Here is a 57,671-nt window from a genome sequence, read left to right on the forward strand (position 1 = left end):
GCGTCGAGGTGCGTCTGGACGAACGTCTGACCGCCGGTCTCAAGGCCCTGAGTCAGCGCCATGGCGTCACGCTGTACATGACCTTGATGAGCGCCTGGGCGTCGTTACTGGCACGATTGTCCGGGCAGCAGGACCTGGTGATCGGCACGCCGGTGGCCAACCGCGCGCGCAGCGAGGTGGAAGGGCTGATCGGCCTGTTCGTCAACACCCTGGCGGTGCGTATCGATACCTCGGGTGAGCTGACTACCGAGGCGCTGTTGGCACGGGTCAAGGCGTTGACACTGGCGGCCCAGGCCCATCAGGACCTGCCGTTCGAACAGGTGGTGGAAATTGTCCGGCCGCTGCGCAGCCTGGCGCACAGCCCGTTGTTCCAGACCTTGTTCAGCTGGCAGGACAGCAGCGCGCCAGCCCTGGCGCTTGGTGACCTGGCCCTGGAAGGCATCATGGAAGACAGCCACTTTGCCAAGTTCGACCTGTCATTGAACCTGGGTGAAGTGCGCGGCAGCATCCTCGGCGCGCTGGAATATGCCAGCGCGCTGTTTGACGAGGCGACGATGCAGCGCCACGTGGGCTACTTCACCCGCGTGCTGCAGGCCATGGTCGACAACGACCAGGCTGTGCTGGAGCACACGCCGCTGGTGGGCGAGCGCGAGCGTCAGCACCTGCTGTTCGACTTCAACGCCACCGCTGTCAACTACAACCTCGAGCAGACCCTGCACGGGATGTTCGAAGCACAGGTTCAACGTACGCCGCAGGCTGTCGCGGTCACGGCTGGCGAGCAGCACCTGAGCTATGCCCAGCTCAACGCCCAGGCTAACCAATTGGCCCATCACCTGCTGGGTCTTGGCGTGCAGCCGGGGACGCGGGTGGCGATCTGTGTCGAGCGCGGCCTGGAAATGGTTGTCGGCCTGTATGCGATTCTCAAGGCCGGCGCCGCCTATGTGCCGCTGGACCCGGCGTATCCGCTGGAGCGTATCGCCTACATGCTGCAAGACAGCGCGCCAAGGGTGGTATTGGCCCAAGGCACTACTCAGGCGTTGTTGGGCGAGGCGCCGGTGGTCGATCTGGACCGGCCGACCTGGCAGCATCAGTCGGTCGAAAACCCTGGCGTACCCGGAGTGAGCGCCTACGTGATCTACACCTCCGGTTCCACCGGCCAGCCCAAGGGGGTGATCAATGAGCATGCCGGCGTGGTCAATCGTTTGTTGTGGATGCAGGACGCCTTCGGTCTGAGCGCCGCTGACAGCGTGTTGCAGAAAACCCCGTTCAGTTTCGACGTGTCGGTATGGGAGTTCTTCTGGCCGCTGTACACCGGCGCGCGCCTGGTGATGGCACGTCCCGGCGGGCACAAAGACCCTGAGTACCTGTGCGAGGTGATCGAGGCAGAGCAGATCACGACCTTGCACTTTGTACCGTCGATGCTGGACGTGTTCCTCGCCCACGGCGACGTCAGCCGAGTGGTTGGGCTGCGCCGGGTGATCTGCAGCGGTGAAGCCTTGCCGGGCAGCCTGGTGCGACGCTTCAAGCAGCAGTTGCCGGGCAGCGAACTGCATAACCTGTACGGCCCCACCGAAGCGGCGGTGGATGTGACGGCGTGGAACTGCGCAGGCCCTGTAACGCCGGACAACACGCCCATCGGCAAGCCGATTGCCAACACGCGCATGTATGTGCTGGATGGGCAGCTGCAACCAGTACCGCTGGGGGTTGTCGGCGAGTTGTTCATCGGCGGTGTGCAGGTGGCGCGGGGTTATTTGAATCGTCCCGAGCTTACCGCCGAGCGCTTTCTTGACGACCCTTTTGTGACTGGGCGCATGTACCGTACCGGCGATGTGGGGCGCTATTTGCCCGATGGCACTATCGAATACCTGGGTCGCAATGACGATCAAGTCAAGATTCGCGGCCTGCGCATTGAGCTGGGCGAAATTCAGGCACGCCTGACTGAGTACCCGGCGATTGGCGAGGCCGCCGTGGTAGCCCGCGAGCAACGTCTGGTGGCCTATTACACGGGCGTGGCGAGCCCCGTCGACGTGCTGCGTGCGCACCTGTTGCAGCATCTGCCGGAGTTCATGGTGCCTGGAGCCTTTGTGCACCTTGATGCGTTGCCCCTGAGCCCCAATGGCAAGCTCGACCGCAAGGCGTTGCCTGAGCCTGGTCTGGAGGTGCTGGCGGCGCGCGAATACGAAGTGCCTCAGGGCGATACCGAAATAGCCCTGGCCAGCCTGTGGGCCGAGTTGCTCAACGTGGAGCGCGTGGGCCGTCACGACAACTTCTTTGAGCTGGGCGGGCACTCATTGTTGGCGGTCAGCCTGGTGGGGCGTATGCGGCGCCTGGGCTTGTCAGCGGACGTGAAAGTGCTGTTCGGCCAGCCGACATTGGCGGCCCTGGCGGCCGCGCTGGGAGGGAGCCGCGAAGTGGCGGTGCCGGCCAATGGCATTGCTGCCGATTGCATGCAGATTACGCCGGACATGCTGACGCTGATCCAACTGGATCAGCTCGCCATCGAGCGTATCGTTGCCTGCATTCCCGGTGGCGCGGCGAATGTGCAGGATATCTACCCGCTGGCGCCGTTGCAGGCGGGCATTCTTTATCAGCATCGTGCTGCGCCGGGCGACGACACATACGTGTTGCAAGCGCAGTTTGCCTTCGACAACCGTTTGCGACTGGACGCCTTCGCCAGTGCCTTGCAGGCAGTGATTCAGCGGCACGACATCCTGCGTTCGTCTTTTCACTGGGACGGCCTTGAGCAACCTGTGCAGGTGGTGTGGCGTGAAGCCTTGCTCAGTGTCGAAGCAGACGCGGTGACACCGCGCCTGGACCCGGCGCAGGCTCCGTTGATGCGTCTGGTATACCGTGAGGAAGCACAGCGCGTTGTTGCCACGTTGCTGTTCCATCATTTGGTGATGGACCACGTTGCGCTGGATATCCTGCAGCACGAAATGCAGGCATTTTTGCTCGGGCGCGAGGCCGGGTTGGGCGCTGCGGTGCCGTACCGCAACTATGTCGCCCAGACCTGCCTGGGTGTTGACGACCATGAGGCGTTCTTTTGCGAGATGCTGGGCGATATCGATGAGCCGACCTGTGTGCCGGAACTGGGCGGTGACCAGAAGGCCGAGTGGGCGCTCGACCTCAGCGTGAGCCAGCGGGCGCGGGTGCAGGCACGCAAGGCCGGCGTAAGTGCGGCGAGCCTGATGCACCTGGCCTGGGCCCATGTGCTGGGCAAGGTGTCGGGCCGTGAGCAGGTGGTATTCGGCAGTGTGTTGCTCGGCCGCTTGCAGGGCGGTGAAGGCGCCGAGCGGGCCATGGGCGTGTTTATCAACACCTTGCCGCTGCGGGTCGATCTGGGCGAGCAGTCGGTACACACTGCATTGCGTGCTACCCATGCACGCCTGACCCAATTGCTCGACCACGAGCATGCGCCCCTGGCCCTGGCCCAGCGTTGCAGCGCGGTGCCGGCGGCGACGCCGTTGTTCAACGTGCTTTTCAACTATCGACACAGTGCGCCGCAAGTGGGCGGTGTGGCCGAGGCCTGGCAAGGCATCCAGTTGCTCAAGGCCGAGGAACACACCAGCTACGGTATTTCCTTGAGTGTGGATGACCTCGGCGAACGTTTCTGCTTCAAGGCCACCGGGCAGGGCGCCCGTCGGTTATGCACCTACCTGCAGGTTGCTGTCGAACAACTGGTGCAGGCGCTTGAGTGCAACCCGGATACCGCCGTCAGCCGCTTGCCGATCCTGCCCAGTGCGGAGCGCCTGCAACTGTTATCAGGTTTTAATGCGACCACCCGCAGCTTTGCGCGCGAACACACGGTGCAGCGCCTGTTCGAAGCCCAGGCCCTGGCGCGTCCCGACGCGGTGGCGCTGATGCAGGGCGCGCAGGTGTTGAGTTACGGTGAGCTGAACAGTCGCGCCAACCGCCTCGCTCATCATCTGCTTGGCCTGGGTGTGCAACCTGGTGCCAACGTCGCAGTGCTGTTACCGCGTTCGATTGATCTGGTGGTCAGCCAACTGGCGATTCTGAAGTGCGCCGCCGCGTATGTGCCGCTGGACATCAGCGCCCCCGTCGAGCGCCAGGGTTTCATGCTGCACGACAGCGGGGCGGCCTGGTTGATGACGCGCAGTGATGTGCTTGCCGGTGCGGGTGTGAGTCGCCTGAACCTCGACACTTTGGCACTCGACCCGCAACCGAGCCACAACCCGGACCTGTCGCAGTCGTCTCAGGGCACGGCGTATATCATGTACACCTCCGGTTCCACCGGCACGCCAAAGGGCGTACTGGTGCCCCATCGCGGCATTACGCGGCTGGTGATCAACAACGGCTACGCCGACTTCAATGCCGGCGACCGCGTGGCCTTTGCCTCCAACCCGGCGTTCGACGCGAGCACCATGGACGTGTGGGGACCGTTGCTCAACGGTGGGCAGGTGCAGGTGATCGACCATGCGACGTTGCTCGATCCGGTGGCTTTGGGTGAAGCCTTGGTCGGCGTCACGGTACTGTTCGTCACCACGGCGCTGTTCAATCAGTATGTGCAATTGATCCCCCAGGCTTTGGCGGGGTTGCGCATTTTGCTGTGCGGCAGCGAGCGCGCCGACCCGGCGGCGTTCCGCAGCCTGTTGGCGCGGGCACCGGCCTTGCGGCTGGTGCATTGCTACGGGCCGACGGAGACCACCACCTACGCCACCACTTACGAAGTGCGCGCGCTGGCCGATGACGCCGAAAGCGTGCCGATTGGCCGGCCGATTTCCAATACCCAGGTGTATGTGCTGGATGCGCAGTTGCAGCCCACGCCGCAGGGCGTGGTCGGTGAAATCTGCATCGGTGGCGAAGGCGTCGCCAATGGGTACTTGAATCGCCCGGAGCTGACGGCCGAAAAGTTCGTGCAGGACCCGTTCAATACCGGCGCCTTGTTGTACCGCAGCGGTGACCTCGGGCGCTGGACGGCCGACGGTTTGCTGGAGTGTGTCGGGCGCACTGACGACCAGGTGAAAATTCGTGGTTTCCGTATCGAGCCAGGTGAGATCGAAGCGCGCCTGGCGACCTGCGCGGGCCTTCAGGATGTGGTGGTGCTGGTGCGCGAGGACGTGCCGGGGGACAAGCGCCTGGTGGCGTATTTCACCTGGGCCGCCGAGCCAGTTGCGATTGACAGCGTGCGTGCCCACCTGCAATGCCAGCTGCCGGACTATATGTTGCCGTCAGCCTATGTGCCGCTGGCGCAGTTGCCATTGACGGCCAACGGCAAGGTCGACCGCAAGGCCTTGCCGCTGCCCGCTCCGGAGGTCCTGTCCAGTCGCGAATTCGAAGCGCCGGCCGATGCCCTGGAGCAGACCCTGGCAGGGTTGTGGGCTGGCGTGTTGAAGGTGGATCAGGTAGGGCGTCACGACAGCTTCTTTGAGCTGGGCGGGCACTCGCTATTGGCGATTCGGCTGGTCAATCTGATGGACGAAGCGGGGCTTGCAGTGTCGCTGGCCGAGCTGTTCCAACATGCCAGCGTGGCGTCGGTCGCCTCAATGCTGCGCCAGCGCACGCAGGCACCCGTGCGTGACAGTGCGGTGATCAGCGTACGCACTGCGGGTACGCAGGCGCCTTTGTTCCTGGTGCACGAGTTCAGCGGTATGGATGTGTACTTTCCGGCGCTGGGCCAGCATCTGCCTGGTGACTATCCCATTTATGGCTTGCCGGGCGTGCCACTGGGCGAAGCTCACCTTTACACGATGGAAGGCCTTGCGGCGCGCATGGTCGGGCTGATTCGCAGTATTCAGCCCCACGGGCCTTATCGGGTGGCGGGTTGGTCCTTTGGTGGCGTGCTGGCCTATGAAGTCGCGGTGCAGTTGCTGGGGCTGGATGAGCCGGTGGCATTTCTCGGCTTGATCGACAGTTATGTGCCGCGCATGACCGACCAGGGCAAGGCGCGGTGGAGCGGGCCGGACGCGCTCAAGCGACATTTGCTGTTGCAGTGCACGGCGTATTGGACAGTACAGGGAGGTCTGGATGAGTTGGCGAGCCTTGGACAATTGGAGGCAGGGATTGGACAGCTGGACTTTGCGGCTCTGCTGCAACGCTGTCGCGATGAGGGTCTGCTATACGCGCAAATGGCGGCGGCTGCGGACGCGGACCTGCTGAGTTTTATCGAACGGGAAGTGGGACATGGGCATGCATTGGCGCATTACAGCCTGTTCCCGCTGCCGGTCGCGGTGCATCTGTTCAGCGCACGGGAGCGGCCTACCGAGTTGTCGCAGCGCAGTGATTCGTTGGGGTGGGACGCTGCTCTGGCACCGGGACAACTGCGTCAGGTGGAGGTGCCGGGTGATCATCAGAGCATGATGCAGGCGCCGCATATCCGCGAACTTGGCGCGGCCATGTCGCAAGCGTTGGCAGCCTCGTTACCCGTGACGCAGGCGGCCCATCAGCCGCTGCTGCGTATTCAAAGTGGCCGGCCGGGGTTTGCGCCGGTGTTCTGCGTACCGGGGGCGGGCGACAGCGTCACCGGGTTCGTGGGCTTGGGCGAAGCGCTCGGGCGTGACTGGCCGCTGTTCGGCCTGCAGCCGCGCGGGCTGGACGGCGAGGCGGTGCCTCACAGCCAGGTCGAGGCGGCGGCGCAGTGTTACCTCACGGCGCTGGAACAGGAATGCCCGCACGGGCCGGTGCATCTGATCGGGCATTCGTTCGGCGGCTGGGTGGCACTGGAAATGGCGCTGCGCTTGCAGGCGGCCGGGCGTGAGGTGGCGTCGTTGACGGTGATCGACAGTGAAGCGCCGGGCGGCAATGGCGTGGTGGGACGGCCTTATACGTCGACGGCGGCGTTGTTGCGGTTGATCGAGGCAATGCAGTTGTCGGCCGGCCGGCCGCTGGGGATTGATCCGGTGGAATTTGCCGGGCGCGACGAGGTGGCGCAGCGGCTCGCGTTGCATGCGGGGATGGTGGCGGTCGGGTTGCTGCCGGGGCGTGCATCTACGGACGCGATGGTGGGTCCGGCGCGCACGTATGCGGCGGCATTGCGCACGGTGTATCGGCCTGGACGGCGGTATGGCGGGGTGGTGAGGTTGGTGTTGGCGCAGGATCCTGCGCTGGATGCGGTGGGCAATCTGCGGGAGCAGGGGGCGATGATTGAGGGGTGGCGTGGGCAGGGGGATGGGTTTGAGGTTTGGTATGGCGGGGGGAATCACTTTACGTTGCTCAAAGCGCCCAATGTTTCTGGGTTGGCTAAGTGGTGGCTTGAGTCGTTGGTTGTTGGGGAGGTGGTGTCGTGACGGGTGTATGCCGCTCAAAATGTGGGAGGGGGCTTGCTCCCGATGAGGGTGGGTCAGTCAGCTTATTGGTAGCTGACACACTGCCATCGGGAGCAAGCCCCCTCCCACATTTGGATCGCCATCTTTCAGAAGAGTATCAATCTGCTTGGCTCTGCTTTGGCTCTTGCTTTTGATCTCAGGCGGCCCACGGATTCAAGCCTGCGTTCGGGCACACCGAGCCTGAGCGAGGTGCCGAGTGTTGGGGCAAGAGCCCTTTGGTTACTTTGGGCTGGGCCGGCATTCCGGCTTTTCCAAAGTGACCCGCCGTAAGGGCGGAACCCTAAGCAGCCGTTACCGCAGCAACGGATATACCCCCAAAAACCTCATCATCTTTTATGGGCATTTATGCAAACGTCTAAATTCCGCAAAATCGGCTTATTCACCCTGTTGGCCATCGCCATCGGCCTGATCATCTACGCCATACAGGCCCCCGCCGACACCCCCCAATACCTGACAGCCACCGCCGAACGCGGCGACATCGAAAACGCCGTCCTGGCCACCGGCCTGCTCGAAGGCATCAAACAAGTCGACGTCGGCGCCCAGGTCTCCGGCCAGTTGAAATCACTCAAGGTCAAAGTCGGCGACAAGGTAAAAAAGGGCCAATGGCTCGCCGAAATCGACCCCCTGATCCTGCAGAACACTCTGCGCAAGGCCCAGGTCGACGAAGAAAACCTGCAGGCCCAGCGCCGCGCCACGGCGGCGCAGCTCAAGCAGGCCAAGTCGGTGTACGAGCGCTACAAGGGCCTGCAGATCGACGAGTCAGTGTCCCGTCAGGACTTCGAAGACGCCGAGTCAACCTACCAGGTGCAGCAGGCCAACCTGCTGTCGCTGGATGCGCAGATCAAGAGCGCGCATATCCAGATCGACACCGCCAAGGTCAACCTGACCTACACCCGCATCAATGCGCCCATCGACGGCGATGTGGTGGGCATCGTCACCCAGGAAGGTCAGACGGTGATCGCCAACCAGCTGGCGCCGGTACTGCTCAAGCTGGCGGACCTGGACACCATGACCGTCAAGGCCCAGGTGTCCGAGGCGGATGTGATTCATATCAGCCCCGGCCAGCAGGTGTATTTCACCATTCTCGGCGAGGCCGACAAGCGCTATTACGCCAAGCTGCGCGGCACGGAGCCGGCGCCGCAGAACTTCCTCGAGACCCAGAGCGCCGGTACGCCCAAGCAGAACACCGCGGTGTTCTATAACGCGCTGTTCGACGTGCCCAACCCCGACCATCGCCTGCGCATCGCCATGACTGCCCAGGTGCGCATCGTGCTCGACACCGCCCAGGGTGCGCTGATGGTGCCGGTAGCGGCGCTGGGCGCGCGCAACAACGATGGCAGCTATACGCTGCGAGTGCTGGATGCCAAGGGCAAGGTGCTGGCGCGCAACGTGAAGACCGGCATCAACAACAACGTCAAGGTGCAGATCCTCGACGGCCTGGTCGAGGGCGACAAGGTGGTGATCGGCGACGCCACGCCTGCCGTGGCGGGGAACTGAGCCATGACCCAGCCACTGTTGGAGCTCAAGGGCATCACCCGCAGTTTTATGGCCGGCGAGCGTGAGTTCATTGCGCTCAAGGGCATCGACCTGACGATCCAGGCGGGGGAGATGGTTGCGATCATCGGTGCCTCTGGCTCGGGCAAGTCCACCTTGATGAACATCCTCGGCGGCCTGGATTACGCCACCGCCGGCAGCTACAAAATCAACGGCATCGAGACCCGCTCCCTGGGCGATGAGCAGTTGGCCGAGCTGCGCCGCGATTACTTCGGGTTTATCTTCCAGCGTTACCACTTGCTGGCGCACCTGAGCGCGTTGCACAACGTGGAAATGCCGGCGATCTACGCCGGCACCCCCGAGACTCAGCGCCACAGCCGCGCCCGCGAACTGCTGACGCGGCTGGGCCTGGCCGGGCACACCAGCCACCGGCCCAGTCAGTTGTCCGGCGGTCAGCAGCAACGGGTGAGTATCGCCCGGGCCTTGATGAACGGCGGCGAAGTGATCCTTGCCGACGAGCCCACCGGGGCACTGGACACCCACAGCGGCAAGGAGGTGATGCGCATCCTCGCCGAGCTGCACGCCGCCGGGCATACGGTGATCATCGTCACCCATGACCCCAAGGTGGCGGCCAATGCCCAGCGCATCGTCGAGGTGTGCGATGGCGAGATCGTCAGCGACAAGGCCAATGCCAGTGTCGGCCTCGAGCTGCCCGGCGAAACGCCCATCGAGTCGCGACGCAGTGGTGCGCGGCGGCTGGTGGCGAGCCTGGGGTTGTTCAAGGAGGCGTTCAACATGGCCTGGGTCGCGCTGGTGTCGCACCGCATGCGCACGCTGCTGACCATGCTCGGCATCGTCATCGGCATCACCTCGGTGGTGTCGATCTCGGCCATCGGCGAAGGGGCCAAGCGCTACGTGCTCAAGGACATCCAGGCCATCGGCAGCAATACCATCGATATCTTTTCCGGCACCAGTTTCGGCGACAGCCGCGCTTCGGCCATCGAGACGCTGATGCCCTCGGATGTGGATGCGTTGAACCAGCTGTATTACGTCGACAGCGCCACGCCGGTGGTGGGCCGCAACCTGCTGCTGCGCTTTGGCAATATCGACCTGGATGCGCAGGTCAACGGGGTGAGCGAGCGCTACTTCAAGGTCAAGGGCCTGAAGCTCGAAGCCGGTATTGCCTTCAGCGAAAACGATGCGCGGCGCCAGGCCCAGGTGGTGGTGATCGACCACAACACCCGCCAGCGCCTGTTTGGCGCGCATGTCGACCCGCTCGGCCAGGTGATTCTGGTGGGCAACCTGCCGTGCACGGTGATCGGGGTGACGGCCGACAATAAAAACATGTTCGCCGCCAGCAAGTCGCTGAACGTGTGGGTGCCTTACGAGACGGCGGCGGGGCGCGTGCTGGGTCAGCGTCATCTGGACAGCATTACCGTGCGTATCAAGGACGGTCAGCCGAGCAAAGTGGTGGAGGACAACGTCAACAAGCTGATGCTGCAACGCCACGGCACCAAGGATTTCTTCACCAATAACCTCGACAGCATCATGCAGACCGTGCAGAACACCAGCCGCTCCCTGGCCTTGCTGCTGTCGCTGATCGCAGTGATTTCGTTGCTGGTGGGCGGAATCGGCGTGATGAATATCATGCTGGTGTCGGTCACCGAGCGGACCCGCGAGATCGGCATTCGCATGGCGGTGGGCGCACGGCAGTCGGATATTCGCCAGCAGTTTCTGGTGGAGGCGGTGATGGTGTGTCTGATCGGCGGGATCATTGGGATTTCGCTGTCCTACGCCATCGGCTACCTGTTTTCGCTGTTTGTGAAAGAGTGGGAGATGGTGTTTTCGGTGGGCTCAGTGGTCACCGCGTTTGCCTGTTCCACGCTGATCGGCATTGTGTTCGGGTTTGTGCCGGCAAGGAATGCGGCGCGGCTGGATCCGATTGAGGCGTTGGCCAGAGATTGACAAATGTGGGAGGGGGCTTGCTCCCGATCGCGGTATTTCAGTCGCACATGCAGTGGCTGACACGCTGCAATCGGGAGCAAGCCCCCTCCCACAATTTGCTGGATGTTGGCTTAAAGACCGCTGTTGTTCTCGGTGGCATACATCCACCGCAACAGCGAATGCCGCCCGCTGATGCCCAGTTTGATCGACGCGCGCTTGAGGTAGCTTTCGATGGTGTTGACCTTCAACGCCAGTTGTTCGGCCAGCTCCGGCGCGGTTTTCCCGGCCAGCAGGCCGACACACACTTCCAGCTCGCGAGTGGACAGGGTCAGCCCCGATTGCACCAGGCGCTCCTCGATGCGCTGGCGCAGGGTTTCGATGCCCTGATGTGTCGCCGCCACCGGTTCGCTGTCGCTGGACGGCTGGATCGCCGTGATGTGTTTTTCCACCATGGGCAGCAACAGCGTGGAAAACTCCTGCAGCATGTTGCGTTCCTGCGGCGAAAAGCTTTCGGACTGGTGCGAACGGTAGACCGAGAGGATGTAGCGCACGTCATCCTTGCGCCGAGTCAGGTGCAGTTGCGCTGCGGGCTGTTCCTCGCCCAGCGTTGCCATCGAATCGGTGTAGACCGGGCTGATCTTGCGCCGCGTATGCCCCTCGGGGCTGACTCGCAATTGGGTGATATGGGTAGCGTCCACCGCCAGTTGGGTGAGGATCAGGTCGTGCAGCATGCGCGGGAAATGTCGGCTCCCGGTGCTGGCAATGACTTTGCCTATATGAGGAAAAAGCTGAGCGTTCATCCAATCGTCCATGAGTGTCAGGTGCGGGTATTCGGCCTTGCAGCGACGGGGTTCAGGTGCCAATACGAATAACCCACAGTGATAGTCCATCCCGCCAGCACCTATGCTAGTACAGCCTCGCCACAGGAAGGGGATCCAATTTGAAAAAAACGGCCAAAGGCCGCACGCTGCGGGGTGTTGGCCCAGCGTCCAGCGGCCTTTTTCATAGTTTGTTGTAACATATGAATACAACTTCGCCGTTCGAGGGCGGACTGCATGCCAACCCAGAGTGAACCCGCGATGCAACCCACCCGGTTGACCCTTGTCTGCCACGCCGCCACCCCCGCGCAGAAATACGCGCGATTTGCCGATGACGACTCGGTGGTAATGGATTGGCAGAGTGACGCGTTATCCCTGGCTGGTCGCTTCAGCAAACCCCCGCAACTGGTGTGCGGCCCCGAGCTGCGAACCCGTCAGACCGCCAGCCTGTTCGGTAACGAGGCCACGCTGGAAAACGCCCTGCGCGATCTCGACATGGGCCGCTGGAAAGGCCAGGCGATTGACCAGCTCGACACTCACGCGGTGAGGGCCTGGCTCGCCGACAGCGCCGGTGCGCCCCATGGTGGCGAATCCGTGGATGCGTTGTGCGAGCGGATCGCGCAGTGGCTCAAGCAACTGCAAACCCAACCCGGTCATGTGCTGGCCGTGACCCATCCGTTCGTGATCCGCGCCGTGATGCTGCAGGTGCTGCGCATGCCGGTCGAGATGATCTACCGGATCGATGTCGCGCCACTGTCCTGCATCGAGCTGCGCTTTACCGGCGTGTGGCGCCTGCGGCTGGACACTCACCCCTGGCCGTCCGAACATGGCAACATCCATGCCCCGCACTGAGAGCACCCCATGAAACGCATCCTGATCATCGGCATTGGCGCCGGCAACCCTGACTACATCACGATGCAGGCCGTGAAGGCGCTGAACCGCACCGACGTGTTCTTCCTGATGGACAAGGGCCAGAGCAAGGACAAGCTGATCGACCTGCGCCGCGAGATCTGCGAAACCTACATCACCGAGCCCGGCTACCGCTTCGTCGAGGCCGATTGTCCCGAGCGCGTGCGCGGTGAGATCGACTACACCACGGCGGTGCAGGTGCTTAACCGCGACAAGCAAGCCACTTTCGAACGCCTGATCAATGAGCAAATGGCCGACGGCGAAGTTGGTGCGTTTCTGGCGTGGGGCGACCCGGCGCTGTACGACAGCACCATTCGCATCCTGCAGGCGATTCTGGCCGCAGGGCAGTGCGAATTCGAGTTCGAAGTGATCCCCGGCATCACCAGCGTGCAGGCCTTGGCCGCGCAACATAAAGTGGCGTTGAACCGCATCGGCAAATCCGTCGAAATCACCACCGGCCGGCGTTTGGCGGCGGGGCAGGTCAGTGATGCGGATACGCTGGTGGTGATGCTCGATGCCGAAGACTCCTACCGCAGCGTGGCTGATCAGGGCTTTGATATTTATTGGGGGGCCTACCTGGGCACGCCGGATGAAATCCTGATCAGCGGCAAGGTCAGTGAAGTGGCTGAAGAAATCGAACGGGTGCGCAAGGCTGCGCGCCTGGAAAATGGCTGGATCATGGACACTTATCTGTTGCGCAAACCCTGAGGTGATTTCCCATGCTCAAACTGTTTGCCCTGGCACTGACCCTGGTGGCCGCTGCCGCCCACGCCGACTCGAACCTGCACACCGATTTGCCGTTGTCCTACCTGGAGCAGACCCAGGGCGATGCGCGCAACCAGCCGTTGGTGATCTTCCTGCACGGGTTCGGCAGCGACGAGGAGGATCTGTTCGGGATCAAGGACGCGTTGCCTTCCACCTGGACCTACCTGTCCGCCCGCGCGCCAACGCCGGTGGACCCCCATGGCTATCGCTGGTTCACCAAGACCACCGGCGAGCGTGACTACAACGGCGAGACCGCCGACCTGCAGCGCAGCGCCGCGCTGATCGAAGACTTTGTGCGCAAGGCCACGGCCAAGTACCACACCCAGAGTGATCGCGTGTTCCTGGTGGGGTTCAGCCAGGGCGCGATCATGTCCTATGAGGTGGGTTTGCGTAAGCCTGAGCTGCTGAGGGGCATCGCGGCGCTGAGCGGTAGCGTGCTGCCGGTACTCAAGGCTGAGCTCAAGCCCGATGACGCGCTGGGCAGGCTGGCGATCTTTATCGGCCATGGCACATTGGATCAGGCGCTGCCGTATGCGTCGGCGACGCGGGCGAACGAGGTGCTGGTGGGGTTGGGGTTGAAGCCGCAGTTTCATGCGTATGAAGGCATGAACCACACGATCAGCGAAGCGGAAGTGCAGGACCTGAAGGCCTGGCTTGAATCGAATCTGAAGTGAGCACGGTTGCAATGAGGGAGGGGAGCAAGGCCCCTCCCACAAGGGTTTTTGTGTTGGTTATGGAAGTGGGTTATTTGCCGGTGATCTGTTTCACCAGTTCGGCGTGCCCCTTCACATCATCGGCCCGCGAAATGGCCTGGATCACCAGCAACTGGTTGCCGGAGCCGCCGAGGAACGTGGAGTTCAAGGTCTTGCCGCCGCCCTGGGTGGCGGTGCTGTCGACCTGACGCATGCCCAGGCCCTTGAAGTTGAGTTTTTTCTCGCTCTGTTTCTTGAAGTCGGGCAGGGCAGCGCTCTGGTCCTTGACGAAACCGGCGACGGCGCCGTCAAGGAACTTGGGGTCGTTGTCCTCGATCTTTACCCCGTCCTTGCGCACGGTTTCGGCGACGATCACCACACTTTTCGTGCTCTGATTGGCGTACAGGGTGCCCTGGGTGTCGCCGGTGCCATCCTCGGCCTTGCCGGCCGGCAGGGTATCGGAGACGTAGGCCCTGGGCAGGGTGAAGGTGAACTTGCCGCCCAGGGTGGAGATGGTCTGTGTGCTTGGCTTGGCGGCAGCGAACACGCTGCCGGCGGTCAGTGCGAGGGCAAGCAGGACGGCGGTCTTGGTGAAAGTGGCCATGAAGCACTCCGGTGATAAAACGAAATTGCGCCTTATTCTGTCAGAAAATTTGCAAGATCGTTCCTCCCCGGCCTCACACCTTGTCGGACTCTTCCTCAAGCCGATCCATCTCAAACAGCCGCGCCAGTTCGGTGCGGGCTTCCTGGGCGGTCTGCATTACCTTGGCCGCGTCGTCGTATACCGCATGCTGGGCGGCGAGCACTTGCAGGTCGTGGTTCCTGAAGCGGCTGATGCGCGCATCGGCCTGGGCCTGGCTCAACCCCAGGCCGACCAGGGTACGGCGGCTCATTTCGAGGCTGGAGTAGAAGGTCTCGCGAATCGGCGAGGCGTCGAGGTCCACCAGGCGGTGCACGTGCTGGCGGTTACGTGCGCGGGCGATGATCTTCATGTGCGGGTAGAGGTTGCGCACCAGTTCGGCGGTTTTGATGTTGATTTCCGGGTCGTCCATGGCGATCACGAAGAATTCCGCCTGGTCGACCTTGGCCGCGTGCAGGATTTCCGGGCGCTGCGGATCGCCGTAGAACACCGGCATGCCGCCGAAGCTGCGGGTCAGCTCGATGGTTTCCACCGAGGTGTCGAGGGCGATGAAAGAAATGTTCTGCGCGCGCAGAATACGCGCGACGATCTGCCCCATGCGGCCCATGCCGGCGATCACCACGCGTGGCGCGTCGCCTTCGATGGCGCGGTATTCCTCGGGCACTTCCACTGGCCTGGTCTTGCGCTTGAACAGCTTCGGGCAGATCAGCAGCAACAGCGGCGTGATGGCCATGGACAGGGTGATGGTCAGCACCAGAATGTCGTACAGCTGCGGTTCGAACAGGCCCTGGTCGCGGCCGATCTTGAACACCACGAAGGCAAACTCACCGCCGGCCGCCAGTACCACGCCCAGGCGCAGGGCGCTTTCGCGATTGAGGTCACCGGCCATGCGGCCCACGGCATACAGGATCGGCAGCTTGAGACCGATCAACAGCAGGGTCAGGCCGATGACCACCAGCGGCGAACTGAGCAACAGGCTGAGGTTGGCACCCATGCCCACGCTGATAAAGAACAGCCCGAGCAGAAGGCCCTTGAACGGTTCGATCTGGGACTCCAGTTCGTGACGGTACTCGGAGTCTGCCAGCAGCAGGCCGGCGAGGAAGGCGCCCAGAGCCATGGACACGCCGACCAGTTCCATCAACCAGGCCGTGCCGATCACCACCAGCAGCGCGGTGGCGGTGGATACTTCGCGCAGGCCGGTTTTGGCCACGATGCGAAACACCGGGCGCAAGAGGTAACGCCCGCCGATGATCACCACGGCGATACTGCCCAGCACCTGCAGGCCATGCTGCAGTCCTTCGGACTCGGTGGTGGGGTGGCTGCCGCCGGCCAGCAAAGGCACCATCGCGATCAGTGGGATGGCGGCGATGTCCTGGAACAACAGGATCGCAAAGGCCATGCGCCCGTGGGGCTGGTTGAGTTCCTTGCGCTCGGCCAGGCTTTGCAGGCCGAACGCCGTGGACGACAGCGCCAGACCCAGGCCCAGCACAATCGCGCTGTTCCATGGCTGGCCGAACAGCCACAGCGCCACCGCGCCCATCACTAGGCCGGTAAGCAGCACCTGCGCCAGGCCGACGCCGAACACCGCCTTGCGCATCACCCATAAACGCTTGGGCGACAGCTCCAGGCCGATGATGAACAGCAGCAGCACCACGCCCAGTTCGGAGAACTGCGCCACACTTTGCGGGTTACGCACCAGGCCCAGTACAGACGGACCAATGATTACCCCGGCGAACAGATAGCCGAGCACCGCGCCCAGTTGCAGGCGCTTGGCCAACGGCACGGTGAGCACGGCGGCGAGCAGAAACACCACGGCTGCTTGTAACAGGTTGCCTTCATGGGGCATTGCGAACTCCAGAATCTTCAAAACCAGTCAACAGGGCGCTATTAGAGCGCTTTTTGCCGACTGAGAATTGTATTTTTGCCGCGCGTGCGTGGGCGCGCCGAACATCTAATGTGGGAGGGGGCTTGCTCCCGATGGCTGAGTGCCAGTCGACACCTATGTGGCTGACGCATTGCTATCGGGAGCAAGCCCCCTCCCACATTGAAAGTGTCCCGTGCCCAGGATCCATGCTTTTTTCACATTGCCCCTGGCTGCCCTTTGTTACCATCGCCTTCCATCGTCGCCAGGAGTCACCGCCCCATGCAGCACCAGTGGGATGAAATGCACCGCACCCGCAAACCCACGTTCGTATTGTGTGGCGAGCCTCAGGGCGATGTGCTCAATCTCTATGTCCACGGTTACTCGGCATTCTTCAACCAGCAACAGCTGGGTAACTTCAAGCAGCAGTTGGCAGGTATCGAAGGCTCGACCAACCTGATGCTGTTCTGGCCGGCCGGGCATTTTCTGGAAAACCTGTTTGCACCGTTCAAGGACGTGATCGCCTCGATGCTCGGCGGTGGCGGCCTGGGCGCGGCAACCGTGGGGCTGGGCAAGGCGATTGCGTACTTTCTCGACCACTACAAAAGCGTCGAGACGCGGGTGGATGAGGTGGCCAAAAGCTTGCTGCCGGAGCTGGCCAATTACCTGCATGGCGAGTCACTGACGGTGCGCCGCATCAACCTGATCGGCCATTCCCTGGGCGCGCGCATTCTCGTCAAAAGCCTGCTCGCCAGCCCTGAAACCGCGCGCGAGCTGCCGCTCAACAATGTGCTGCTGATGGGCGGCGCCATCTGTACATCGAGCCCCTGGGAGCAAGTGGCGGCGCCGTTGACCGGGCGTGTCATCAATTGCCACTCCAGCAAGGACTGGGCATTGGCGATAAAGCCCGACACCGAGCGCTGTATCGGCCGCTATGCCATCCCCGTCACGCCTGCGCTCAAGGCCAAGGTGACCAATGTGCACCTGGCCAGCTTCGACCATGCGGCGTATTGGCCCCAGTTGAAGACGGTGGTGCAGTACACCGACCTGTTGCAGGAGCGGCGCGGCATGATCCGCTTTGACCCGCGCAGCAGCGAGGTGCGGTTTGCCGAGGAGGATGTCGACCTGTTCCCTGTGCTGGTGCAGGCACGGCCTGACGAGTTGAAATTTTTGGCCGAGCTGATGGCGCAAAAGCGCAGCGCCTCGATTGACGCCTCGGTGCGCGAACCCCGCAAGCTGGCCATCGAACTGCAGCGCATGGGCGGCGACAGCCTCATGAACGTTGCCCGCGGGCATGGCGTGAGTTATCGCCAGATCGCCCAGGACGTGGCGGGGCGGCTGGGGATCAAATTCGACGAGCCGATCGCCAGTGTTGCGCTTGCCGACCTTGAAGCGCAGGTCGCCGAGAAACTGATCGAGCAGTACAAGGACAAACTCAGCCAGGCCGACCGTCAACGGTTCGACGCCGAACTGCGGGCCGCGGCGCAAAAGGAGCAGGGCCTGTTCAATCGCTTCGCTGTCGGTCGCTCGGCCACCACAGCCTTGAGCGGCACTGCGCTGGCGGGGCTGACCGGATTCATGCTGCGCCGCGGCGCTGCCTCGGCGATTCCGGTAGTGGGCCAGGCGCTTGCGGCGGCGATGTTGCTGGTGAGTGGCGTACGGGCGTTCTCAGGCCCTGCGTATTCCATCACCACCCTCGCGGTGTTGGTGGTCGGGGTGATTCGCCAGCGCATGGAGCGCGAAGCCTTGAACCAGGAGCTGGACCTGGTGGTGCAGGTGGTCGAAGCGTTCGATCTACCCCGGGACACGGTGATGCGCACGGTTGTGTCTGACTGCTAAGCTGCGTGCCTGTCTTGTGTGTTTACCTGGAATCGCGCGTGAAATTCAGCCTGCCAAAAATCGCTACCGCCCCCTTTTGCCCGCCGGAAGTGGCCGGCTCCATTGCCGTTGACCCCAAGGCGTCGTTTTTCAAGCGCGCGCTGATGTTTGCAGGCCCCGGCCTGCTCATCTCCATCGGCTACATGGACCCGGGCAACTGGGCGACGGCCATCGAGGCCGGTTCGCGTTATGGCTACAACCTGCTGTTTGTGGTGTTGCTGGCCAGCCTCGCCGGGATGGCGGTGCAGTGCCTGTGCTCGCGGCTCGGCATCGCCACCGGCAAGGACCTGGCGCAACTGTGCCGTGAACGCTACAGCAAGCGTTCAGCCCGCACCCAATGGGCCTTGGCCGAAATCTCCATCATTGCCACCGACCTCGCCGAAGTGCTCGGCTGCGCGTTGGCATTTCACCTGCTGCTGGGGGTGTCGTTGACCACCGGTATCGTCATCACCGCCTTTGATACCTTGCTGATCCTGGCCCTGCAGAACCGGGGTTTTCGCCGCCTGGAAGCGATCATGCTGGCGCTGGTTGCCACCATCGGCGTGTGTTTCTTCATTGAGCTGGTGCTGATCAAACCCTACTGGCCGGATGTGTTGAGCGGGTTCACCCCGTCGCTCTCGGCCATCAGCGATGCGGCGCCGTTGTACCTGGCCATTGGCATCCTTGGCGCCACGGTCATGCCTCATAACCTCTACCTGCACAGCTCGATCGTGCAGACCCGGATGATCGGCAAGGACCTGGCCAGCAAGCAGGACGCGGTCAAGCTGGCACGCATCGACACCATCGGCTCCCTGGCGCTGGCCCTGCTGGTCAATGCCGCGATCCTGGTACTCGCCGCCGCCGCCTTCCACAAGACCGGCCACACCGACGTCGTGGAAATCCAGGACGCTTACCATCTGCTTGACCCGCTGGTGGGTGGCGCGTTTGCCAGCATCCTGTTTGGCATCGCATTGCTGGCCTCCGGGCAAAGCTCCACCTTCACCGGCACCATCGCCGGGCAAGTGATCATGGAGGGTTACCTCAACCTGCGTATTCCGTGCTGGCAACGACGCCTGATCACTCGCGGCCTGGCGCTGATCCCCGCATTCCTAGGGGTGTGGCTGATGGGGGACGATGCCATCGGCAAACTGCTGATTCTCAGCCAAGTGGTGCTCAGCCTGCAGTTGCCGTTTGCGCTGTACCCGTTGATTCGCATGACCGGTGACAAGCAACTGATGGGCCCGTTCGTCAATCGCCTGCCCACGCGGTTGCTGGCGTGGTTCCTGTTTGCAGTGATCAGCGGGGCGAATGCGTGGTTGATTGGGCAATGGTTGTTTTGATCTGAGTATCCGAGTGTCGGGGTGATCTAGACGAGGATCGCCAGCGATGTGTACTGAGCAACCTGCGGATCGGTGGTCAATAGTCTCATCGGTTCGCTGATGGAGGTTGCAACGATAAGTCGATCAAAAGGGTCTTTGTGATGATGCTCCAGATCCTTTACCGCGATGGCATGCTCGGAGGTGATGGCTAATTCGACGACACCGCTCTCCAGACAGTACCCACGAATTTCGTCCAGATCGACATGGAGCTTTCCCAGGCTTACCTTGATTGCCATCTCCCAGAATGTCGCCGCGCTGATGTAAACGTCGGCTGCATTTTCGATGAGCTTTCGTGCTTTGCTGGACAGTTTGGGATCGCACACTGAGTGCCCAAAGCAGGATGTGAGTGTCCAACAGGACCCTCATGACGCCTTGCCCTGAAACGAATCCAGCAGGTCGTCCGGTAGGGGAGCGTCAAAGTCGTCCGGGATGACGAGTTTCCCCTTCATTGCACCAACCCTCTTGCCTTTGGGCTTGGTTATCGGAACGAGTTGGGCCATTGCGCGCCCATGCTTGGCGATGGTGATGATGTTGCCAGCGGCGGCCTCATCAACCAGTTTTGACAGATTATTCTTTGCTTCGCCCAGCGGTACGGTAACCATAGAGTTCTCTCCATGTTTTGGCCAAATATAGCCAAAACCAGCTGAGCTATCAAAGACGGGTAGACAGCTGTCAGATCGGCCAGATCGTATTTTTTTGTAGTACAGGAAACTCATGGCAACTCTCCGAAGAAGGACGTTGCTGGAGTCTGCCTCTTGACGACGGGTGTCATAAATAGTGGCCCGTAAAATCGGACCCGGACTACTTTTCCTACTAGGAAATTTCCTCACGCATAACGCCCGCGTCGCCTGAACGCTCACCGATCCCAATACGGCACTGTCCCAAAACACGCCGCAAAGTAATCGATCACCGTACGCACCTTCAGCGACAACCGCCGGCTGCCCGGCCACAGCGCGGCGATCTGTTGCGGTTCGAGGGTGGTGGCCACTTCGTAGTCGCTCAGCACCGCCTGCAAGGTTCCGGCGCGCAGGCTTTCGCCGATCAGCCATGATGGAAATACCACGAATCCAAGGCCCTGTTCTGCGGCGTGGGTGAGGGTGTCGGCGTGGTTGCCGGTGATCGGGCCTTTGACGCTGTAGGGTGTCCATTCGCCCTGGGCGCGGCGGAAGAACCAGCGTTGCTGGCCGGTGACGCCCTTGTAGGCCAGGCAGTGGTGGTTGAGCAGTTCATCGGGGTGGCTGGGCGTGCCGTGTTGCGCCAGATAAGCGGGGCTGGCGGCGAGACGGAAGCGCTGGGGCGCGAAGATGCGTGCCTGCATGCCGGAGTCGTTGAGTACGCCGATGCGAAACAGCAGGTCGGTGCCATCCTGCAATGGATCGACGAAGGTGTCGGTTTGCTGGATGTCCAGTTGCAGCTTGGGGTAACGCCGGCACAGCTCGCCGAGCCAGGGCGACAGGTGACGCTGGCCGAACACCATCGGGGCATTGATGCGCACCAGGCCGCTGGGCTCGCTTTCCTGTTCCTGCAGGGCCTGACCGGCGGCTTCCAGTTGCTCCAGCATCAACCGCGCATGCCGCCCGAGCAGGCGTCCGGCTTCGGTCGGGCTCACCGCGCGGGTGTGCCGATAGAGCAGTTGCTGGCCGAGGGCCTGCTCCATCAACTGGACTTGCCGGGAAATGGAGGAGGGCGCAAGGCCTTCGCGGCGGGCCACTTCGGAAAAACTGCCATGGTCCAGCACGGCGACGAACAGGCGTAGCGCCTTGAAACTCAGTTCATTCAAACCCTGCATCAGGTCTCCTGGTTGTGCGTATTGCGCAAAGGTGTTGTCCGCATGCTCCCATTTATCGCACAGGGCAGCCACTGGATAATGCGCTCCATCCATTCTTTTGTTGAAGCGCAGGTGATGTATGCAGGCAAGTTCTGTCGAGGGCGTGGCGCAGGCCAGGCCAAAACGAAATATTTTGAAGTTGCTGCTGTTGCCGCTTGTGATTCTGGCGGGCATGGGGCTGTCGATGGAAGCGGGTTTGCTCGGCCCCCTGGGTGAGCAGGTGGGGCACCTGTGGGCGACCTTGAGTATTTTCGGGATAGGTTCGGCGCTGCTGTTTCTGCTGCTGTTTTTCAGCGGTGCACGAAAGGGTCCGGCGTTAAGCGAGCTGCCGCGCTGGCAGTTGATCGGCGGTTTCCTGGGGCCGATCTATGTGGTGGTGCTGACCCTGGCCACTCCCCACATCGGGATTGCCATGACCATGATCGCGATTCTCTCGGGTCAGGTGGGCAAGAGCGTGTTGATCGACCACTTCGGCTGGTTCGGCACGGCCCGCAAGCGGGTCAATGGTGAACGCTGGATTGCCCTGGCGTTGATTGTGGTGGCACTTGTTTTGATTGCGCGGGGTTGAGGCGATGAATCTGATTTTATTACTGGTGGTCGTGGTTGCCGCAGGCGCGGTATTGAGCGTGCAGGCAGCGATCAACGGGCGCCTGGGGCAGACGGTCGGCGTGTTGCGCAGCAGCCTGGTGACCTTCGGCATCGGCGCACTGGTGACGGCGCTGCTGATTTTCTTCTTCGAGCCGGCGCACGCCGTGAGCCTGTTGGACGTGCCGAAATGGCAACTCACCGGCGCGCTGTTCGGCGTGGTGTACATGATCGTGATGGTCGGCGCGGTGCCGGTAGTCGGCACGGCCGTCGCCACGGTGGCGGTGATCACCGGGCAATTGGCGATGGGCATGCTGATCGACAATTTCGGCTGGCTGGGGAATCCGGCCATTGAATTGTCGGGCAGCCGCATCGTGGCGATGGTCTGCCTGGCGCTGGCGCTGGTGTTCATGTACCGCAGCAATACGCGCAGCGAGTGATGGTTTGAACCATCCGCGGCGGGCCACAGTCACTGCTTAAGGTGTCGGTGTTCGCCGCGCCATGACGACCATGAAGAAGGAGTCTGACCATGCCAGATCAAACCTGTGCCTGCCCACACTGCAAGTGCGTGTTGGGTGTTGATGCGGTAATGAAAGACGGTAAGGGCTATTGCTGTGAGGGCTGTGCTCAGCATCATGCGCATGGTGAGCCGTGTGCCGCACAGGCCAATTGTGAGTGTGCCAAGTCGGCCCATGGCTGAATGCTTGCGGGCTTCGGGGCGCGGCGGTCTGGAGTCGACCGACGTTTTCCTGACTGGCGATATTCAAAATGTGGGAGGGGGCAAGCCCCTCCCACCTGTGTGACCGCATTCGGCTCGTCTACTGGGTTTCCAGCTCCAGACGCAGGCTGTGGTCGGACAGGCGCTTGTGATCCTTGACCACGGCGCTGGTGCGCTTGCCTTCCAGTGCGAACACCACCGTCTGCGCATGGTGCAGGTCGTCCGGCAGGGGCTGAAGCACTTTGAGCACCAGTCCATCGGGTTCGTGCCGCACGCTCACTTGGCATTCCGTGCGTTTGGCCAGTGGCCCGAACAAGGTGTCCTGGGTGTAGTCGATCTGCGCTTTGCCGTTGACCTGTGCTGTTGAGTCCATGATTTTTCTCCTTGATCAAGCCTGGGCGCACGTCCCGAGTGGTGCTATTGCCAGGCCTGTGATGTAAACAAGTGATCGCCATGGAGGTTAAAAATTCACTAATCCCGATAGATAGCGCTTCTGTGGCGAGCGGGCTTGCCCCGCGTTGGGGTGCGCAGCAGCCCAAAAACCATGCTCTGAGCAGTGTCAGGCACACTGTGTGCGCCTTAATTGGGGGCGCTTCGCACCCCAACGCGGGGCAAGCCCGCTCGCCACAGCAATCCCGTCACTACAGCAAGCCCGCTCACCACGGGGGCATTCGGGGGCTGGAAACGTGTGTGGGTTACTCGGCCTCGGGTACGCCTTTTTCCCAGGCCGACCAGTTGGTGAGGATCGCCTGCACCAGCGGGTTACCGGTGCGATACAGGTTCTCCAGCGCCGGCACAAAGCCGCCCTGGTCGGCGTATTTGAGCAGGTTGTCCACCTCGCTGTAGCCCGGATACGGACGGTCGAAGTCGGACCCCGCGCGCACCACGGCCAGGCGCTGGATGTCTACCAGGCCTTCACGGCTGGCGCGCAGCAAGGCTTCGTAGGTGGAGTTGTCCTCCTGCTGGGTGGTGCAGTACTCGCCTTTGTTGTCGGTGAGCAGTTTGGTCCAGACTTCGGCTCGCTCGCTCAGGCGCGTGCCGGAAAACCAGGTATTGCCCGCCAGGGTGTCGCAACGGGTCACCTGCGGCGGCTGGTTGGCGGGAGCGGCGGGGTAGTGCTGGCGCCAGGCCGCCGATTCCTTGCTTTCGGAAAGCGTGACCTTGTGCGACAGCGCAAAGGCCTTGGCCTGCAACTTGGGGTTCAGCTCGAACACTTCGGTCTTGTAGTCCAGCGGCGGTTTTTCGTTGGGGCCTTTTGTGTTGATACCGATATAACCCGTTGGCCAGTCCTTGGGCGCATCCCGCGAGTCCAGCTCCCACTGGGTGCCGAACTCCACCAGATAATGGGCCCAGGCCGCCGTGCCGAGGGTGCCGTGTTTGGGGCTGATGCCGGCGATCCCGGCGATCAGGAAGTAACTCTGGCGCAGGTCGAACTTGGGCGACAGCGCCAGTGCCAGCGTCGACGCTGCGGCGTTGGTCTGGCCCATGCCGGTCACCAACAGGCACACGTCCTGGGTGTTGCAGCGAATCACCGGGTATTCGGCGGACAGGCCGGGCACACGGACTTCCTGCTTGAGCGCCAGGCGATCGATCCAGGTTTGCGCCTCGGGGGCGAACATGGTGATCAGCATCACCTTGGGTTTGATCGGTGCGGTCTGCGCCAGCACCACAGAGGGCAGCAGCGCGAGGCTCATGGCAATCGACAGACGGGTAAACGCTTTCATCCAAAACTCCTTGATCAGAATTGATAGCCCACGCCGGCGTAGTAACCCCAGCCGTCCGCGCGTGCGCGAAAGTTGCCTTCGCCGAAATTCAACTCGCTGCCGTCTTCCCAGTTGCCGCCGTTGTGAAAGTAACGGCCAACCAGGGTGAAACGCAGGTGCGTGAACGAGTACAGCAGCACGTTGGTCGCCACCAGTGAGTTGGCGGTGCGCGCCGGGTTGTCCTTGTGCAAGTCCGAGCCGAAGTCGTAATTGGTAAAACCGATGTAGGTCAGCGAGGCACCGTTGTCGAACTTGCCGATGGGCACGATGTACTTCATCTGTGCACGGTAGCCGTCCCACGAGTATTCATTGCTGGCGCCGTAGTTTTCCCACTGGTAACGGCCGTAGAAGTTGGCCGAGAGGTTGACCCGGGAGTGCGTGTCGATATCGGTGCCCAGGCCGCTGTAAAGGGTGTTGGCGCGGTTTTCCTTGTTGCTGCCGTGGTCGTAGATCCAGTCGAACGCCACGTACCATTCCTTGAACGGGCCGATGGCCAGGCTGCGGCCGGCCAGGTAGTCGATGGAGATACGCGGTTCGTGCTCCATGAACACCGGCGAACCGTGGTCCCACACGCCTTTGTCGTTGCTGTTGCCGATGGTGAGGATCTTCGGCACATCGACATAGCCGTACAGCTCGAACGGGCCCTTGCGGCCGAAGTACTCGTATTCCAGGTACACATCATCCTGCGGCCGGGGGCCGAAGCTGATGTCCTTGCTGCCGATCAAGGTCAGGTCCTGGTTGAACCATTCAGAAAGATAAACGCCCTTTTTCGTCGCAGGGCTGGCTTCAGGGCTCAGGGTTTCGCCCTGTGCCGAGTCATCGGTGGGCTTTTCCTGCGCCAAAATGGGTGCACTGAGTACTCCCGTAACGGCGGCCAGGAGCATGGAAACACCAAAGCAGGCCCGGGGCCTTGAGTTCAGGTGCATTGAAAATCCCTATTCGTACGCGGTGGGGACCCGATTATTCAGGCCGACATGAACCCGCCTGGCAGGTTCGTAGCGCAAACGTTTGCACGGGCCGTACCAACTTTGCCCAATGGACTGAATAGCATGGAAAAAAGCGAAATTAGTCGACCTGTCGATCAGAAATGACTGGGTGTCATTTTTTGCCGGTATCAAACAGATGAACCGCAGTGCCACGCCGGTATTCGCTCGGCGTCTGCTGCATCTCGATGCGAAAGTGCCGGTTGAAGTTGGACAGGTTGGCGTAGCCCACTTCAAAGCAGATGTCGGCCACCGAGCGGTCGCTTTGCAGCAGCAGGCGGCAGGCCCGCTGCACGCGGAACTTGCGCATCAGGTCGATAAAGCCGTGGCCGGTGTTGCGCTTGAAGAAGCGCGAAAACCCCGGCTCACTCATCTGTAGCTGTTGGGCGATGACCGACACGCGCAGGTCGCCGGTCAACTCACGCATCAGGTAATCGAACGCTTTGTTGATGCGCTCGGCGCTACGGGCGTCCAGGGTTGGCGCATAGCAGGAGCTGGCCAGCGCTTTCACCTGCGGTGCCGGGGCGTTTTTCAGGGTGTCGAGCAACTGCAGGAACAGGATCAGGCGTTGCAGGCCGTGGGCATGGCCGATGTCTTCCATCAAGGCCGCCGCCTGCACGGCCGCGGTACCGCTGAATTGCAGGCCGCGCCGGGCCCTGTCGAACAGGGGCTGCAAGTCGCCCAGTTCCGGCAGCGTGTTGCGCAGGGCCAGCAGCGCGGTGCCGTCGAACTGCAGCACCACGTCGCGCCCGCGCAGGCAGTCGCCGGGCGCCAGCTCGCCGATCCAGTCGTGGGGCAAGTCGGGGCCGATCAGGGCAACATGCCCGGCACTGAAGGCGCCGATGTAGTCACCCGCCACCAGCTTGCCGCTGCCTTGACGGATCAGGTGGATCTCGAACTCGGGATGATGGTTCCAGCGTGCCAGTTCGAAGGGATAGTCGTGTTCGAACCAGCGGAAACAATGCTCCGGCTCGGGCAGTATCACTTCCAGCTCGGCGGGGCGATGTTCGAACAGGGTGGCGCGGTCAACGGGCATGTGGCTGCCTCTTGTGTTGGGTCACGCCAAAATACCCGCCAGGAGCCTGCCTGCGCTACCTCTGTTATCGCGTGCAACCGGTACTTTTTTGCGCCTGGCGCGCCGGTTAAAAAAGTACCGGTCGCACATCCGCCAAGCGTTTGTGAGGGTCAGGCCAAGCTGCTGTAATCGTTGCTCGACAACAAAAACAGCAGGCGCACACCGCCATGGCTTTCGCAACGACTGTTGACGGACACTGACCCCATGAAACGACTCCAAGGCAAGAGCGCGCTGATCACTGGATCGGCGCGGGGCATCGGCCGGGCTTTTGCCCAGGCCTATATTGCCGAAGGCGCAACGGTTGCCATCGCCGATATCAACCTGCAGCAGGCCCGGGCCACGGCCGCCGAACTGGGCCCGCACGCCTACGCTGTGGCGATGGATGTGACCGAGCAGGCTTCCATCGATGCGGCCATCGACGCGGTGGTGGCCCACGCCGGCAAGCTCGACATTCTGATCAACAATGCCGCGCTGTTTGACCTGGCGCCCGTCGTCGATATCACCCGTGCCAGTTTCGACCGGTTGTTTTCGATCAACGTCGGCGGCACGCTGTTCACCTTGCAGGCCGCAGCCCGGCAGATGATCCGCCAGGGCCATGGCGGCAAGATCATCAATATGGCCAGCCAGGCCGGGCGGCGCGGCGAGCCGCTGGTGGCGGTGTACTGCGCCACCAAGGCCGCGGTGATCAGCCTCACTCAATCGGCCGGGCTCAACCTGATCAGGCAGGGCATCAACGTCAACGCCATCGCGCCGGGGGTGGTCGACGGCGAGCACTGGGACGGCGTGGATGTCCTGTTCGCCAGGCATGAAGGCCTGGCGCCGGGCGAGAAAAAACGCCGGGTCGCTGCCGAGGTGCCGTACGGCCGTATGGGCACGGCGGATGACCTGACCGGCATGGCGGTGTTCCTGGCGTCCGGGGACGCCGATTACGTGGTGGCCCAGACCTATAACGTCGACGGCGGCAACTGGATGAATTGAGCGATTTTTACAGCACATACATCCAATTCCCGCGCCGCCAATACCGGCAGAATTCCCCCATCGCTCAACGCTGCATGGGGGAATCAACACCATGGACGCAACATCCGGCACCGGCCCCGACGAAGTCGTCACCCTGGTCGTCAAACACCTGATCAAGCGCGGTCGCGAGGCAGATTACGAAGCCTGGCTGCGGCGCATCGTGCGCATCGCTGGCGAGCGCCCCGGCCACCTCGGCGTCGACGTAGTGCGCGGCACGCAGAACGGCCAGGCGCTGTTCACGTGCGTATTGCGCTATCGCTCCACCCACGACCTTGAAGTGTGGCTCGACTCCGCACAGCGCAAACTGTTGATCGACGAAGCCGCGCCGATGCTCGCCGACGGCGACAACACCGAAGTCGGCGGCGCCAACGAATTCTGGTTCACCCCCCTTGCCGACAGCGCGGCCAAACCGCCGCGCTGGAAGCAGGCGGTGGTGAGCCTGTGCGTGATCCTGCCGCAGACCTTGATCCTGCCCTTTATCTGGGGGCCGATCCTGCGCCTGCACCCGTTCCTCTCCAATTACGTGGTCTCCACTTTTCTGGTCACTCTGACCATCGTGCTGCTGGTGGTGTACCTGTTGATGCCGGCGGCCACCCGGCTGTTCGCACCCTGGCTTGAAGCCTCCGTAAAGGAAACCCTATGAACGCTGATCTGATCCTGTTCAATGGCCAGTTCCACACCGTCGACCGTGAAAACCCGCGCGCCACCGCCGTCGCCATTCACCAGGGCCGCTTTGCTGTGGTGGGCACCGACGGCGAGGCCATGGCCCTGCGCGGCAGCGGCACCCAGGTCATCGACCTCAAGGGCCGCACGGTGATCCCGGGCCTCAACGACTCCCACCTGCACCTGATTCGCGGCGGGCTCAACTACAACCTCGAGCTGCGCTGGGAAGGCGTACCGTCCCTGGCCGATGCCCTGCGCATGCTCAAGGACCAGGCCGACCGCACGCCGACCCCGCAGTGGGTGCGCGTGGTGGGGGGCTGGAACGAATTCCAGTTCGCCGAAAAACGCATGCCGACCCTGGACGAGTTGAACCAGGCCGCGCCGGACACGCCGGTATTCGTGCTGCACCTGTACGACCGCGCCTTGCTCAACCGCGCGGCCCTGCGCGTGGCCGGCTACAGCAAAGACACGCCGAACCCGCCGGGCGGCGAGATCGTGCGCGACAGCCACGGCAACCCCACCGGCATGCTGGTGGCGCGGCCCAACGCGATGATTTTGTACGCGACTCTGGCCAAAGGCCCGAAGCTGCCCCTGGAGTACCAGGTCAACTCCACCCGCCAGTTCATGCGCGAACTCAATCGCCTGGGCCTCACCAGTGCCATCGACGCCGGCGGCGGTTTCCAGAACTACCCCGACGACTACGCGGTGATCGAGCAACTGGCCAGGGACGAGCAACTGACGGTGCGCATCGCCTACAACCTGTTCACCCAGAAGCCCAAGGAAGAGCTCAGCGACTTCAAACACTGGACCGGCAGCGTCACGCTGCACCAGGGCGATGACTACCTGCGCCACAACGGCGCCGGCGAAATGCTGGTGTTCTCGGCGGCTGACTTCGAAGACTTCCTCGAGCCCCGCCCCGACCTGCCGCTGACCATGGAGCAGGAGCTGGAGCCGGTGGTGCGTCATCTGGTCGAGCAGCGCTGGCCGTTCCGCCTGCACGCCACCTATGACGAATCCATCTCGCGCATGCTCGACGTGTTCGAGAAGGTCAACCGCGACATCCCGTTCAACGGCTTGCCGTGGTTCTTCGACCACGCTGAAACCATCACCCCGCACAACATCGAGCGCGTGCGCGCCCTCGGCGGTGGCATCGCGATTCAGGACCGCATGGCCTTTCAGGGCGAGTACTTCGTTGAACGCTACGGCGCCAAGGCCGCCGAAGCGACGCCACCGATCCAGCGCATGCTCGCCGAAGGCGTGCCGGTGGGGGCGGGCACCGATGCCACGCGGGTGTCGAGCTACAACCCGTGGACTTCGCTGTACTGGATGGTCAGCGGCCGCACCGTGGGCGGCCTGGCGCTGCACGCCGAAGGCCTGTCGCGTCTCACCGCGCTGGAGCTGTTCACCCATGGCAGCGCCTGGTTTTCGTCGGAGCAGGGCAAGAAGGGCCAGATCAAGGTCGGCCAGTTGGCGGACGTCGCCGCGTTGTCGGCGGACTTTTTCAGTGTCGACGAAGAAGCCATCAAGTGGATCGAGTCGGTGCTTACCGTGGTTGGCGGCAAGGTGGTGTACGGCGCCGGCGACTTCGAGGATTTCGCGCCGCCACGCGTGCCGGTGCTGCCGGACTGGTCGCCGGTGGTCAAGGTGCCCGGCCATTGGCGCCCCGGTGCGCCGATGCAGGCTCAGGTTCATCAGTGCAGCGGCCCCTGTGGCGTGCATGCACACCGCCATGAAACAGCGCGCCTTTCCAGCGTGCCGGTCAGCGACTTCCAGGGGTTCTGGGGTGCGTTCGGCTGCTCGTGCTTTGCCTTTTAAACCCCCCTGAAGGAGTTGATCCATGACCTACAAGCGCTTGAACAAAGATGATGCCGTGGTATTGCTGGTGGATCACCAGACTGGCCTGATCTCCCTGGTACAGGATTTTTCGCCCAACGAATTCAAGAACAACGTGCTGGCCCTGGCCGACGTCGCCAGGTTTTTCAACCTGCCGACCATCCTCACCACCAGCTTCGAAGGCGGTCCAAACGGCCCGCTGGTGCCGGAGCTCAAGGAACTGTTCCCGGACGCGCCGTACATCGCGCGTCCAGGCCAGATCAATGCGTGGGACAACGAGGATTTCGTCAAGGCCGTGAAGGCCACCGGGCGCAAGCAGATCATCATCGCGGGTGTGGTCACGGATGTGTGCGTAGCTTTCCCGACGCTGTGTGCCCTCGCTGAAGGCTTCGAAGTGTTTGTGGTCACCGACGCTTCCGGCACCTTCAACGAAACCGTGCAACAAGCGGCCTGGGCCCGCATGACCGCCGCCGGTGCACAGCTGGTGAACTGGTTCTCCGTGGCCTGCGAACTGCAGGTTGACTGGCGCAACGACATGGAAGGCCTGGCCAACCTGTTGTCGCCGCGCATCCCCAACTACCGCAACCTGATGAACAGCTACTCGGCGTTTACTGCCAAGTAATCCGTTTAGAACAGGCCGATGCTTCCTGTGGGAGGGGGCCAGCCCCTTCCCACAATTTGTTTTGTGGTGCGCCTGGTTAACCGCTATAAACCTGCCAACTGTCTACCGAGAAGTGACAATGAACCCCTTCGAAGACATGCGCCTGTTCTGTCAGGTGATGGAGTCCGGCAGCTTCACCGCCGCTGCCGAGCAACTGGGCCTGTCCAAGCAATTTGTCAGCCGTCGGCTGATCCAGCTTGAAGACCGCCTCGGCGTGCGTCTGCTCAACCGCTCCACCCGCCGCCTGGATGTGACGCCACTGGGCCAGAGTTATTACGAGTCCGCCCTGCGCCTGCTCGGCGATGTCGAGCAAGTGGAGCAGGGCATCGCCGGCCAGAACAGCGAACCGCGCGGCACCCTGCGCCTGAGTGCGCCGTTGTCGTTTGCCATGGCGCACCTGGGCTGCCTGTTGCCGTTGTTTTTACAGCGCTACCCACACGTCGCAGTGGAGGTCGACTTGAGCGATCGCCCCGTCGACCTGATCGGCGAAGGCTACGACCTGGTGCTGCGTATCGGCACCCTGGAAGACTCCACCCTGATCGCCCGCCGCATCGCCAGCATCCCCCGGGTGTATTGCGCCAGCCCCGACTACCTGGCCCTGCGCGGCACGCCGCAAAAACCTGACGACCTCGCCGAACACGACTGCCTGCCCTACGGCCATGGGCGCCAGGTGCAATGGCGGTTCAAGGGCAAGGTGCAGGCGTTGAATGTCAGCGGGCGCATGCGCGTGAACAACGGCGACCTGCTGCGCGACTCGGCCATCGCCGGTTTGGGCGTTACCTATTTGCCGACGTTCATCGTCGGCGAAGCGTTGAAGAACGGCCGTCTGGTGACGGTGTTGGACGATTTCGCACCCGAGGCCCTGACCTTGTCGGCGGTGTACCCGCAGCATCGGCAAAGCTCCAGGCCGGTGCAGACGCTGGTTGAGTTTTTGCGCGAGCGTTTGGCGGGTGGCTGCTGACAGGTTTGGAAGGGAAGTCAGTTACCCCCGTGGCGAGAGGGCCTGTTGTGGCGAGCGTGCTTGTCGTGGCGAGCGGGCTCGCCACAAAAACGCCAGTTCGATCTTCAGTGCCCATGCCAGCGACCGGCCAATAAGCGTTAGTGGCTAATGGCCGTTACCCTGATAGACTCCAGGCATTCATCCAGGATCACACCCGACCATGGCTGCCCCAGGAGGAAACGGAGTTCCGCTCGCTACCCGTCTGTATAAATCCCGCGCGCTGGGGCTGACGCTCGGCTTTGTGTGCGTGTTGTTTGGCATGTACCCCCTCGATCCATCGCCGTGGGTGTGGGCGTGGATGCTGGTGAACGCGTTTGTCTGGCCCCATGTGGCGTTTCAATTGTCATTGCGGGCGGTGCACACCCTGCGCAGCGAGCGGCGCAATTTGCTGTTCGATTCCTTCTGCGGCGGGTTCTGGGTCGGTGCCATGCACTTCAATCCGCTGCCCAGCGTCACCACACTGTTGATGATGACCATGAACAACGTCGCCATTGGTGGCCCGCGCTTCATGTGCGCAGGGTGGATCGCGCAGGGCGCGGGCATTTGTGCAGCGCTGCTGGTGTTCGCCCCGGCGTTTGTCGCCGTGACCACCCAGGCCCAGCTGTATGGCTGCCTGCCAATCCTGATGCTGTACCCGCTGGCGCTGGGCTGGATCTGCTATCGACAGGCCCGGACCCTGGCCCGGCATAAACGCCAACTGCTGGCCTTGAGCCGTACCGACAGCCTGTCCGGCTTGCTCAACCATGGCGCGTGGAAGGATCATCTGGAGATCGAATTTCAACGCTGCCGCCGGGAGCAGCAGGGCGCGGTGATTGCGCTGATTGACATCGACCATTTCAAACTCATCAACGACACCTACGGCCATGTCACCGGTGATATCGTCCTGCGCCAGTTGGGCAAAGTGTTGCGCCAGAACTTGCGTATCACCGATCTGGTCGGGCGTTACGGGGGTGATGAGTTCTGCATCATCATGCCGGGCATGCCGCTCAATCGTGCCACCGACGTGATGGATACCCTGCGTGATCGCTTCAACGCGCTGGTCTATAACCAGGACCCGACCTTGCGCGCCAGCTTGAGCATCGGCCTGGCGCCGTATCAAGCGGAGCATGCCGATTGCACCCGGTGGCTCAACGATGCCGACCTCGCGCTGTACGAGGCCAAAAGCGGCGGGCGCAACCGCGTCAGCTGCGTACAAGGCAGTTGGTTGCGGTCCGTTTAGTGGGGTAGGGTGTGACTTTTCCTACCAGCACTTAACAAGGATCGGTTTATGCTTTTCACCTTCCCGCGCACCCTTCTGGCCGCCACGCTGGCCTTGTCCTTCGCACTCCCGGCCTACAGCGCCGAACCCCATAAACAGATTCAGGCGGATGCCGAGCAATACAAAGGCCAGGCGCTGAAACTGCTGGAGCGCCTGGTGAACATTGATTCGGGCTCCGGCTACGGGCCAGGCCTGACACAAGTCAGCGACATCGCGGTCGATGAGCTCAAGCAACTCGGCTTTAGCATCGAACGCGTCCCGGATGCCGCCGCCAACAGCAGCCATGTGATCGCCACGCTCAAGGGCAGCGGCAAGGCCAACATCCTGCTGATGGCGCATATGGACACCGTATTCAAGGAAGGCTCGGCCGCCGAGCGCCCGTTTCACATCAAGGACGGACGCGCCTATGGCCCCGGCGTGATGGATGACAAGGGTGGCATCGTCGCCGGCATCTACGCGCTCAAAGTCCTCAAAGACCAGGGCTTCAAGGACTACGCAAAAATCACGTTCCTGCTCGACGCCAGCGAAGAAACCGGCTCCGATATCGCATCCGATCTGATCCGCAAAACCGCCAAGGGCCACGACGTCACCCTCAACCTGGAACCTGGTCGCCCGGCCGACGGCCTGGTGGTGTGGCGCAAAGGCAGCGCCACCGCCGTGGTCGACGTCAAAGGCAAAGCCGCCCACGCCGGCGTCGCCCCGGAACTGGGACGCAACGCCGCCATGGAAGCCGCGCACCAGATCCTGCAACTGGGCAAGCTCGGCGACGAAGACAAGAAAACCACCATCAACTTCACCGTGATCAACGCCGGCGACCGCACCAACGTCATCCCCGACCACGCCACCGCCAAGGCTGACGTACGCGCAGCATTGCCGGAAGAGTTTGATCGGATCGAAAAAGACCTGGTGCGCGTATCCGCCAACAAACTGATCCCGGAAACCGAAGTGACCACCACGCTCAAACGCGGCTTGCCGCCAATGCCGCAGACGGCAGAGTCCGACAAGTTGGTGGCAATTGCCCAGGGCATTTATGGGGAGTTGGGCAAGAAATTGACCATCGAAGGCAGCGGCGGGGCAGCGGATGCCAGTTTGTCGGCCGGAGTGGGCACGCCAACGCTGGATGGATTCGGGATTGTGGGGGGCAATATTCATACGCCGCAGGAATATGCGGAGGTGGAGAGTGTGGTGCCGCGGGTGTATTTGTTGAGTCGGATGATTATGGAACTTTCTAAGCGGTGAGTGGGGGGCTCACTCGGTGTTGAGTGAGCCTGCTGTTGAGGCATCCCGGTGTAGAGTCAGTTGCTGTGGCGAGCGAGCTTGCCACAGAGACTAATGCTTTCAGGGCTTACGATATTGCGTTGAAGGGCCACTATTAAGGTTTAGTGTGATTTTCAGCTTTATAACGTTTGAGACATTCGAGTAGCACTGTCATGAACTGCCTGTTGTCACGGATTTCATCTTCGAAATAAGTATCGAACAAATAAAAAACCGAACTGAAGTTGTCGTTGGTTAATAGAAAATGTTGAAGAGTGTCAATAAACCACTGCTGTTCATCTTTTTGTATGAAAGAAATTCAGGCTTGGTTAGCGTGTTGAATAATTCAGAAAGCTCCTTTTCGTTGTTTATGTTTTTTGAAGCTATGATTTGCTCTCTCTCCGCGTCTCTGCAGTTTTCTATGCAGTATGTAAACAGCAAGCCGCGCAGGATGGCGAGATCAGGTTTTTTCATTTTTCAAATCTCGTGAAGACGAGAAAATTCGGGTTTTCTCTCTCTTTTAATAACCTGCTTGTTCCTATCTTATTGGAAGCTTACGTCTATTCGTTCGGCTACTAAGATGAAGTGCTCGTTACAGTCCGGATGGTCATAGTGTACTCCTTCAATGTTTGGCGAGGTGAAGGTCAAAAGTGTGTCGTTGCACAAATCTCCTTAAAGGACGTAGGAGTAGCTGCGGGCGGCCTTCTCTTTGCCTTGCCTTTTATAAGGTATGTGTTGAACTCCCTCTCAAGCAGATCTTTATCGTTGTATTTTTTATATTTTTTTGGTAATTCACACGCGTACACATACAGCCTCCAAAGATCGAAGCCGTCCAATCTTCCGTCGGGTCCGTAATCAAAGTCGACACAAACTTCAGGCAGATAAACACTGCAGCCGATCCCGTGTAACTCTTAGGTCGCGTCATTATTGATCGTCCCGCATCGTGGGATTTTTTCGACCTCTATAGGATTAGAATGTTTTTTGTTCCAAATGAATTTTCAAGTATGTCTGTCGCTTTTTTACGTGTTCCAGATATTCATTTATCAAGTTTCCAGCGTTCGAGTATTCATCGTCTTGGCATTTCCAATCTATCGAGCCCAACTGCTTTCGAGGCATCTATGAGTTCTTCCTTGCTGTTGTACGAACTGTTATGGAGGCCTATATTTTCGATCAGCTTTATAGTTACTGGCGTATGTGTTTGTCTCGCCGCCGAAGCTCGATGGTGTTCATCAAAAATATGTAGACATTAATGTGAGCGCTTCGCCTACGCAGCAGCCCTAAAACCAGAGCTGGTGATCTCTCTAAAGAAAAGCATCTTGTTCCCGCAAGATTAGGAAAACCTATTTTTTGTGTTAGCCACAAGCTGAATTCGGATCGTTAAAGTATACAGCTGGACCGCAGAGAGAAATGAATTTGGCCTTTAGCTCAATTGCTGAAGATTTAGACGTTGCGTGCAACTCAAAATAATTTTCCCGTTTAATTATCACCATTTTAAATTTTTCTTTAGTTGGGATATTTTTGATCCTGATGTCGCTCAAACCCCCGCAATCTAAACCAATTCTGCATGTGTTAAAACCCTCTTTAATCCACTTTTCTGGGAGGGTGTCAGGAGTTTCTGGAATGTCAAAACCCAAGCCGATATTGGGCCTGTCATTATCAATGGTCACTGAGAAAAGTGTTATTTCGCCGATTTCCACTGGGTAGGTGAATACCTTGTTAAAAAAGATAGTGTTGTCCAGTTCGTTCCAATATTTCATTTTTTATCCTTAAATAGTCACGCAACTTGGGGCTTAGCAAGCAAATTTATCTGCAATCCCTCGCACTGTGTGATCAGGCGAAGGACTTTGCAGAGGTCGGAAGATAAAAGAAGCTGGCCTTATTCGCGGGGATGAATTCGGGATTGTGGGTGGGTGACATTCATACGCCGGAGGAATATGCCGAGGTGGAGAGCGTGGTGCCGCGGGTGTATTTGTTGAATCGGATGATTATGGCGCTTTCTAAGCAGTGAGTGGGGAGGCTCACTCGGTGTTGAGTGAGCCTTTTTTGTGAGACTACTCTGTGTAAAGTCAGTTGCTGTGGCGATCTCGCTACAGGGTCTTAGTTGTGTCAGGAAAAGTTGTGTTGGTTCTACCATGTAGATTGATCTTCGAGGCTGGCTTTATGAAGGTCGTCCTTCCATACCTCATGGGCTAAGCGGTAGATGTCGGCGAAAAAACCTCTAGGGTCGGCTATCTCTGTTTCATCCCAAGCTATTGTGATGTGCTCATCATAGTCACTCTCGAACTCTTTCGCAAAATCAAACTTCGGACTATCCAGCGCATCTTTAAGCATTGACATCAGAATAAATCGATGCCTGTAAGATAAATACATAAGGTCATCGAGGATATAATTTTTTATTATGATTTCCCGGTCTTTACTGCTGTTAGGATCATATGTCCAAAGCGCCTCGCCTTTAGTTTCTTCAAGGTCGTAAATAGATAGAGCGGCTAGGATGTAGGAAATTTTTGGTGTGAACGGTGAGTCTCTGAAGGGTGACTTCAACATGATTATCTCAATATGGGAACGCGGTAAATGGTCGAGTTATATCATTTTTGTCAAATCTGACCTCGGCGTTATTCATATTCTCCATATATTTTGGATTGTTTTTGTCTTTTTTATTGGGTTTGTAACAGTGTCCGGAGTTTGTTATTTCCATTTTGATCACAGGGTTGCCAGAAGCGTCATGCTGTGTATAGCGGGGATTGGCTCCCTGCATTTTATAGATGGCTTTATTAAGCGCGTGTAGATGCACCTTCCAGCTTTTGAATTGAGAACTGGAGTTTACTTTCCCTTTTGTTCCATTTGCGGGATTTGTTCCATCTATTGAACGCATTTGCATGGCGGTGCTGGGTATTTCTTTTCCGTGTTTAGCCACTGTATGCATATCATATTTTTTTTCAATTTCCATCACGCGCCGTTTTGCATTTTCCTCCGTTAGCTCGTCAATGCGCGCACGTCGCTCTTTTCCTACCGGCATGGGCAGCGTTGGCAGTCGCTCGTTTACCTTGGCCTTTCCAATTGGGTTTTCGAGCCCTGCGGTGGGTTTACATCCATCGTCACCGGGACATGAACTCAAGCCTAACGGATCGACCCACCCGGTAGGATTCGGCACGTACTGGTAAGCATTGATCCCGCCCGCCAGCTTCACCGGGTCCGGCGTCAGATAGCGCCCAACATCCGGATTGTAGTAGCGATGTCGGTTGTAGTGCAGGCCGCTTTCTTGGTCGAAGTATTGGCCTTGAAAGCGCAGCGGGTTGTCGACTTTTCCGACGTCGAGGCGGCTGATGTGGCCGTAGGCGCGGTAGTGGGCGGACCAGACGATTTCGCCGTCTGCGGCGGTGAGTTCCTGCGGGGTGCCGAGGTGGTCGAGTTGGTAGTGGTAGGGTTTGGTGGCGTTGGGGCCGAAACCTTCCAGCAGGGCCAATGGCCGGAAGCTGTCGGGTTCGTAGAGGTAGCTGCGGTGGCGGTCGGCGTGGTGTTCGGCGATCAGTTTGTCGCCTTGCCAGAAAAATTCCGTCGTTATTCCGCCAACGGTTTTGCTGATGCGGCGGCCAAAGGGGTCGTAGCGGTAGTCGGCGGTTTGGCCGTTGGGTTTTTTGACGGCGATCAGCCGATGCTGGCAGTCGTAGCGGTATTCGGTGACCAGTGCGTGAGCTTTGCCACGGCGTTCGCGGATCAGGTTGCCGAAGGCGTCGTGGTCGTAATGCCGGTCGCCCTGGATCATCAGGCGATTGCCGGCGACGATGTCCGGGCCGGGGCGGTCGTGCATCAGCAGGTTGCCGGCCGGGTTGTGGCCGAAGCGTTCCTGTAAGTCCTGCGAATGATCGGCGCGGGTCAGGCGGTGGAGCGGGTCGTAGGCGTAGTGGTGTTCGCCTTTGCGGGTGTCGAGAATGCGGGCGAGGTTGCCGGATTTGTCATAGTCGTATTGGCGGCGGTAGTAGCGATTTTCCTGTTGAGTGATGGCGTGGGCGTGCAGGCGGTGTTGGTCGTCGTAGTGGTAATGGCTGAGCAGTTGGCCTTGCTGTCGTTGCTGCTCCTTGCCCGCTTTGAATAGATGCGAGGTAAGCACTTCACCGTTGAGTTCGACGCTGCCGAGGTGGCCGCCTTTATCGTGGTTAAACGTGACGCGGTTGTTGTCCGGCAGACGCAGGCGCTGCAGTTGTCCGCAGGCGTCATAGCCATAACGCAAGGTGCCCCAGCCTTGATGCTCGGCGGTCAGGCGGTTTTGTCGATCGTACTCGTAGGCCAGCGCCCAGTGACCGTCTTCGACGCTGAGGAGATTGCCCTGGCGGTCGTAGGCGTAATCCACCTTATTGCCGTCCGGCAGGGTTTTTCTGACAAGACGTCCGGCGTGGTCACGCGCGTAGCGGGTAACCAACTGACTGCCATCGTCGCCGTATTCAGTCTTTTCCTGCAGGTTGCCGTTGAGGTCGTAAACGTAGGCGCTGCGCTGGCCGTCAAAGCCGATTTCCTGCTGGATCAGGCCGTTGGGATGGTAGGCAAGCCGGTAGGTCTCGCCGACCTCGTTTTCAATCTCAGTCAGCAATAACCGCGCATTGTCATAGCGATACTGGACCTGAGTGCCGTCGGCATTGAGTCGCCGACTGATCAGGTGCAGCCCATCGGCATACTCGTAGCAGGTGACGTTCCCCAGTTCATCGCGTTCGGCGGTGATTTTTCCGTAGGCGTTGTAGCTGTATTCCCTGCATGCACCGCCCGGCAATACCAGACGAATCAGTCGACCGACGCTGTCCCACTGATACTGGGTCAGCGCCCCATGCTCATCCTCGCGGGCAACCTCCCGTCCCAGGTCGTCATAGCGGTAGCGCTTGATCCCGCCATTGGGCAACTGCTCCTCAAGCAGTTGCCCGCGCTCATTCCACACCAGCCGCTGACAACTGTGATCGGGATACCAGACGCCAATCAGTTGCCCGTGTTTGTTGTAGCTGTAGTCGGTGACATGGCCGTCTGGATCAGTCTTACGCGTTACGTCGCCTTGCTCGTTGCGCTCGTACTTCCAAACCGCCTCACCCCGGCGCACCACCCGTACGAACCCGTTGTCATGCTCGTAGGACGTCGGCTCATCATCCCCGGGAAACAGCGCCACCAAGCGCCCAGCATCGTCGTACTGGTACGCCGTCACCGCGCCGAGCGGGTCCTGCTCAACCGTCAGCCGGCCTTTTTCATCGTAGGATTTGAAGTGTTGAGCGCCATCCGGATCAAACCGCTGCACCAGCCGCGCCCGCGGGTCATGCACATACACTTCCTGGCTGCCATCGGCGTTATGCACGGTGACGCGCCCGTCATCACCCCACACATAGCGCGTGTCCATCTGCGTAAAACTGGCCCAATGCCGCACACAGCGCGCCGCCTTGCCGGAACGTTCCCACGCCCAGAAGAAACTCGCCCCACCGGCCAGCCCACGCTCGAGAATCACGTGCTGCTCGTCGTACCGATAAACCTCGCACTCACCTACAGCATTGGTCGCCGACACCAGTCGGTCTGCGTCGTCGTAGGTGTAGGACACAACCGTCTGTTCAGTGACCCACTCGTAAGGCTCACGGCCCTTGGCGCGATGCACCTGATAGTCCACCGCGCCAATCCGGCCCTGCGCATAGCGCAACCACAGCGAGCGCCCGGCGCCGTTGTCCAGCCGCTCAATACGCCCCAGCACATCGCGGGAAATGCGCAGCCGGTTGTCATACGCATCACTGATCGACACCAGCACGCCATCGCGAAAGTGGTAAAACCGCGACGCCTGGGCCAGCACCAGTTCATCCGGTAAATCGCCCAGAAAGATCGCTGCTTCTGCCAGGCTGTTGGTGATCGCCGGGCGTGAAGCGGTCGGCAAGGGCAGGGTGGTCGACCGATTCTCATGGTCGGTCCACAGCACCGAATCGCCGGACACCACCAGCCGCTGCGCCAGGGCATGGCTCCAGCCAAACCCCAGCCCAACATCGATTTCCACCGCACTGGTGCGATACACCCGCGTCCACTCAAACGGCAAAATCCCGTCCAGCGTGCCGTCGGTGAGGGTGAGCAATTCCTCGCCGGTGACCATCGACACCGGACAGCCGTTGGTCACGGTTTTATCGGAAGAGGCAGCCGCATCCCCCGCCGGGTTCTTCGCCGAAACCGGCACATCATCCACGGGCGATTCGTGCACGAGTGCGGTGCGCTGCTGCTGGCTGCGCACCGCCGGCACGGCGTTCGGCACCAGCTCCTCGCCCACTTTCAGCGGCGCCACCGTCTTGATCGGCGTGGCCGCGCTCCCCAGCAGCAACGGCTTGGCCGTCTCGACATGCTGCGCCAACCCCGGCGGCGCCAACTGCTCGGCGAGCATCTCCAGCCAGCGGCGTACCTGCCCGGACTTGATATGACCCACCACCTGCACGCCCAGGCGAATCTTCACCCCCATGCCCCGCGTGGCCCAGATCAGCAACAGGTTGATCAGCACCTCGCCGGTGATTTCGCCCACCAGCTCAAGCATCTGCGGTGGCGGTAGCAGGCGGATCCAGCTGGTCAGCGCCGACAGGTAGATAAACAGCAGCGGCTCATCACTGAGCACCAGCAGGCCATGGGCGATGGCGTCCTTGCCCAGTGTGAGCAGCTCATCCAGCTCGCTTTGGGAGACATAGCGCAATAACTGCTCGCTGTTGGCCTTGAGGTTGGCGATCAGGTCGTACAGCTGCGTAATGTTGTCCCACAGGTTGTAGAGGGCTTTGGCCAAACCGCCCGCGAAGGCGGCGCCTTGCAGGGCGCTGCGCTTTAAGGGTGGGGCTTTGGCGAACTCAGCCCACTGCGCTTGGAAGGTGTCTTTCCATTCCTCGCGCAAGCGAATTTCCAGCCCGGCGATCAGCGACTGATAAGACGCATACAGCGCTTTGACGTGGTCTTTGGAAACGTTGGGGTAGAAGGTGATGTGATACGGCTGGCCGCGGGTGCATTCCGGGATTTCAAGCCTGCCGCTGGCATCTATCGTGCGCTGGAGCGGGGCGCCGATCGGACTGCCATCCGCTGCGATGGCCTGCACCATCACCGGCGTATCGCCGATGGGCACAAGGCGAGTGCTCTCGAACAGATGCACCAGGGTCAGCGAACCCTGGGCGGGGCAGGTCGCGACAACAGCGCTTGGCGTGCGCGAAGACGCCGGCGCACTCAGCGTGACGTCGTCGCCGACCTTGAAGATCTGTTCAAGCGCCAGCGCCGAGCCGCTCCAGAAACTCTCGGCCCATGCGTCGAAGGTGTTCAGGCAATCGCGAAAGTCACGAAAAACGCTTTCGACGTCCGGTGCCTTGGCATCCATTGGCGCCAGCACCAGCTTGGCAATGACCGGAATCATGAAGCAGCCCCGCAACCGGGGGCCTTAGCCAGCAAATCCATCTGCAATCCCTCGCACTGTGTGATCAGGCGAAGGACTTTGCAGAGGTTGGAGTAGGAGGGGAGTAGAGGTTATCCGGCGGCGCTGTGGGATGTTTCAGTAGCGCGTGTCTCCCACACAATGGGCCGTAACTGGGCGCACCGAGGTATCGTTCCACATATAGAACGATCAACGCTGTTTTTACCGTCTAGCGCACAATTACTATCGGTTTTAAGGTGTATGCACTTTGGAGGTACATCATGAAAAAGCTTATCGGTCTTTACACCAGCCCTCGTGGCCATTGGGTCGGCGACGGCTTTCCGGTGCGCACGCTGTTTTCCTACGACAACCTGGGCAAGCACATCAGCCCGTTCCTGCTGCTGGACCATGCCGGCCCGGCCGATTTCACGCCGACCGAACAGCGGCGCGGCGTCGGCCAGCACCCTCATCGCGGCTTTGAAACCGTGACCATCGTGTACGACGGCGAAGTCGAACACCGCGACTCCACCGGCGCCGGTGGCAAAATCGGCCCCGGCGACGTGCAGTGGATGACGGCGGCCAAGGGCATTCTTCACGAGGAATTCCATTCCGATGCCTTCGCCCGCAGCGGCGGGGCGTTGGAGATGGTGCAGCTGTGGGTCAACCTGCCGGCCAAGGACAAAATGGCCGACGCCGGTTACCAGACCATCGTCAACGGTGACATTCCCGTGCTGCCACTGGCCAACGACGCCGGCAAGCTGCGTCTGATCGCCGGTGAATTCGCCGGCACCCGAGGCCCGGCGCGCACGTTCACACCCATCGACGTGTGGGACCTGCGCCTGAATGCCGGCAAGGCCGTCACCCTGGACCTGCATGCCGGGCGCAATACCGCGCTGGTGATCCTGCGCGGGACGGTGCAGATCAATGGCGAAGAGGTGGCGCGCCAAGGGCAACTGGCGCTGTTCGAGCGTGACGGCCAACAGCTTTCACTGGCGTCGGACGACGACGCCATGGTGCTGCTGCTCAGCGGCGAGCCGATTGACGAGCCTATCGTCGGGCACGGACCGTTCGTGATGAACACCGAGCAGGAGATTCATCAGGCGTTTGCCGATTTCCAGGCCGGCAAATTCGGTCAGATGCATGGGAGGTAGCCCAGCCACATAGAAGGCCACCCCATCCCTGTGGCGAGGGGGCAAATGCCAGTCAGTTAAGCGCAGCTCCCCCTGTGGGAGCGGCGGTGCGACGATTCGACTTGCCCGCGAAAGCGGTAGGTCTTCAACATCAATGTTTGTTGGGCCGACGCCATCGGGAGCAAGCCCCCTCCCACATTTTGTACAGCGTTCGCAAACCATTCCGGTCGGCTCTCAGGCCGCCACGCTTTTGCTTTTGATCTGGAGCGCCCCGTCAAACACGCTGGCCGAACGCAGGTTTTGGAGCGTGGGTAACCCGGCAGGACGCCGGGTTAGCCGCGCTGGGCCAAGGATGGCCCATCGCGGCGGCCCACGCTCCAAAGCCTGCGTTCGGGCACACCGAGCCTGGGCGAGGTGCCGAGTGTTGGGGCAAGAGCCCTTTTGGTTACTTTTGGGGCTCTTTTCCAAAAGTGACCCGCCGTAAGGGCGGAACCCTAAGTAGCCGTTACCGCACAAACCGATATGTACACCGAAAAGTCGCACCGCTCGTTGCTTCGAGCATCACGTTGGCTTAACTGAACGGCATTAGGGCTTGCCCCGCATTGGGCTGCGAAGCGCCCCCAATCAAGGAAAACGCAGTGTGCATGGCACTGCGCAGAGCCTGGTTTTGGGTCTGCTTCGCAGCCCAACGCGGGGCAAGCCCGCTCGCCACAACAAGCCCGCTCGCCACAGGTTTGGCGCAGCGTTCTACATTTTGTGCTGCGCTATACCCGCCATCTTCATTTCATGCGATCTTCCCGTCATTGCCACTGGAGTCGCCTGGATGCCCTCATTTATCGCCGATCACCCGATGCTGTGCGCACTGGTATTGATCCTGATCGACATCGCCGTGTGGCGGCTGATTTCCGCCAACCTGGCCAACTGGAAGCTGGCGGCGCGGTTGGTGATTTTTGCGGTGTTCAGCGCGGTGCTGTTCAACGATGGCATGAACCCGATGCTGGTTGCGCCCTATGCCGACGACACCGCGCTGCATATGGCCGCCACCGCTTTGCAGATCGGCTGGTGGCTGTTCGCGGCGCGCACGCTCACGGTGCTGCTCGGCGCGTTGATGATGCAGCGGGTCGGGCACACCGGGCGGTTGTTGCAGGACTTGATGGGCGCGGTGATTTTCCTGATCGCGATCATCGCCGCCATGGCCTATGTGCTCGACCTGCCGGTCAAGGGCGTGCTGGCGACGTCCGGCGCGGTGGCGATCATTGTCGGCCTGGCCTTGCAAAGCACCTTGAGCGATGTGTTTTCCGGGATCGTGCTCAACACCACCAAACCCTATCAACTGGATGACTGGATCTCCATCGACGGCACCGAAGGCCGTGTCACCGATATCGACTGGCGCGCCACACGGTTGCAGACTTCTCAGGGCAGCCTGGCGGTGATTCCCAACTCGCTGGCGGCCAAGGCCAAGATCATCAACTTCTCGCGCCCGGCGGACATGTTCGGCCTGACGGTCAGCCTGCAGGTCAGCCCCCATGCCCGTCCGCAAACCGTGATCGATGCGCTGGAACGTGCCATGCAGGGTTGTCGACCGTTGCTGGCCAAACCCGCGCCGAGCGTGGCGTTCAAGGCGTCCGCCAGTGGCGGCGTGGAGTATGAAATCAGTGGTTTCGTGCCGGCCATGACCCTCAAGCGCGAAGTGCGCAACCAGCTTTACGACCTGGCGTTCCGGCATTTGCAGGCGGCGGGCGTGGGCCTGCTCTCGTCGACCGAGAGCAGCGCACCGGCCGAGATGTCCGGCGCGCGCGCGTTGCTGGAGCGCTCGTCGATTTTCTCTACGCTGCGCCAGGAAGAGAAAGAAACCTTCAGCCAGAACATGACCCTGCACACCTACCGTGCCGGCGAGATGATCCTGCCGGCAGGGAGGTCAGCGATCATTTGTTTATCGTCGAGTCCGGCGTTGTGTCGGTGATGCTCACCAAGGCCGGGCATACATTCGAAGCCGGACGCATGGGGCCGGGGGAGGTGATCGGCGAGGCGGGCATTCTGTCCGATCAGGCGGCGCTGGCGGACTTTACCGCGAAGACGTTTTGCACCCTGTACCGCATCGAAAACGAATACCTCAAGCCGTGCCTGGATGCGCGTCATGACATCGGCGAAGCCATGAAGGCGCTGCTGGACTTTCGTCTGCATGCCGCACAGGTGTTGACCGAGGACGCGCCGGTGGTGCCGGTGAAGAAGGGCTTTTTGCAATGGCTGCGCAAGCGCGGCCTGTAACGGCGCTGTCGCGATCCGACAGCGCCGCTGCGTTGCGTCAGAACGTCAGGTAGACCGGGCTGGCAGTGGACAGCGAGGCTTTCACCCCCTGCGCCGTGTCACTGATCAGCGCCTCCTGGCGGTCTTCACTCAGGGCTTGCAGGGTGACCGCGACCACCTCGGCCGGCGTGCTTTTCGGCGCCTGCACATCGGCCACCATGTCGGTGTCGATGTAGGCCGGGTGCACGCCGATCACCAGCGTGTTCTGCCCACGCAGTTCGCCACGCAGGCCGTTGGTGAGGCCCCACTGGGCGGACTTGGAAGTGCTGTAGCCGCCGGAGCCGGGCGGGCTCAGCCAGCTCAGGACCGAGAGGATATTGATCAGGGCGCCGCCGCCTTGCCTGGCCAGGATCGGCGCAAACGCGCGGCTCATGCGCAGGGTGCCGAGGGTGTTCACCTCAAAGTGCTGTTGCAGGTTGTCGATGCTGTCTTCAGCGAGCAATGAGCCGTACTTCAAGAAGCCCGCGTTGTTGATCAGCACACTGACGTCGCCGCATTGCTCGGCGGCGCGCTGCACGCTGGCCGGGTCGGTAATGTCCAGCGTAATCGGCGTGCTGCCGGGAATATCGACACTGCCCGGATCCCGCGCGCCGGCGTACACCTTGGCCGCGCCTGCGGCCAGCAGCGCAGTGACGAACGCCTTGCCCAGGCCACGATTGGCACCGGTCACCAGTACCACTTTTCCACGAATATCCATGAGATGCTCCACGCGCCAGTTGGGTTTAATAATGAAACTGTTTTTATCCTGTGCGTTTGGGTCCTATAATGCAACCTTATTTTTCACGCAGGCGCAGGGATACGATGAAACGCAAATGCCTGAAAGGGAACGGCTGCCCGGTGGCGCGCGCGCTCGATGTGGTGGGCGACTGGTGGACGCTGCTGATCATTCGCGATGCATTCGCTGGCGTCACGCGCTTCGGTGATTTCCAGAAGCACCTGGGCGTGGCGAAAAATATCCTCGCCACGCGCCTCAAGGACATGGTCGAGCAAGGCCTGCTGGAAACCCGCGAAGTTGGTGCGCGCAGCGACTATCAACTCACGGACAAGGGCCGCGCGCTGATGCCGGTGCTGGTCACGTTGGCCCAGTGGGGAGAGGCGCATACCGAGCCCGAAGACGTCGGTACGCAGTTGCTGGATGCGCGTCTGCTCAAGCCGCTGCGCAAGGTCGAGATCGTGTCCGAAGACGGCCGGGTGCTGGGGCTTGGGGACATTGTCACCCAGGCCCCTTAGGCCTTGATAACGAGGGTTCAGCGCACCAGGCACGGGCGCTTGTTGTCGAAGCTCCAGCCGGGAATCAGAAACTGCATGGCCACGCTGTCATTGCGCGCGCCCAGGCCCATGCCTTGGTAGAGTTCGTTGGCATGCGCCACGGCGTCCATGTCGATCTCCACCCCCAGGCCCGGCTTGGCCGGCACCTTGATGTGGCCGTCGACAATCTGCAGCGGCGCCTTGGTCAGACGCTGGCCGTCCTGCCAGATCCAGTGGGTGTCGATCGCGGTAATGTCGCCCGGCGCCGCCGCCGCCACCTGGGTGAACATCGCCAGGGAAATATCAAAGTGGTTGTTGGAGTGCGAGCCCCAGGTGAGGCCCCACTCGTGGCACATCTGCGCCACGCGCACCGAGCCCTGCATGGTCCAGAAGTGCGGGTCGGCCAGGGGAATGTCCACCGATTGCAGTTGGATGGCATGGCCCATTTCGCGCCAGTCGGTGGCGATCATATTGGTGGCGGTCGGCAGGCCGGTGGCGCGACGGAATTCGGCCATGACTTCGCGACCTGAATAGCCGTTTTCCGCGCCGCACGGGTCTTCGGCGTAGGCCAGCACGTGATGCTGATCGCGGCACAGGGCGATGGCTTCCTTGAGTGACCAGGCGCCATTCGGGTCCAGGGTGATGCGCGCGTCGGGGAAGCGTTCGGCCAGTGCGGTCACCGCTTCGATTTCCTCTGCGCCGCGCAGGACCCCGCCCTTGAGCTTGAAGTCGTTGAAACCGTATTTGGCCTTGGCGGCTTCGGCCAGACGCACGATGGCGTCCGGGGTCATGGCCTGCTCGTGACGCAGGCGGAACCAGTCGTCGGCGTCGGCTTCGCTGCGGTAGGCGAGGTCGGTGCGGCTGCGGTCGCCGATGTAGAACAGGTAGCCGAGCATCTTCACTGCGTCGCGCTGCTGGCCTTCACCGAGCAAGGCGGCCACCGGTACGTCGAGGAACTGGCCGAGCAGGTCGAGCAGCGCGGCTTCCATGGCGGTTACGGCGTGGATGGTGATGCGCAGGTCGAACGTCTGCAGGCCGCGTCCGCCGCTGTCGCGGGTGGCAAAGGTGCGGCGCATGGCATTGAGGATGCTCTGGTATTGGCCGATGGGTTTGCCGATCACCAGGCTGCGCGCGTCTTCCAGGGTCTCGCGGATACGCTCGCCGCCGGGCACTTCACCTACGCCGATATGCCCGGCGCTGTCCTGCAGGATCACGATATTGCGCGTAAAGAACGGCCCGTGGGCGCCGCTGAGGTTGAGCAGCATGCTGTCGTGGCCGGCCACCGGAATCACTTGCAGGCTGGTGACCACCGGGGCGTTGCTGGCGTGGTGCTGATGTTCTGTGTTCATGAAGAAGCGTTCCTTATTTGCTCAGGGCGGGGGCAGGGTGCAGCACGCTGGCGGTGTGGGCGCCGGGGCGGGTCTTGGCAAAAAACACCAGGATGGCCGCGAGAATTGATGTACCGGCCAGCCCGTACAGGCCGCCCTGGATCGACCCGGTGGTCTGCTCCAGAAAGCCGAAGGTGGTCGGCGCGACAAACCCGCCGAGGTTGCCGATGGAGTTGATCAACGCAATCACTGCCGCCGCGATGCGCGCATCCAGATAGCCCTGGGGAATCGGCCAGAACAGCGAAGACGCCGACTTGAAACCGATGGCCGCAAAGCAGATGGCGATGAAGGCAAAGACCGGCCCGCCAGTGGTGGAAAAGAACATCCCCGCAGCGGCGATCAACAGCGCCGTGGCCACCCAGGCCTGCTGGTGCTTGTACTTGCCGGCCAGCGCCGCGAATGAGTACATCGCGATGATCGAGATCAGCCACGGAATCGAGTTGTAGAAGCCCACCTGAATGTCGCTCAGGTCGCCCATCTTCTTGATGATGCTCGGCAGCCAGAAAGTGGCGGCATAGATGGTCAACTGGATGCAGAAATACAAGGCGCAGAACAGCATGATCTGACGGTCCTTGAGCAAGGTGCCCAGGGTTGGCTTGACCGTGTTGGCGGCATCGCGTTCGCGTTGTTCGCGGTCGATCTCGCCCACCAGCGCGTCCTGTTCCTCACGGCTGAGCCATTTGGCATCGTGGGGTTTGGAGTCGAGCCAGAACCACACGAAAAAGCACAGCAGCACCGAAGCCATGCCCTCGATGATGTACATCCATTGCCAGCCGTGCAGGCCCAGGCCTGTGATCTGCAACAGCACGCCGGACAGCGGGCCGGAGATCAGCGAGGCCAGCGCCGAGCCGCTGAGAAAGATCGCAATCGCCTTGCCGCGCTCCACGCCGGGCAGCCAGCGGGTGAAGTAGTAGATCACCCCCGGAAAGAACCCGGCCTCGGCCACCCCCAGCAGAAAGCGCAGGATGTAGAAGTGGGTTTCGTTCTGGATGAAGGCCATCAAGGTGGCGGTGATGCCCCAGGTGAACATGATGCGGGTCAGCCAGATACGCGCACCGACCTTTTGCAGCAGCAGGTTGGAAGGTACTTCGAACAGCGCATAGCCGATGAAGAACAGACCGGCACCCAGGCCGTAGGCGGCCGCGCCGATGCCCAGGTCATGTTCCATGTGGGTGCGCACGAAGCCGATATTGACGCGGTCGATGTAATTGACGATGAACATGATCACGAAAAGTGGGAGCACATGGCGCTTCACTTTCTTGATCGCGCGGGCCAGCACGGGATCGTGGGCAGGCGCAACTGTGGCGGGGCTGGAAGGGGTCACGAGGTAGAACTCCCACTGATTATTGTTGTGCGGGTTGGGTTCAGGGTCGTCGGACATGTCTGACAACTTGCCAGACATCATACAACTGGGATTTTTAAAGTGGCAACCCCTATCTCCAGACCTGTGATGACCCCTGTGGCAGCTGGCTTGCCTGCGATAGCTTCACATTGCTGTACCTGATGCACCGCAGTGTCTGCATCGCAGGCAAGCCATCTCCCACAATGAATTCATGCAATCCGGGGAAAATTTGTTTGTTGTCATACAAGTTACCGCATCAAACAGAATGCTAGTATTGCGCGGTCTTTTCGATGGACCCGCCCATGCTCACCGACCCCCCACGCAAGCGCCCCCAGGGCCTGGCCCATGACATCGTCAGCGACCTGACCCAGCAAATTCTGCTGGGGCAGATGACGCCCGGCGAGAAGCTGCCGTCCGAGTCCGCCATTGTTGGCGAGTACGGTGTCAGTCGCACGGTGGTGCGCGAGGCGCTGTCGAAATTGCAGGCGGCCGGGTTGGTGGAAACCCGGCATGGCGTCGGCACGTTTGTGCTGGCGCGCGACTCGCGCCAGGGCCTGCACCTGACCCACGACACCGCTGTAAGTGTGCGCGGCGTCCTCGAACTGCGCATGGGCCTGGAAACCCAGGCCGCTGCCCTGGCAGCGCTGCGCCGCACCGACGCGCAATTGCAGCAGATGCGCCAGGCCCTTGATGACTATCAGGATTCGCTGGGCAGTCACGACAGCAGCGTCGAGCCCGATGTGCGCTTTCATCAGTTGATCGCCCAAGCCACGGGCAATAGCTACTTCACCGACGTGATTCAGCACTTGGGCAATTCAGTGATTCCGCGTTCGCGCATCAACGCCCAGGAGCGGGGTGATGCGGACCTGGTGCAACTGGGGCAGTTGGCCAATCTGGAGCACGAGGCGATTCTCAAGGCTATCCGCCGCCAGGATCCGGATGCGGCGCGGGCGGCCATGTTGCTGCATTTGAGTAATAGCCTGGAGCGTATGACCGGGGAGTAAGAGCGCCCCAGATCAAAAGCAAAAGCGCGACGGCCTTGGAGCCGACCGGGGTTGTCTGCCGAACGCTGTACAAACTGTGGGAGGGGGCTTGCTCCCGATGGCGGAGTGTCAGTCAGCTTATGTGTAGCTGACCCACTGCCATCGGGAGCAAGCCCCTCCCACATGTGATCTCCATTTGCCTGATGGATATCACACCGCTTTTGATCTGCTTTGCTTTGGCTTTTGATCTTGGCCGCGACGGCCTTGGAGCCGACCGGGGTTGTCTGCCGAACGCTGTACAAACTGTGGGAGGGGGCTTGCTCCCGATGGCGGATTGTCAGTCAGCTTATTGTGAGCTGACCCACTGCTATCGGGAGCAAGCCCCCTTCCACATTTGGATCTCCATGGATCAGATAGAACACTGCCTGCTTTTGATCTGCTTTGCTTTGGCTTTTGATCTTGATCTTGATCTCAGCGCCCTGTCACCCAAATACTGCCCGAACGCGGCGCGCGCTATTCAGCCTTGCCCTGCATCGGCCAGATCCGCTCCCGCTGCGTCTGCCCCAGCCACACCATGCCGTGCATGAACGTCTCGCGCTCTTGCGGTGTGGTCAGCGGGAACTGCGCCAGATGGGTATGCGCCATTTCCCGCACTTGCTCGAACCACGCCCGTTTATCCTCCTCGTTATCAAACGCCTGCCCCTCCAGGGCATGGGCGGGCATCAGCTCGCTCGGCTCCAGCGGCAGTGCATCGCGGGTGAAGAGGCGCGCGTTGATGTTTGCGCTGCAGATTTCCACGGTCAAACCGGTAATGCCCTTGGCCAGCAGCTTTTTAAGCGGCTTGATCTTTTTGTGGGTCTGGGCGGCAAAGTTGGTGGACTTGAGCAACGTGTTGTACTGCGGCTTGAAGTGGTTGATCAGCGCCGCTTCCGCCAGGGTGACCACCTCGTCGCGATTGAGGCGCACCGCGCGCAGCCGTTCGAAGTGTGCGTGATCCTCTTGCTCGCAGGCCTGGGGATCAAGGTTGAGGTCGCCGCCATTGCTGATCACGGTGCGCCCGTGTTCAAAGCGATACAGCAGCAGCGAGATTTCCAGCTCCGGGGTGTTGGTCGAAGCTTCGACCAGGATGCGTTGCAGGGTGGTGTGGTTAAGCAAACGGTCGACGGCGGTCAGCGCGTTGACCTTGCCCAGGCCCTGGCCGACATACAGCACGTTCATGTCCCGTTGCTCGGTGTGCAGCGCACTGCTGGCGTTGGCGACCACGATATGGGCGGCGGTGATGACCTGGCGTGTGGCGGTGGTGATCAGCAGGTGGGTGCCGTTGGGGGCGACCTGCACCTGCTCGATGGCGTCGCGATCCCCCGGCGTGATCGGCGGGATCTCGTAGCTGAAAGGGATCGGCTGCTCGCCGGTCTCGTCCATCACCAGGAAAAAACTGCCGTGCACGGTGCGGCCCTGTAACTGCAGATCGTAAGGATTGATCAGCACCCGCCGTCGCGCAGTGATCAGGTAGATATTGCTGCCGGCGATCATCTCCCGATAAAGGGCGTCATCCTTGGCCCGGTAGAGGTCGGCGGGTGTCAATACCGAGGGCGGGCTGGAGTAGAGGTGGGTGGCGCCTTCGGCCGAAAACTGTCGAAGAATGGAGTCCATGCTGTTCATCGTCGTGTCCTTGTGTGGCTGCGCACAGCGGCAGGGTGGAGCGCCATTTTGCCAAACTCGCGACGCGACGGGCACTGGCCGAACGGTCAGGTACTCCCACCTTCTCCTGTATCGCCTTCAGCCGACCTGACAGCCGTGTTTGCTGTGCATCACGGCGTGCACACCAACGCCTGGCGCTCATAATTCAATGCCTTGCTCTGCGCCGGCAGCGCATAGTTTGCCGTGCAGCGGTGTTCGCCCCACTTGATCACCAGACTGCCCTGGTCCTGCTCCACCAACGCCAGCGCGTTGCCATTGGGGTCGGCAATTGCCAATTGTTTGCCCGCCGCGTCTTCCAGCGAGGCGCCGAATGACAGCGGCCGGTGCTGCGCATCAAATAACTCGAATAACACCCGCCGTCCAGTGGTGCCGCTGTAGCGTGCCACCACGATGGCGCCCCGGCGCGGCACCCGTTGCTGGGTGGCGTTGGTGACTTCGACATTGGCGCCCAGGTCGCGGGTGTCCAGGCTGATCCAGTTGACCCGGTAGGGTTGCGCCGTGGGGATGACCGCGTAACCGTTGTATCCGGTCTCCACGCCGCTGTAGCTGCTGATTTTCGCCCCTGAAATGCCCGGCACCTCGGCCAGGGCGAAGGTTTCGCTGAGGGTCTGCCCCAGGTTGATTCCACCCGCGTGAGCCACCACCGAGCCTGCCACGTTGAGGTTCTGCGAGGTGTAACCCTGGCCCTGGTTGAAGCCGAAGCCGACGTCGCCCATGGACGTGCGGCTGTTGAGCGTCACCGAGCCGGAGTCACCGCTGGTGTCGCTATGGCCCGCCTGCACCGAATAGGATGTGTCGCTGGCGTCGGCGACATAGCCATTGATGCCCGCCTGGGTGGTGGTGTTGCCATGCTGTCGGCTGCTGGTCACGAATGCCCGTGGCGCGCGGGCCTGGCCGCCCAGCGCAAAGGAGATCGACAGGTTGAGTTGGGTGTCGCTGCCCGACTCGCCCCAGGTCACGATCTGCTCGGTACGCGTCACGTTGAGGTTGTAGTTCAGGTCGCCCCAGTTGTTGCTGTAGCCGGCGGTAAAGTTGCGCGAGCCGCTGCGGTTCCAGTAGCGCTGGTCGCTGGCCGTCACGTACAGGCTGCCCAGTTCGCGGTTGCGGCCGATGCTCTGGTTGATGGTCAGGTCGGTGCGGGTCTTGGAGTGGCCGCCACGCAAGCGCAGGTCATCGCTGTTGTCCTGCACATGGTCGGTGAGGGTGCGGTAGCCCTCGGTGGAGTAGCGGTAGGCGGCCAGGGTGAAGTTGGTGTCAGTGCCGGTGAAGGTCTTGGCGTACAGCGCCCGCACGCTGCTGCCCTGGGTGGTTTGCCCGTGTGCTTTGCTCGAGGAGTGCGTGGCGTCCAGCGAGAAGGCGCCGAAGGCGGTATTGCGGCCGGCGCCGAGCGACAGCGCGCTGTAGTCCTCGCTGGCCTGTATGCCGAGGATGCCGCTCAGGTTGCTGGTCAGGCCGTACGCCAGGGTGCCGCTGAGAAAGCGCGGCGACGCCAGCCCATCGGCATTGCTGCTGAAGGTGCCCGCCGAGACGCTGTACTTGAGCTGGCCCTCGCGCACCATGATCGGCAGGCTGGAAAACGCCTGGGTGGTCACGCGGCGGCTACCGTCGGCTTCGATCACGGTGACCTGCAGGTCGCCGTTGGAACCACTGGGGTAGATGTCGTTGATCTCGAACGGCCCCGGCGCGACATTGGCGGTATAGAGGATGTAGTCGTTCTGGCGGATTTCCACGGTGGCGTTGGTCTGCGCCACGCCGCGGATGACCGGCGCATAGCCACGCTCGCTGTCGGCGCGCATGCCGTCGTCGGAGGCCAGCTTGACCCCGCGATAGCGCACGCTGTCGAACAGGTCGGTGTCGGAGAAGATTTCACCGGCACTGAACTGGCCCTTGATCGCCGTGACGTCGTGCTGCACGTAGGTGCGGTTGCTGGTGAAGGTGTTCGAGCGTCCGGTGCCGCTGCTCAGGTTGGATTCGTTGCGCAGGCGCCAGGCCCCCAGGTTGATACCGTTGCGCAGGCCAAGGTTAGTGGTGGTGCGCGTGGCGTAGTCGCCGGCGGTGCGGCTGCTGTTGAGCTGGTAATTGATAAAGGCAGCGGGCACACCTGCATCCCATAGCTGCGGGTCGACATAGCCGCGCAAGCCGCGCTGCATCGCCACTTGCGGGATGCTCGCCAGCAAGCGCAGGCGGCTGCTGTCATAGCGCACGCTGGCGGCGTCGATCAGGTCGGCCAGGGCATAGCAGTCCTGCGGGTGTTGCGGGTCGAGTTTGCCTTCGGTCTCCAGGCGAGCCAGGTCGACACCCAGTTGCTTGAGCAGCTCCAGGTTCAGGCAGGCTTCGACCCGCTCGGTGTGCCGGTTGCGCTTGAAGTCGATATCGCGCCGGCCTACCAGCACCTCGTTGCTGTACAGGTCGACGCGGTAGTTGCCCGGCAACACGCTGTCGGCGGCGAGCAGTTGTTGCAGGTCCACCTGCGACTGTGCGCCTTGCAGGAAGGTGGTGTTGAAGCCTTGCGCAGCGTCATCGGCCAGCGCCGGGGCGGGCACGCAGGCGGCCATCGCCAGCCACAGCGTCTTCAACTTCAGTGCGCCACGCGCGGGGCTGTTGCTGGAAAGAAAAGACATGCGAAGACCTGTGGCATCCCGGATTGGCAGACAGGCGCGCACGCGCGCAGCTACGCACGTGAAGTGAGCCTGTGGGTGAGAGAAACGGCTTAGGGGTTGAGGCGTGATTCGGTCGCGGATACCGAGGCCGAGGCGTTACCCGACAGCGCTGCGCTGTAGTGATTCTGCGCGCCGTAGTCATTGATGCTGGAGAACGACAACAGCACCGGGCCAGGGTTGAGGGGCGCGCCGAGCGGGAAGGTTCGGACCTCGCCGGGCGCAATCATGGTGGAGTCGCTGGCCAGTTGCGTCTGCACTTTGAGGTCGGCCATGGACACGTGGTACAGCGTCGGGTTCTTCACCTGCACACCCTGTTTGACCAGGCGCCACTCAAGTTGCGCCGGTGCCTGCAGCGCGCTGCCTGGCAGGCCCGCAGGCCGGTAGAAAATCTTGATGCGTTGGCGGATGGCCAACTGCAAGGTGTTTTCGGTTTCGCTGGCCCTGGGGATTTCCTGCACGTTGAGCCACACCACCGACTCACGGTCCGTGGGCATGCCGGCGCCTTCATAGAGAATGCGCAGCAATTGCTGCTCCTTGGCAAACATCCGCGCCAGCGGCGGGGTGACGGCGAAAGGCGCATGGCTGGCGCCGGCATCATTGTTGTCGACCCAGGACTGAATCAACACATCCTGATTGCCGTTGCGCACGGTGATATTGGCTTCCTTGTGGTCGCCATCGAACACGATGCGGGTGGCATTCAAGGAAATGCTGGCGGCGGCGTGGCTAGCCATAAGCATGCCCAGCAGCCCCAGGCATGCAGCGAAAGAACGAGGCAGCATGAGGGTTACCCGGTGGTATCAAAAAGGCTTGAACAATGGCGAGGCCGCAGGGCCTCGCACGTCGCGCGGGGGTTATTCGTATTGCAGGATGAACGGCAGGGTGGCATCACCGCGACCGGCGGTGGATGCACCGGCGGCGCCAGTGGTGACGTAGGCGGCTGCGAAGCTCAGGGTGGCATCGCCGCCGGTACCGCTGGCGCTGTGCATGCTGCTTTCGATGCGTGCGGTGGTTGGCGAGCTGAGGTTGATCAGGCTGCCTTTGCTGTCGAGCAGGGCAATACCGACGTTTTGCGCGGTGGCCGAGCCCGGGGTCAGGGCCAGCACGTTCTTGCCGGTGACCAGGCCCGAACCGCCGTTGTTGGCGTCAAAGATCATCGCGACCTTGGTGCCCTGGTTGCAGTTGACGTTCAGCTTGAAGTCCTTGGCAGTCACACGGCCTGCGGTCGGGTTTTCTGCGGTGCCCATGTCCTTGATCGAGACGTTGCCCATGTCCACCGAAATGGTACGGTCTGAGTTGGCACCGTCGACCGAACACGCATCATTGTTGATCACGCCGGTGAAGGTGATTTTGCCGCTGCCGCCCAGGATTGGCTTTGGTGTTTCGCCTTCGGCGAAGGCTGCGCCGCTGGTGCACAGAATGGCCGAGGCAAGAACAGCCAGGGAGAACTTCTTCATGATGATGTCCGTCAGTGTTAGTTGGAGAAAATGCTGTTGTTGAACTGCCGGGAAAGAATAGAAAGTTCGAGGGCTGGGGAAAATAAGACGATTCTTATAAGCCGCGAAAGTTGCCTTGCGGACCGCTGAAAAAGCAGCGGGAGAGGGGCCAAGCCATTGGCGAGAATGGCTTGCCGGTGCTGGCTTAGTTGAAAATATTGCGCGCCAGGCAATAAGCGAGAAGGTCCTGATCGCTGCTCACTTCAAGTTTGCGCATGGCCGATATTTTTTGCGCGCTGATGGTTTTGGAACTTCGATTCTGATGACGGGCAATATCGCTCACGCTCATGCCGGATATAAACAGGCGCAGAATTTCGAACTCTTTGGGTGACAGGCTGGTGAAGCGTTCGTCGATGGCCGTGATTGTCTCGATCACCGAGGTCCTGGGCGGTTCCAGGCTGCGGTATGGGCTGCGCTGCGCAATTGCCTGGAGTGCCAGTTCAATCTCGGTGTGCAACTGGCTTTTCTGGATGATGCCGACCACGCCCAGCTCCTGCAGGCGGGTGAGGATCAAGTGGTTGGAAATCATCGTCAGGATCAGCACCTGCACCTGTGGAAAGTGCCGTTTCAGGTATTCCACCAGCTTGAGGCCGTCGCCGTAGGGCGAGTCACCCGGCATGTTGTAGTCGGTAATCACGATGTCCACGCTCTGGCGCTGCAGCAGCTCGATCAGACCGGCCGAGCACACCGCCTCGCCGACCACTTGAAAGCGCGTGTCGCGCTCCACCAATTCGCGTACGCCCAGCAGCACGATCGGGTGATCGTCCGCGATAACCACGTTGAATGTTTTCATAAGGACCGTCCGTCATGCCGGTTCAGAGGGGGAGCGTGCCCGGGCTGGAGTGTTTCCAGCACGGCCGACAGTCGTTGCATTACAGCGTTTATCTGGTCTTCCAGTACGGGGTCGAGCAGTCCATGGTCCAATGCGGTTTCCAGTTCGATGCAGGCCTGGGCGAGGTCGAGCGCCTGCACGGCACCGAGGGCGCCGGCGGCCGCATGCAGTAATTGACCCAGGCTGCGCACATCGCGCTGCGCCAGTGCCGCGCCGATGCGTTGCAGGTCCTGGCGCATGCTGCTGATGAACAGCGCACGCATTGCGTCCGACAGCTGCACGCGGTCGACGAAGGCGGCGGTGGGCACCTCGGGCGGCGGCTTGACCTGGCACAGCTTGATCAACTGGGCGCGCAGGGTTTGCAGGCTCAGCGGTTTGACGATCCAGGCGTTCATGCCCACCGCCAGGCAGCGCACGCCTTCCTCGCGCATCGCGTTGGCGGTGACGCCGATGATTGGCAGGTGCGGGTCGTGCTCGCGCAGGGTTCTGGCCAAGTCATAGCCATTCATCAGCGGCATGTTCACGTCGGTCAGCACCAGGTCAAAGGCCTGCGGTTGCCACAGTTGCAGTGCCTGCTCGCCGTTGTCGGCCAGGGTCGCCGAGCAACCGAGCGCCGCCAGTTGTTCCTTGATGATCGCCTGGTTGACCGGGTTGTCCTCGGCCACCAGGATGCGCAGCCCCAATTGCCCGGCGCTTTGCCGGCGCGCAGCTGGCGGTTGCTCGTGCTTGCCGTGCTGTGCCAGCGACACCGTGGTGGCGAGGGCGCGCAGGTCGTGCAGGTCGACCACCCAGCCCTGGGCGGTATGCAACGGCGGGCTATGGGCGCCCGGCACGCACTGCACACGCTGGCCGGGCCAGGGCCGCGCGGGCGTGTCCGGCAGCAGGTCGACCAGCACCCCATGGCGCGGGTCAGGTTCCTGACCGGGGGC

The 57,671-nt window shown here is 61.4% G+C and carries 43 protein-coding genes and 3 pseudogenes (2 of these 46 running past the window's edge); 22 read left to right on the forward strand and 24 right to left on the reverse strand.

Annotated elements, in window-relative coordinates; translation table 11 throughout:
• The 3 genes from VRB54_RS09950 to VRB54_RS09960 all read left to right on the forward strand — a co-directional run.
• Positions 1–7,244, forward strand: partial view of an amino acid adenylation domain-containing protein gene (locus VRB54_RS09950; protein ID WP_338480629.1) — the 3' portion only. 4,093 nt of this gene lie to the left of the window's left edge; only the last 7,244 of its 11,337 coding nucleotides appear in the window; the start codon falls outside the window, past its left edge; the stop codon is at positions 7,242–7,244.
• Between the two features lie 384 nt (positions 7,245–7,628).
• Positions 7,629–8,780: a macrolide transporter subunit MacA gene (gene macA, locus VRB54_RS09955; protein WP_338480630.1), complete on the forward strand. Its 1,152-nt coding sequence runs from the start codon at positions 7,629–7,631 to the stop codon at positions 8,778–8,780.
• Between the two features lie 3 nt (positions 8,781–8,783).
• A complete protein-coding gene (locus VRB54_RS09960; protein ID WP_338480632.1) occupies positions 8,784–10,742 on the forward strand; it encodes a MacB family efflux pump subunit in 1,959 nt (652 codons plus the stop codon).
• A 110-nt stretch (positions 10,743–10,852) separates the two neighbouring features.
• Here VRB54_RS09960 and VRB54_RS09965 read toward each other — a convergent pair whose 3' ends face one another.
• On the reverse strand, positions 10,853–11,521 hold the full coding sequence (locus VRB54_RS09965; protein ID WP_338480634.1) for a helix-turn-helix transcriptional regulator: 669 nt from the start codon (positions 11,519–11,521) through the stop codon (positions 10,853–10,855).
• Positions 11,522–11,800: 279 nt separating this feature from the next.
• Here VRB54_RS09965 and VRB54_RS09970 point away from each other — a divergent pair, with 279 nt between their 5' ends.
• The 3 genes from VRB54_RS09970 to VRB54_RS09980 are packed head-to-tail and all read left to right on the forward strand — an operon-like array spanning position 11,801 to position 13,887.
• A complete protein-coding gene (locus VRB54_RS09970) occupies positions 11,801–12,391 on the forward strand; it encodes a histidine phosphatase family protein (protein WP_338481083.1) in 591 nt (196 codons plus the stop codon).
• A 9-nt stretch (positions 12,392–12,400) separates the two neighbouring features.
• Positions 12,401–13,156 (forward strand): precorrin-6A synthase (deacetylating), encoded by a 756-nt coding sequence (gene cobF / locus VRB54_RS09975; protein ID WP_338480635.1) that lies wholly within the window; start codon positions 12,401–12,403, stop codon positions 13,154–13,156.
• Between the two features lie 11 nt (positions 13,157–13,167).
• A complete protein-coding gene (locus VRB54_RS09980) occupies positions 13,168–13,887 on the forward strand; it encodes an alpha/beta hydrolase (RefSeq protein WP_338480636.1) in 720 nt (239 codons plus the stop codon).
• A 70-nt stretch (positions 13,888–13,957) separates the two neighbouring features.
• On the opposite strand, the gene VRB54_RS09985 is transcribed toward VRB54_RS09980, so the two are convergent.
• Positions 13,958–14,509: a hypothetical protein gene (locus VRB54_RS09985; protein WP_338480637.1), complete on the reverse strand. Its 552-nt coding sequence runs from the start codon at positions 14,507–14,509 to the stop codon at positions 13,958–13,960.
• A 73-nt stretch (positions 14,510–14,582) separates the two neighbouring features.
• The gene (locus VRB54_RS09990; RefSeq protein WP_338480638.1) at positions 14,583–16,391 is read right to left on the reverse strand and encodes a monovalent cation:proton antiporter-2 (CPA2) family protein; all 1,809 of its coding nucleotides are present in this window, start codon (positions 16,389–16,391) and stop codon (positions 14,583–14,585) included.
• Between the two features lie 297 nt (positions 16,392–16,688).
• On the opposite strand from VRB54_RS09990, the gene VRB54_RS09995 reads away from it, so the two are divergent.
• Both VRB54_RS09995 and VRB54_RS10000 read left to right on the forward strand, forming a co-directional pair.
• On the forward strand, positions 16,689–18,245 hold the full coding sequence (locus VRB54_RS09995; protein ID WP_338480639.1) for a DUF726 domain-containing protein: 1,557 nt from the start codon (positions 16,689–16,691) through the stop codon (positions 18,243–18,245).
• Between the two features lie 38 nt (positions 18,246–18,283).
• On the forward strand, positions 18,284–19,603 hold the full coding sequence (locus VRB54_RS10000) for an Nramp family divalent metal transporter (RefSeq protein WP_338480640.1): 1,320 nt from the start codon (positions 18,284–18,286) through the stop codon (positions 19,601–19,603).
• Positions 19,604–19,629: 26 nt separating this feature from the next.
• Here VRB54_RS10000 and VRB54_RS10005 read toward each other — a convergent pair.
• The 3 genes and pseudogenes from VRB54_RS10005 to VRB54_RS10015 form a co-directional block, all read right to left on the reverse strand.
• A pseudogene (locus tag VRB54_RS10005) lies at positions 19,630–20,008 on the reverse strand (type II toxin-antitoxin system VapC family toxin).
• Positions 20,005–20,358, reverse strand: coding sequence for a type II toxin-antitoxin system Phd/YefM family antitoxin (locus VRB54_RS10010; protein WP_338480641.1), 354 nt, complete (start codon positions 20,356–20,358; stop codon positions 20,005–20,007). The pseudogene VRB54_RS10005 and the gene VRB54_RS10010 overlap by 4 nt, the downstream one beginning before the upstream one ends.
• A gap of 140 nt (positions 20,359–20,498) precedes the next feature.
• Positions 20,499–21,431 (reverse strand): LysR family transcriptional regulator, encoded by a 933-nt coding sequence (locus VRB54_RS10015; protein WP_003235598.1) that lies wholly within the window; start codon positions 21,429–21,431, stop codon positions 20,499–20,501.
• A gap of 118 nt (positions 21,432–21,549) precedes the next feature.
• Here VRB54_RS10015 and VRB54_RS10020 point away from each other — a divergent pair, with 118 nt between their 5' ends.
• From VRB54_RS10020 to VRB54_RS10030, 3 genes are all read left to right on the forward strand, one after another.
• Entirely contained in the window at positions 21,550–22,038 is a 489-nt protein-coding gene (locus VRB54_RS10020; protein WP_338480642.1) for a DMT family transporter, read from the forward strand.
• 4 nt (positions 22,039–22,042) lie between these two features.
• Entirely contained in the window at positions 22,043–22,495 is a 453-nt protein-coding gene (locus tag VRB54_RS10025) for a DMT family transporter (protein WP_057009398.1), read from the forward strand.
• Positions 22,496–22,584: 89 nt separating this feature from the next.
• Positions 22,585–22,755 (forward strand): metallothionein, encoded by a 171-nt coding sequence (locus VRB54_RS10030; protein ID WP_338480643.1) that lies wholly within the window; start codon positions 22,585–22,587, stop codon positions 22,753–22,755.
• A gap of 118 nt (positions 22,756–22,873) precedes the next feature.
• On the opposite strand, the gene VRB54_RS10035 is transcribed toward VRB54_RS10030, so the two are convergent.
• The 4 genes from VRB54_RS10035 to VRB54_RS10050 all read right to left on the reverse strand — a co-directional run bounded on the left by VRB54_RS10035 (position 22,874) and on the right by VRB54_RS10050 (position 26,555).
• Positions 22,874–23,146: a hypothetical protein gene (locus VRB54_RS10035; RefSeq protein WP_338480644.1), complete on the reverse strand. Its 273-nt coding sequence runs from the start codon at positions 23,144–23,146 to the stop codon at positions 22,874–22,876.
• A gap of 322 nt (positions 23,147–23,468) precedes the next feature.
• Positions 23,469–24,497 carry a purine nucleoside permease gene (locus VRB54_RS10040; RefSeq protein WP_338480646.1) on the reverse strand — a complete coding sequence of 343 codons (1,029 nt, stop codon included), beginning with the start codon at positions 24,495–24,497 and terminating at the stop codon, positions 23,469–23,471.
• A gap of 14 nt (positions 24,498–24,511) precedes the next feature.
• Positions 24,512–25,462: a nucleoside-specific channel-forming protein Tsx gene (locus VRB54_RS10045; protein WP_422396079.1), complete on the reverse strand. Its 951-nt coding sequence runs from the start codon at positions 25,460–25,462 to the stop codon at positions 24,512–24,514.
• A gap of 172 nt (positions 25,463–25,634) precedes the next feature.
• Entirely contained in the window at positions 25,635–26,555 is a 921-nt protein-coding gene (locus VRB54_RS10050; RefSeq protein ID WP_338480649.1) for an AraC family transcriptional regulator, read from the reverse strand.
• Between the two features lie 243 nt (positions 26,556–26,798).
• Between VRB54_RS10050 and VRB54_RS10055 the strand changes: the two genes are divergently transcribed.
• The 7 genes from VRB54_RS10055 to VRB54_RS10085 all read left to right on the forward strand — a co-directional run bounded on the left by VRB54_RS10055 (position 26,799) and on the right by VRB54_RS10085 (position 34,265).
• On the forward strand, positions 26,799–27,572 hold the full coding sequence (locus VRB54_RS10055; protein WP_338480650.1) for an L-iditol 2-dehydrogenase: 774 nt from the start codon (positions 26,799–26,801) through the stop codon (positions 27,570–27,572).
• Positions 27,573–27,663: 91 nt separating this feature from the next.
• On the forward strand, positions 27,664–28,254 hold the full coding sequence (locus tag VRB54_RS10060) for an antibiotic biosynthesis monooxygenase (protein ID WP_003235611.1): 591 nt from the start codon (positions 27,664–27,666) through the stop codon (positions 28,252–28,254).
• Complete coding sequence (locus VRB54_RS10065) at positions 28,251–30,089, forward strand: amidohydrolase (RefSeq protein ID WP_338480651.1); 1,839 nt, start codon at positions 28,251–28,253, stop codon at positions 30,087–30,089. The genes VRB54_RS10060 and VRB54_RS10065 overlap by 4 nt, the downstream gene beginning before the upstream one ends.
• 22 nt (positions 30,090–30,111) lie before the next feature.
• Entirely contained in the window at positions 30,112–30,729 is a 618-nt protein-coding gene (gene ycaC / locus VRB54_RS10070) for an isochorismate family cysteine hydrolase YcaC (RefSeq protein ID WP_209981292.1), read from the forward strand.
• Positions 30,730–30,847: 118 nt separating this feature from the next.
• Positions 30,848–31,729, forward strand: coding sequence for a LysR family transcriptional regulator (locus VRB54_RS10075; protein WP_338480653.1), 882 nt, complete (start codon positions 30,848–30,850; stop codon positions 31,727–31,729).
• 199 nt (positions 31,730–31,928) lie between these two features.
• Positions 31,929–32,987, forward strand: a complete 1,059-nt coding sequence (locus tag VRB54_RS10080) for a diguanylate cyclase (RefSeq protein ID WP_338480654.1) — start codon at positions 31,929–31,931, stop codon at positions 32,985–32,987.
• A 48-nt stretch (positions 32,988–33,035) separates the two neighbouring features.
• Entirely contained in the window at positions 33,036–34,265 is a 1,230-nt protein-coding gene (locus tag VRB54_RS10085; RefSeq protein WP_338480655.1) for a M20/M25/M40 family metallo-hydrolase, read from the forward strand.
• 133 nt (positions 34,266–34,398) lie between these two features.
• Here the strand turns inward: VRB54_RS10085 and VRB54_RS10090 are convergent.
• From VRB54_RS10090 to VRB54_RS10105, 5 genes and pseudogenes are all read right to left on the reverse strand, one after another.
• A pseudogene (locus tag VRB54_RS10090) lies at positions 34,399–34,754 on the reverse strand (hypothetical protein).
• Between the two features lie 170 nt (positions 34,755–34,924).
• Positions 34,925–35,179: a DUF6896 domain-containing protein gene (locus tag VRB54_RS24535; protein WP_422396098.1), complete on the reverse strand. Its 255-nt coding sequence runs from the start codon at positions 35,177–35,179 to the stop codon at positions 34,925–34,927.
• Positions 35,180–35,632: 453 nt separating this feature from the next.
• The gene (locus VRB54_RS10095; protein WP_338480656.1) at positions 35,633–36,037 is read right to left on the reverse strand and encodes an Imm50 family immunity protein; all 405 of its coding nucleotides are present in this window, start codon (positions 36,035–36,037) and stop codon (positions 35,633–35,635) included.
• Positions 36,038–36,407: 370 nt separating this feature from the next.
• Positions 36,408–36,824 (reverse strand): hypothetical protein, encoded by a 417-nt coding sequence (locus VRB54_RS10100; protein WP_338480657.1) that lies wholly within the window; start codon positions 36,822–36,824, stop codon positions 36,408–36,410.
• Between the two features lie 7 nt (positions 36,825–36,831).
• The gene (locus VRB54_RS10105; RefSeq protein ID WP_338480658.1) at positions 36,832–41,661 is read right to left on the reverse strand and encodes an RHS repeat-associated core domain-containing protein; all 4,830 of its coding nucleotides are present in this window, start codon (positions 41,659–41,661) and stop codon (positions 36,832–36,834) included.
• Positions 41,662–41,939: 278 nt separating this feature from the next.
• On the opposite strand from VRB54_RS10105, the gene VRB54_RS10110 reads away from it, so the two are divergent.
• Positions 41,940–42,809 carry a pirin family protein gene (locus tag VRB54_RS10110; RefSeq protein ID WP_338480659.1) on the forward strand — a complete coding sequence of 290 codons (870 nt, stop codon included), beginning with the start codon at positions 41,940–41,942 and terminating at the stop codon, positions 42,807–42,809.
• Between the two features lie 802 nt (positions 42,810–43,611).
• A pseudogene (locus VRB54_RS10115) lies at positions 43,612–45,056 on the forward strand (mechanosensitive ion channel domain-containing protein).
• 37 nt (positions 45,057–45,093) lie between these two features.
• On the opposite strand, the gene VRB54_RS10120 reads toward VRB54_RS10115, so the two are convergent.
• Complete coding sequence (locus tag VRB54_RS10120) at positions 45,094–45,792, reverse strand: SDR family oxidoreductase (RefSeq protein WP_338480661.1); 699 nt, start codon at positions 45,790–45,792, stop codon at positions 45,094–45,096.
• A 104-nt stretch (positions 45,793–45,896) separates the two neighbouring features.
• On the opposite strand from VRB54_RS10120, the gene VRB54_RS10125 reads away from it, so the two are divergent.
• A complete protein-coding gene (locus VRB54_RS10125) occupies positions 45,897–46,325 on the forward strand; it encodes a helix-turn-helix domain-containing protein (protein WP_338480662.1) in 429 nt (142 codons plus the stop codon).
• Positions 46,326–46,342: 17 nt separating this feature from the next.
• Here VRB54_RS10125 and gudD read toward each other — a convergent pair whose 3' ends face one another.
• Both gudD and VRB54_RS10135 read right to left on the reverse strand, forming a co-directional pair.
• Positions 46,343–47,692, reverse strand: a complete 1,350-nt coding sequence (gene gudD / locus VRB54_RS10130; protein ID WP_338480663.1) for a glucarate dehydratase — start codon at positions 47,690–47,692, stop codon at positions 46,343–46,345.
• A gap of 13 nt (positions 47,693–47,705) precedes the next feature.
• Positions 47,706–49,112 carry an MFS transporter gene (locus tag VRB54_RS10135; protein ID WP_338480665.1) on the reverse strand — a complete coding sequence of 469 codons (1,407 nt, stop codon included), beginning with the start codon at positions 49,110–49,112 and terminating at the stop codon, positions 47,706–47,708.
• Between the two features lie 263 nt (positions 49,113–49,375).
• On the opposite strand from VRB54_RS10135, the gene VRB54_RS10140 reads away from it, so the two are divergent.
• Positions 49,376–50,077: a FadR/GntR family transcriptional regulator gene (locus VRB54_RS10140; protein WP_338480666.1), complete on the forward strand. Its 702-nt coding sequence runs from the start codon at positions 49,376–49,378 to the stop codon at positions 50,075–50,077.
• A 492-nt stretch (positions 50,078–50,569) separates the two neighbouring features.
• Here VRB54_RS10140 and VRB54_RS10145 read toward each other — a convergent pair whose 3' ends face one another.
• The 6 genes from VRB54_RS10145 to VRB54_RS10170 all read right to left on the reverse strand — a co-directional run.
• Positions 50,570–51,718 carry a hypothetical protein gene (locus VRB54_RS10145; protein ID WP_338480667.1) on the reverse strand — a complete coding sequence of 383 codons (1,149 nt, stop codon included), beginning with the start codon at positions 51,716–51,718 and terminating at the stop codon, positions 50,570–50,572.
• Between the two features lie 149 nt (positions 51,719–51,867).
• Complete coding sequence (locus VRB54_RS10150) at positions 51,868–54,378, reverse strand: fimbria/pilus outer membrane usher protein (RefSeq protein WP_338480669.1); 2,511 nt, start codon at positions 54,376–54,378, stop codon at positions 51,868–51,870.
• A gap of 89 nt (positions 54,379–54,467) precedes the next feature.
• Positions 54,468–55,196 carry a molecular chaperone gene (locus VRB54_RS10155; protein WP_338480670.1) on the reverse strand — a complete coding sequence of 243 codons (729 nt, stop codon included), beginning with the start codon at positions 55,194–55,196 and terminating at the stop codon, positions 54,468–54,470.
• 72 nt (positions 55,197–55,268) lie between these two features.
• Positions 55,269–55,871, reverse strand: a complete 603-nt coding sequence (locus VRB54_RS10160) for a fimbrial protein (protein ID WP_338480671.1) — start codon at positions 55,869–55,871, stop codon at positions 55,269–55,271.
• Between the two features lie 184 nt (positions 55,872–56,055).
• Positions 56,056–56,703: a response regulator gene (locus VRB54_RS10165; protein WP_338480673.1), complete on the reverse strand. Its 648-nt coding sequence runs from the start codon at positions 56,701–56,703 to the stop codon at positions 56,056–56,058.
• On the reverse strand, positions 56,700–57,671 hold the end of the coding sequence (locus VRB54_RS10170; protein ID WP_338480674.1) for a hybrid sensor histidine kinase/response regulator. The gene runs 2,226 nt beyond the window's last position; only the last 972 of its 3,198 coding nucleotides appear in the window; the start codon falls outside the window, past its right edge; the stop codon is at positions 56,700–56,702. Before VRB54_RS10170 ends, VRB54_RS10165 begins: the two co-directional genes overlap by 4 nt.

The organism is Pseudomonas trivialis, from assembly GCF_036864995.1.
Lineage (GTDB): Bacteria > Pseudomonadota > Gammaproteobacteria > Pseudomonadales > Pseudomonadaceae > Aquipseudomonas > Aquipseudomonas trivialis.

Bases quoted from the DNA above. Each gene is read 5' to 3' on its own strand.
- macA (WP_338480630.1), top strand. From the start codon at position 7,629: ATGCAAACGTCTAAATTCCGCAAAATCGGCTTATTCACCCTGTTGGCC.
- VRB54_RS09960 (WP_338480632.1), top strand. From the start codon at position 8,784: ATGACCCAGCCACTGTTGGAGCTCAAGGGCATCACCCGCAGTTTTATG.
- VRB54_RS09965 (WP_338480634.1), bottom strand. From the start codon at position 11,521: ATGAACGCTCAGCTTTTTCCTCATATAGGCAAAGTCATTGCCAGCACC.
- VRB54_RS09970 (WP_338481083.1), top strand. From the start codon at position 11,801: ATGCAACCCACCCGGTTGACCCTTGTCTGCCACGCCGCCACCCCCGCG.
- cobF (WP_338480635.1), top strand. From the start codon at position 12,401: ATGAAACGCATCCTGATCATCGGCATTGGCGCCGGCAACCCTGACTAC.
- VRB54_RS09980 (WP_338480636.1), top strand. From the start codon at position 13,168: ATGCTCAAACTGTTTGCCCTGGCACTGACCCTGGTGGCCGCTGCCGCC.
- VRB54_RS09985 (WP_338480637.1), bottom strand. From the start codon at position 14,509: ATGGCCACTTTCACCAAGACCGCCGTCCTGCTTGCCCTCGCACTGACC.
- VRB54_RS09990 (WP_338480638.1), bottom strand. From the start codon at position 16,391: ATGCCCCATGAAGGCAACCTGTTACAAGCAGCCGTGGTGTTTCTGCTC.
- VRB54_RS09995 (WP_338480639.1), top strand. From the start codon at position 16,689: ATGCAGCACCAGTGGGATGAAATGCACCGCACCCGCAAACCCACGTTC.
- VRB54_RS10010 (WP_338480641.1), bottom strand. From the start codon at position 20,358: ATGAGTTTCCTGTACTACAAAAAAATACGATCTGGCCGATCTGACAGC.
- VRB54_RS10015 (WP_003235598.1), bottom strand. From the start codon at position 21,431: ATGCAGGGTTTGAATGAACTGAGTTTCAAGGCGCTACGCCTGTTCGTC.
- VRB54_RS10020 (WP_338480642.1), top strand. From the start codon at position 21,550: ATGCAGGCAAGTTCTGTCGAGGGCGTGGCGCAGGCCAGGCCAAAACGA.
- VRB54_RS10025 (WP_057009398.1), top strand. From the start codon at position 22,043: ATGAATCTGATTTTATTACTGGTGGTCGTGGTTGCCGCAGGCGCGGTA.
- VRB54_RS10030 (WP_338480643.1), top strand. From the start codon at position 22,585: ATGCCAGATCAAACCTGTGCCTGCCCACACTGCAAGTGCGTGTTGGGT.
- VRB54_RS10035 (WP_338480644.1), bottom strand. From the start codon at position 23,146: ATGGACTCAACAGCACAGGTCAACGGCAAAGCGCAGATCGACTACACC.
- VRB54_RS10040 (WP_338480646.1), bottom strand. From the start codon at position 24,497: ATGAAAGCGTTTACCCGTCTGTCGATTGCCATGAGCCTCGCGCTGCTG.
- VRB54_RS10045 (WP_422396079.1), bottom strand. From the start codon at position 25,462: ATGCACCTGAACTCAAGGCCCCGGGCCTGCTTTGGTGTTTCCATGCTC.
- VRB54_RS10050 (WP_338480649.1), bottom strand. From the start codon at position 26,555: ATGCCCGTTGACCGCGCCACCCTGTTCGAACATCGCCCCGCCGAGCTG.
- VRB54_RS10055 (WP_338480650.1), top strand. From the start codon at position 26,799: ATGAAACGACTCCAAGGCAAGAGCGCGCTGATCACTGGATCGGCGCGG.
- VRB54_RS10060 (WP_003235611.1), top strand. From the start codon at position 27,664: ATGGACGCAACATCCGGCACCGGCCCCGACGAAGTCGTCACCCTGGTC.
- VRB54_RS10065 (WP_338480651.1), top strand. From the start codon at position 28,251: ATGAACGCTGATCTGATCCTGTTCAATGGCCAGTTCCACACCGTCGAC.
- ycaC (WP_209981292.1), top strand. From the start codon at position 30,112: ATGACCTACAAGCGCTTGAACAAAGATGATGCCGTGGTATTGCTGGTG.
- VRB54_RS10075 (WP_338480653.1), top strand. From the start codon at position 30,848: ATGAACCCCTTCGAAGACATGCGCCTGTTCTGTCAGGTGATGGAGTCC.
- VRB54_RS10080 (WP_338480654.1), top strand. From the start codon at position 31,929: ATGGCTGCCCCAGGAGGAAACGGAGTTCCGCTCGCTACCCGTCTGTAT.
- VRB54_RS10085 (WP_338480655.1), top strand. From the start codon at position 33,036: ATGCTTTTCACCTTCCCGCGCACCCTTCTGGCCGCCACGCTGGCCTTG.
- VRB54_RS10095 (WP_338480656.1), bottom strand. From the start codon at position 36,037: ATGAAATATTGGAACGAACTGGACAACACTATCTTTTTTAACAAGGTA.
- VRB54_RS10100 (WP_338480657.1), bottom strand. From the start codon at position 36,824: ATGTTGAAGTCACCCTTCAGAGACTCACCGTTCACACCAAAAATTTCC.
- VRB54_RS10105 (WP_338480658.1), bottom strand. From the start codon at position 41,661: ATGATTCCGGTCATTGCCAAGCTGGTGCTGGCGCCAATGGATGCCAAG.
- VRB54_RS10110 (WP_338480659.1), top strand. From the start codon at position 41,940: ATGAAAAAGCTTATCGGTCTTTACACCAGCCCTCGTGGCCATTGGGTC.
- VRB54_RS10120 (WP_338480661.1), bottom strand. From the start codon at position 45,792: ATGGATATTCGTGGAAAAGTGGTACTGGTGACCGGTGCCAATCGTGGC.
- VRB54_RS10125 (WP_338480662.1), top strand. From the start codon at position 45,897: ATGAAACGCAAATGCCTGAAAGGGAACGGCTGCCCGGTGGCGCGCGCG.
- gudD (WP_338480663.1), bottom strand. From the start codon at position 47,692: ATGAACACAGAACATCAGCACCACGCCAGCAACGCCCCGGTGGTCACC.
- VRB54_RS10135 (WP_338480665.1), bottom strand. From the start codon at position 49,112: ATGTCCGACGACCCTGAACCCAACCCGCACAACAATAATCAGTGGGAG.
- VRB54_RS10140 (WP_338480666.1), top strand. From the start codon at position 49,376: ATGCTCACCGACCCCCCACGCAAGCGCCCCCAGGGCCTGGCCCATGAC.
- VRB54_RS10145 (WP_338480667.1), bottom strand. From the start codon at position 51,718: ATGAACAGCATGGACTCCATTCTTCGACAGTTTTCGGCCGAAGGCGCC.
- VRB54_RS10150 (WP_338480669.1), bottom strand. From the start codon at position 54,378: ATGTCTTTTCTTTCCAGCAACAGCCCCGCGCGTGGCGCACTGAAGTTG.
- VRB54_RS10155 (WP_338480670.1), bottom strand. From the start codon at position 55,196: ATGCTGCCTCGTTCTTTCGCTGCATGCCTGGGGCTGCTGGGCATGCTT.
- VRB54_RS10160 (WP_338480671.1), bottom strand. From the start codon at position 55,871: ATGAAGAAGTTCTCCCTGGCTGTTCTTGCCTCGGCCATTCTGTGCACC.
- VRB54_RS10165 (WP_338480673.1), bottom strand. From the start codon at position 56,703: ATGAAAACATTCAACGTGGTTATCGCGGACGATCACCCGATCGTGCTG.